Source organism: Acidocella sp. KAb 2-4 (assembly GCF_020567705.1).
GTDB lineage: Bacteria > Pseudomonadota > Alphaproteobacteria > Acetobacterales > Acetobacteraceae > Acidocella.
In genome coordinates, this window is the sequence record NZ_JAJDJU010000018.1 from 1 (window position 1) to 54,350 (window position 54,350).

45 protein-coding genes and 1 pseudogene are annotated in these 54,350 nt (G+C 66.2%); 10 read left to right on the forward strand and 36 right to left on the reverse strand.

What is annotated here, in order from left to right; translation table 11 throughout:
- Positions 1–84 precede the first annotated feature (84 nt).
- The 5 genes from LI953_RS11555 to LI953_RS11575 form a co-directional block, all read right to left on the reverse strand.
- The gene (locus LI953_RS11555; protein WP_227076237.1) at positions 85–690 is read right to left on the reverse strand and encodes a hypothetical protein; all 606 of its coding nucleotides are present in this window, start codon (positions 688–690) and stop codon (positions 85–87) included.
- A 458-nt stretch (positions 691–1,148) separates the two neighbouring features.
- Positions 1,149–1,520, reverse strand: coding sequence for a type II toxin-antitoxin system HigA family antitoxin (locus LI953_RS11560; protein ID WP_227076238.1), 372 nt, complete (start codon positions 1,518–1,520; stop codon positions 1,149–1,151).
- Positions 1,520–1,813, reverse strand: coding sequence for a type II toxin-antitoxin system HigB family toxin (locus LI953_RS11565; protein ID WP_227076239.1), 294 nt, complete (start codon positions 1,811–1,813; stop codon positions 1,520–1,522). The genes LI953_RS11560 and LI953_RS11565 overlap by 1 nt, the downstream gene beginning before the upstream one ends.
- Before the next feature lie 207 nt (positions 1,814–2,020).
- Entirely contained in the window at positions 2,021–3,232 is a 1,212-nt protein-coding gene (locus tag LI953_RS11570; protein ID WP_227076240.1) for a site-specific integrase, read from the reverse strand.
- A 245-nt stretch (positions 3,233–3,477) separates the two neighbouring features.
- The gene (locus LI953_RS11575; RefSeq protein WP_227076241.1) at positions 3,478–4,209 is read right to left on the reverse strand and encodes a polysaccharide deacetylase family protein; all 732 of its coding nucleotides are present in this window, start codon (positions 4,207–4,209) and stop codon (positions 3,478–3,480) included.
- Between the two features lie 112 nt (positions 4,210–4,321).
- Here LI953_RS11575 and LI953_RS11580 point away from each other — a divergent pair, with 112 nt between their 5' ends.
- Together LI953_RS11580 and LI953_RS11585 are read left to right on the forward strand one after the other, a co-directional pair.
- Positions 4,322–4,696: a hypothetical protein gene (locus LI953_RS11580; protein WP_227076242.1), complete on the forward strand. Its 375-nt coding sequence runs from the start codon at positions 4,322–4,324 to the stop codon at positions 4,694–4,696.
- 45 nt (positions 4,697–4,741) lie between these two features.
- Positions 4,742–6,544 carry an ABC-F family ATP-binding cassette domain-containing protein gene (locus tag LI953_RS11585; protein ID WP_227076243.1) on the forward strand — a complete coding sequence of 601 codons (1,803 nt, stop codon included), beginning with the start codon at positions 4,742–4,744 and terminating at the stop codon, positions 6,542–6,544.
- 91 nt (positions 6,545–6,635) lie between these two features.
- Here LI953_RS11585 and der read toward each other — a convergent pair whose 3' ends face one another.
- From der to LI953_RS11635, 10 genes and pseudogenes are all read right to left on the reverse strand, one after another.
- On the reverse strand, positions 6,636–7,976 hold the full coding sequence (gene der / locus LI953_RS11590) for a ribosome biogenesis GTPase Der (RefSeq protein WP_227076280.1): 1,341 nt from the start codon (positions 7,974–7,976) through the stop codon (positions 6,636–6,638).
- 2 nt (positions 7,977–7,978) lie between these two features.
- Positions 7,979–9,286, reverse strand: a complete 1,308-nt coding sequence (locus LI953_RS11595) for a PQQ-binding-like beta-propeller repeat protein (RefSeq protein ID WP_227076244.1) — start codon at positions 9,284–9,286, stop codon at positions 7,979–7,981.
- Between the two features lie 8 nt (positions 9,287–9,294).
- A complete protein-coding gene (locus LI953_RS11600; RefSeq protein ID WP_227076245.1) occupies positions 9,295–9,960 on the reverse strand; it encodes a tetratricopeptide repeat protein in 666 nt (221 codons plus the stop codon).
- 34 nt (positions 9,961–9,994) lie between these two features.
- Complete coding sequence (gene gltX, locus LI953_RS11605; RefSeq protein ID WP_227076246.1) at positions 9,995–11,344, reverse strand: glutamate--tRNA ligase; 1,350 nt, start codon at positions 11,342–11,344, stop codon at positions 9,995–9,997.
- Between the two features lie 36 nt (positions 11,345–11,380).
- The gene (locus tag LI953_RS11610; RefSeq protein WP_227076247.1) at positions 11,381–12,652 is read right to left on the reverse strand and encodes an FAD-binding oxidoreductase; all 1,272 of its coding nucleotides are present in this window, start codon (positions 12,650–12,652) and stop codon (positions 11,381–11,383) included.
- Positions 12,649–13,047, reverse strand: a complete 399-nt coding sequence (locus tag LI953_RS11615) for a hypothetical protein (RefSeq protein ID WP_227076248.1) — start codon at positions 13,045–13,047, stop codon at positions 12,649–12,651. The genes LI953_RS11610 and LI953_RS11615 overlap by 4 nt, the downstream gene beginning before the upstream one ends.
- Positions 13,048–13,078: 31 nt before the next feature.
- Positions 13,079–13,435, reverse strand: a pseudogene (locus LI953_RS11620) (DUF805 domain-containing protein); the annotation flags it as partial.
- 135 nt (positions 13,436–13,570) lie between these two features.
- Positions 13,571–16,351, reverse strand: a complete 2,781-nt coding sequence (locus LI953_RS11625) for a [protein-PII] uridylyltransferase (RefSeq protein WP_227076250.1) — start codon at positions 16,349–16,351, stop codon at positions 13,571–13,573.
- 58 nt (positions 16,352–16,409) lie between these two features.
- Positions 16,410–18,983, reverse strand: a complete 2,574-nt coding sequence (mutS, locus tag LI953_RS11630) for a DNA mismatch repair protein MutS (RefSeq protein WP_370635797.1) — start codon at positions 18,981–18,983, stop codon at positions 16,410–16,412.
- A gap of 78 nt (positions 18,984–19,061) precedes the next feature.
- Complete coding sequence (locus tag LI953_RS11635) at positions 19,062–21,389, reverse strand: bifunctional diguanylate cyclase/phosphodiesterase (protein ID WP_227076252.1); 2,328 nt, start codon at positions 21,387–21,389, stop codon at positions 19,062–19,064.
- A 494-nt stretch (positions 21,390–21,883) separates the two neighbouring features.
- Here LI953_RS11635 and LI953_RS11640 point away from each other — a divergent pair, with 494 nt between their 5' ends.
- Both LI953_RS11640 and LI953_RS11645 read left to right on the forward strand, forming a co-directional pair.
- Positions 21,884–22,609, forward strand: coding sequence for an N-acyl amino acid synthase FeeM domain-containing protein (locus LI953_RS11640; protein ID WP_227076253.1), 726 nt, complete (start codon positions 21,884–21,886; stop codon positions 22,607–22,609).
- A gap of 29 nt (positions 22,610–22,638) precedes the next feature.
- The gene (locus LI953_RS11645; RefSeq protein WP_227076254.1) at positions 22,639–23,199 is read left to right on the forward strand and encodes an isoprenylcysteine carboxylmethyltransferase family protein; all 561 of its coding nucleotides are present in this window, start codon (positions 22,639–22,641) and stop codon (positions 23,197–23,199) included.
- A gap of 116 nt (positions 23,200–23,315) precedes the next feature.
- On the opposite strand, the gene ykgO is transcribed toward LI953_RS11645, so the two are convergent.
- On the reverse strand, positions 23,316–23,441 hold the full coding sequence (ykgO, locus tag LI953_RS11650; RefSeq protein WP_183266312.1) for a type B 50S ribosomal protein L36: 126 nt from the start codon (positions 23,439–23,441) through the stop codon (positions 23,316–23,318).
- A 199-nt stretch (positions 23,442–23,640) separates the two neighbouring features.
- Here ykgO and LI953_RS11655 point away from each other — a divergent pair, with 199 nt between their 5' ends.
- On the forward strand, positions 23,641–24,402 hold the full coding sequence (locus LI953_RS11655) for a glycosyltransferase family 2 protein (RefSeq protein ID WP_227076255.1): 762 nt from the start codon (positions 23,641–23,643) through the stop codon (positions 24,400–24,402).
- Positions 24,403–24,420: 18 nt separating this feature from the next.
- Here the strand turns inward: LI953_RS11655 and LI953_RS11660 are convergent, their stop codons facing one another.
- The 13 genes from LI953_RS11660 to LI953_RS11720 form a co-directional block, all read right to left on the reverse strand.
- Complete coding sequence (locus tag LI953_RS11660; protein ID WP_227076256.1) at positions 24,421–25,440, reverse strand: glycosyltransferase; 1,020 nt, start codon at positions 25,438–25,440, stop codon at positions 24,421–24,423.
- Between the two features lie 188 nt (positions 25,441–25,628).
- Positions 25,629–26,522: a dTDP-4-dehydrorhamnose reductase gene (gene rfbD / locus LI953_RS11665; protein WP_227076257.1), complete on the reverse strand. Its 894-nt coding sequence runs from the start codon at positions 26,520–26,522 to the stop codon at positions 25,629–25,631.
- Complete coding sequence (gene rfbC / locus LI953_RS11670; protein ID WP_227076258.1) at positions 26,519–27,079, reverse strand: dTDP-4-dehydrorhamnose 3,5-epimerase; 561 nt, start codon at positions 27,077–27,079, stop codon at positions 26,519–26,521. Before rfbC ends, rfbD begins: the two co-directional genes overlap by 4 nt.
- A 1-nt stretch (position 27,080) precedes the next feature.
- The gene (gene rfbA / locus LI953_RS11675; protein WP_227076259.1) at positions 27,081–27,959 is read right to left on the reverse strand and encodes a glucose-1-phosphate thymidylyltransferase RfbA; all 879 of its coding nucleotides are present in this window, start codon (positions 27,957–27,959) and stop codon (positions 27,081–27,083) included.
- Positions 27,956–29,011, reverse strand: a complete 1,056-nt coding sequence (gene rfbB / locus LI953_RS11680; protein WP_227076260.1) for a dTDP-glucose 4,6-dehydratase — start codon at positions 29,009–29,011, stop codon at positions 27,956–27,958. The genes rfbA and rfbB overlap by 4 nt, the downstream gene beginning before the upstream one ends.
- A 45-nt stretch (positions 29,012–29,056) precedes the next feature.
- Positions 29,057–32,818: a glycoside hydrolase family 99-like domain-containing protein gene (locus LI953_RS11685; RefSeq protein ID WP_227076261.1), complete on the reverse strand. Its 3,762-nt coding sequence runs from the start codon at positions 32,816–32,818 to the stop codon at positions 29,057–29,059.
- Positions 32,819–32,839: 21 nt separating this feature from the next.
- A complete protein-coding gene (locus LI953_RS11690; RefSeq protein WP_227076262.1) occupies positions 32,840–34,393 on the reverse strand; it encodes a DHA2 family efflux MFS transporter permease subunit in 1,554 nt (517 codons plus the stop codon).
- Positions 34,393–35,490 carry an HlyD family secretion protein gene (locus LI953_RS11695; RefSeq protein ID WP_227076263.1) on the reverse strand — a complete coding sequence of 366 codons (1,098 nt, stop codon included), beginning with the start codon at positions 35,488–35,490 and terminating at the stop codon, positions 34,393–34,395. The genes LI953_RS11690 and LI953_RS11695 overlap by 1 nt, the downstream gene beginning before the upstream one ends.
- On the reverse strand, positions 35,490–35,975 hold the full coding sequence (locus LI953_RS11700; RefSeq protein WP_227076264.1) for a MarR family winged helix-turn-helix transcriptional regulator: 486 nt from the start codon (positions 35,973–35,975) through the stop codon (positions 35,490–35,492). Before LI953_RS11700 ends, LI953_RS11695 begins: the two co-directional genes overlap by 1 nt.
- A gap of 51 nt (positions 35,976–36,026) precedes the next feature.
- On the reverse strand, positions 36,027–36,698 hold the full coding sequence (locus LI953_RS11705) for a MarC family protein (RefSeq protein WP_227076265.1): 672 nt from the start codon (positions 36,696–36,698) through the stop codon (positions 36,027–36,029).
- Between the two features lie 24 nt (positions 36,699–36,722).
- Positions 36,723–38,735, reverse strand: coding sequence for an NAD-dependent DNA ligase LigA (gene ligA / locus LI953_RS11710; protein ID WP_227076266.1), 2,013 nt, complete (start codon positions 38,733–38,735; stop codon positions 36,723–36,725).
- The gene (gene recN, locus LI953_RS11715) at positions 38,732–40,411 is read right to left on the reverse strand and encodes a DNA repair protein RecN (protein WP_227076267.1); all 1,680 of its coding nucleotides are present in this window, start codon (positions 40,409–40,411) and stop codon (positions 38,732–38,734) included. The genes ligA and recN overlap by 4 nt, the downstream gene beginning before the upstream one ends.
- Before the next feature lie 7 nt (positions 40,412–40,418).
- Complete coding sequence (locus tag LI953_RS11720) at positions 40,419–41,300, reverse strand: outer membrane protein assembly factor BamD (protein WP_227076268.1); 882 nt, start codon at positions 41,298–41,300, stop codon at positions 40,419–40,421.
- A 236-nt stretch (positions 41,301–41,536) separates the two neighbouring features.
- On the opposite strand from LI953_RS11720, the gene rpsA reads away from it, so the two are divergent.
- From rpsA to LI953_RS11735, 3 genes are all read left to right on the forward strand, one after another.
- A complete protein-coding gene (rpsA, locus tag LI953_RS11725) occupies positions 41,537–43,270 on the forward strand; it encodes a 30S ribosomal protein S1 (protein ID WP_227076269.1) in 1,734 nt (577 codons plus the stop codon).
- 166 nt (positions 43,271–43,436) lie between these two features.
- Entirely contained in the window at positions 43,437–43,742 is a 306-nt protein-coding gene (locus tag LI953_RS15610; protein WP_227076270.1) for a PAS domain S-box protein, read from the forward strand.
- Complete coding sequence (locus LI953_RS11735) at positions 43,627–44,013, forward strand: hypothetical protein (RefSeq protein ID WP_227076281.1); 387 nt, start codon at positions 43,627–43,629, stop codon at positions 44,011–44,013. Before LI953_RS15610 ends, LI953_RS11735 begins: the two co-directional genes overlap by 116 nt.
- A gap of 3 nt (positions 44,014–44,016) precedes the next feature.
- Here the strand turns inward: LI953_RS11735 and LI953_RS11740 are convergent, their stop codons facing one another.
- Entirely contained in the window at positions 44,017–44,895 is an 879-nt protein-coding gene (locus tag LI953_RS11740) for an S-methyl-5'-thioadenosine phosphorylase (protein WP_227076271.1), read from the reverse strand.
- A gap of 116 nt (positions 44,896–45,011) precedes the next feature.
- Positions 45,012–45,506 (reverse strand): single-stranded DNA-binding protein, encoded by a 495-nt coding sequence (gene ssb, locus LI953_RS11745; RefSeq protein WP_227076272.1) that lies wholly within the window; start codon positions 45,504–45,506, stop codon positions 45,012–45,014.
- 132 nt (positions 45,507–45,638) lie between these two features.
- Between ssb and uvrA the strand changes: the two genes are divergently transcribed.
- Together uvrA and LI953_RS11755 are read left to right on the forward strand one after the other, a co-directional pair.
- Complete coding sequence (gene uvrA / locus LI953_RS11750) at positions 45,639–48,503, forward strand: excinuclease ABC subunit UvrA (RefSeq protein WP_227076273.1); 2,865 nt, start codon at positions 45,639–45,641, stop codon at positions 48,501–48,503.
- Entirely contained in the window at positions 48,500–49,216 is a 717-nt protein-coding gene (locus LI953_RS11755) for a lipo-like protein (RefSeq protein ID WP_227076274.1), read from the forward strand. The genes uvrA and LI953_RS11755 overlap by 4 nt, the downstream gene beginning before the upstream one ends.
- A 7-nt stretch (positions 49,217–49,223) precedes the next feature.
- Here the strand turns inward: LI953_RS11755 and LI953_RS11760 are convergent, their stop codons facing one another.
- From LI953_RS11760 to LI953_RS11780, 5 genes are all read right to left on the reverse strand, one after another.
- Positions 49,224–49,712 carry a type II toxin-antitoxin system RatA family toxin gene (locus LI953_RS11760; protein ID WP_227076275.1) on the reverse strand — a complete coding sequence of 163 codons (489 nt, stop codon included), beginning with the start codon at positions 49,710–49,712 and terminating at the stop codon, positions 49,224–49,226.
- Positions 49,709–50,659 (reverse strand): lipoyl synthase, encoded by a 951-nt coding sequence (gene lipA, locus LI953_RS11765; RefSeq protein WP_227076276.1) that lies wholly within the window; start codon positions 50,657–50,659, stop codon positions 49,709–49,711. Before lipA ends, LI953_RS11760 begins: the two co-directional genes overlap by 4 nt.
- A gap of 4 nt (positions 50,660–50,663) precedes the next feature.
- Positions 50,664–52,058 carry a dihydrolipoyl dehydrogenase gene (gene lpdA, locus LI953_RS11770; RefSeq protein ID WP_227076277.1) on the reverse strand — a complete coding sequence of 465 codons (1,395 nt, stop codon included), beginning with the start codon at positions 52,056–52,058 and terminating at the stop codon, positions 50,664–50,666.
- A 16-nt stretch (positions 52,059–52,074) separates the two neighbouring features.
- The gene (locus tag LI953_RS11775) at positions 52,075–53,352 is read right to left on the reverse strand and encodes a pyruvate dehydrogenase complex dihydrolipoamide acetyltransferase (RefSeq protein ID WP_227076278.1); all 1,278 of its coding nucleotides are present in this window, start codon (positions 53,350–53,352) and stop codon (positions 52,075–52,077) included.
- A 16-nt stretch (positions 53,353–53,368) separates the two neighbouring features.
- On the reverse strand, positions 53,369–54,350 hold a 982-nt coding region (locus tag LI953_RS11780; protein WP_227076279.1), incomplete at its 5' end, for a pyruvate dehydrogenase complex E1 component subunit beta.

Below are 54,350 nucleotides of genomic sequence, written 5' to 3' on the forward strand. Positions count from 1 at the left end.
AATGGAAACGCAGTTAGACGATGAGCGACGGCTCAATCCATGTGCGCTATAAAGGACGCCAACGCACATGAATTGCTACGCCTCTTATTTTCTCAAGCGCAGGAAAGTTGGAATGGGATTTTTGCGCTTCCTGTCATAGAGTGCGTCGGAAACTGCGGCACCTGAAAAATGATAGCCAAGGTATTCCAAGGCTTTCACAGTGATTTGCGTTATTGGTGCCTCGTCGTTCGCGCTACGGGGTGTTTTTTTCTCATCGCGCCACATGGTCTGTGCAGTCTTGGCGATAAGACGGGCGAGGTCATGCCAAGTATAAGTTTTTGGGACAGGGAATGATTCTGTGAAGGCTCTGACATCTTCAAGTGCCTGGTTGATTTTTCCGATTTCATCATCCCATAAAACTCGCCGATTCTCAGTGTAAGCGGCGATTTCGTCCAACGCTTTGACCAATGAGGCTTGAAGTTCTTGCGCCAGTCTGCGGGAATCGGAAAGAGGGTCAACGGGCGGCCCGCCGTATGTTTTGAGATGGTCTTGTGCCAAGAAGCGGGCGAAGCGTCGGATTTCCTCGTCAGCGGGGATGGCATAGCTCTTCGAGTTTATCGAACTCGTAATCCACTCTTTCGCAAGTAAGAAGAGTTCATCGTCCCGGCTCGGCAGGGATTGCTCCCCGCTTTCCTTGCTGGTGCTGGTCATTGCGCAGCCTCCGGGAGGGGGGCGGCGGCCAATAGCGGGGCCACCTTGCAAGCCTTCGCCATCCGCTCGTACGGCCTGGCGCAAGGGCATAGGCCAGGGACCGGGCAAGGGAAGGTTGTTACCTCAGTGAACGGCCCGTGATCTGCGCCGGACTCATCCCAGCCGGTTTTAGGGGTGGCGCTCATACGACGCCCCCCAAATTTCCTTGAAGAACCGGCCAGGTCGCATGGACCAACACATCCCGCATACGGTCGCACGGGGCCGCACATGGGCAAGTGCCTAGTATGGTACAGATCGCGTCCAGGGCAAAATTTTTTGCCGAGTCGGTGTCTGCCGTGCTATCGGCCTGCTTGATCTCGTTCATAGGCTTCATCTCCATTGTTCAGATCATCGGGCCGGTAGGTGTTCCAGCACCTCCGGCCCTTCTCATTGCGCGGAACCGCCGCGCGCGGGTCTCGTCATCCTTCCACGGTTGGGCGCAGCAGCACCTCGGCAGGAATGTGCCATTGCTCGTGGAGGGTCCAAGCCTGTTTCATGGTCAGCGGACGCTTGCGGGCCAGGATCTCCGAGGCGCGGGAGCGGGAGCCAAGCAGGCGGGCAAGATCGGCCTGTTTAAGGTTCTGGCGCTCCATAACCTCCTGGATGGCTGAAACCGGATCGGGCGCCTCGATGTGCCAGTGCTTGGCCTCATAGGCATCGATCAGCGTGGCCAGCACGTCAAAGCGGTCGGCTTCGGCCGTGCCGGCGGCGGGCTCATGCTCGAAATACTGTTCGATCTCCTTGAGCGCCCAGTCATAATCCGCCTCGGTCTTGATGCTGCGAATGTCCATCACACGGTTCCCGCGTCGATCTTGTCATATTCGGCGTGTGTCCCGACAAACTTCACCAGGACACGGCCGAAGCCATAGGAAACGTGAGCCACCAGGCGGAAATTGTTGCCCGCGATGTCGAAGATCACCCGGCTGTCCGCCACGAAATCGGCAGAACCAAACTGGGCGCGAACATCGGCGGGCGCCTTCCACTGGGCGGCGCTCACGGTTGCAAACCAAGCGCGCAGCGGCGCTTCGGCCCTGGGGTGCTTTTCCCAGAATAGGCGCAGCGTTCGTTTGGCGATGATCTGCATGGTTTATCTAGCTCGTTCCATGTTTGGGAACAAGAAGTTTGTTCCCGGTTTGGGAAAGTTTTGCATGCGTGGCTGCCGTAGTGTCGCAAGTGTCCATAGTGTCCAAAGTGTCATAGTGTCATGGGGCTGTATGGCGCCCTTAGATGCCGGGGCATGCGTCGCAAGTGTCCACAGTGTCATGGTGTCAAAGGGGGATATGTGGCCGGTTCATGCCTTCCTCAGTGGCACGATCTCGGCACCACCCGCTTCGATACCATCGAGGGCATCGGCCAAGCGCTGCAGCGCCTCTGCCACCTGAGGCCGGTAGCGGGCTTGGTTATAGGTAGCGGCCAGGGTTGAGCGGATGCTCACATGGTTGAGTGCGGCCTCGATAATGTCGGGCAGCTCGCCCATCTCGCCCAGCATGGTCGCCCCCGTGCGGCGCAGATCGTGGCGGGTCCAGCCCTCGGTGTGGCTCGCCTTCATGATCTCCTTGGTTGCCGAGTCCCAGTTGTCGAGCGGGTTGCCGTCGCGGGTGGGGAAGATCAGCGCCTCGGGTCGGGCTCTGGCGGGCTTCACGGCCTCCAGCAGCGCCTTGGCCTGGGTGGAGAGCGGCACGATATGCGGCTTGCCGTTCTTGGTCTGCGGGATGGTCCAGGTGCCCGCCTCAAGGTTAATGTCGCGCCAGTGCGCGCCGGTAGCCTCAGAGCGCCGGGCCAGGGTCAGCAGCATGAGGCGCATACAGGCCGCGTAGGGGCTCTGAGAGTCGCGCAGGGCAGGCAGCAAACGGGAGAGTTCATCGGGGCTCAGAACCCGCTCACGGCGCCCCACAGTGGCGGGCGGCACCAAGTCGGCCAGTTCGCGCGAGACATAGCCGCGCCCGGTGGCGGCGGCCCATTTCAGCAAGGGGCGGATATAGCGCACCGCAGCGGCGGCGGACTGGGCGGACTTCCACGAATCGGCCTGGAGCTGGAGGTCTTTGGCCTTGAGCGTGTCGAGCGGTTTTTTGAGGTAGGGCTTGAACACGCTCTCGATGCGCTTGCGGCACTCGGGCCATGATTTGAGCGCCGCGCCATCCTTGCGCGCATACAGGTCAAGCAGGGCGTTGAGGGTGCCGATGCCCTCTTTTGCCGCCTTGGCCACGGCGCGCTTGTGGCGGGCCTCCTGCACCGGATCAGCTCCGCCCCGCACCTGTGCCCAGGTCACGCGGGCAGCCTCACGCGCGGCGGATATGCTCAAGGTGGGGTGAATCCCCAAGGTGAAGCGCCGCATGCGCCCGTGCGGGTCGCGGGCGGTCAGGGTCCAGGCTTTGGCGCCCGCCTTGGTCACGCGCAGGCGCAGGCCGGGCTGGGTGGCGTCGATCAATTCCACGCGCTGGCCGGTGCTGGCCGCCTGCTTCACCGCCGCCGAGATTGCCGTTTCCGTGATTGCCTTGGCCATCTGCTTTTCTCCGTGGGGCTTCACTGGGGATTCAGCGGGGCTTCAACAATTTGGGCCTTACTGAGGCAGTGTGGGACAAGAATTAGCGGATGCGTCTCCATGAATCAACTGAAAATGCTTGATTTTATGGATACGGTGAAATAGTGCGGGACTTGGCAGGATTTTTCTACCCGGTAACTCTTAATCAGTAGGTCCAAGGTTCGAATCCTTGTGCACCCACCATTTTCCGCAAAACAATTCAAATCTCAGGCGCTCACGTCGAGCGTCGGCGGCAATTCGTCGAGCCGTACGAATTTGGTGCCTGCGGCGTGCAGCGCCAGCAAGCCCGCGGCGATGCCCGCGCCGCTTGCTCGCTTGGGCTGGTTGATGTGCCCCTCGGTCACGTCGCCATCTTTGGCCGCGCCCAGCCGCGCCGCCACCGTGGCGGCGGGCAGCGAGGCGCCTTCGTCACCATTCAGCGAATACCCGGCGATCTTGAAGCCCAAAGACTCGATGAACGGGATCGTCTCCGGGCTGTAGATCCCCGCCGCGCCCCGGTACCAGCGCGGGGCCTTGCCGGTGGCGGCGGTGATCGCGGCCGCCCCGTCCAACACCTCGGCGCGGATCGCCTCCAGCGTGCCCGCGGGCGCCAGGCCATAAATCGGTTTGTCACCCAGAATCGGCGGCAGATGCCGCGCGCCGTGGTTTTCCAACGCGAACAGGTCGGGGCGTGATTTCAGCAGCGCCAGTCCCTCCGGGTTCCAGCGCATCCAGGTGGCGGTCACGAAAATCGTCGCCGGGATGTTACATTCTATCAGCGCGCTGGCCACGCGCTCATCGAACCGGCCTGGACAGGCATCCAGCGTCACCGCCACGCCTTGCCCGGGCACGCGCAGGCAGGGCTCCACCAGCCCGCCGCGCCCGCCATGCCAGAGCGGCAGGGTGAGCGCGCCACTGAAGAAGCTGCGGCGGGTGAGGGGGCGGCAGGAGAAACACATCGTAAGATTGGCCTGGGAGTTGCGCGGGCCTCGTGCCGCAGCGCCGCCGCCGCGTCAACGCTCCGGCAGAATCAAATTGTGCGGCAGGGCCCGGGGCTGTTATGAGGCGGCAATGTTCAAGCCCGGAACCCTGACGCGCGCCTGTGGCGTGGCGCTGCCGCTTCTCGCCCTGGTGGCCTGCGCGCAGCCCTCGCAGATGGCGGCCAAACCCGAGATCGCCCCCTCCACGAGCGGGACGTATACGCTGCAGCAACTGCGCTGGGCGGAACACGTCTCCTACCAGCGCGGGTTCGACGATGGCCGGCGCTATCAGGCGAAGCTGGACGCCACGCGCCCGCCATCCGCCGCCCCCATCAGCCCGCCTCCCGCGCCAGCTACAACCCAGGCGCCCCCGCAAACGCCTGTTCCCGCTCCCAGCGGTGCGCCACCGGTGCAGAGCTACGCGCCCTCCGGCCCGGCCCAGCCGGTGGCCATCCCCGCCCCGTAACGCGCGGCACTTGAGTCCGGCGGCGCGAGGGGCCAAACAGCGCGCATGGCCTCCCCACCGCTGCTGCTGCTCACCGATATCTCCGTCACCCTCGGCTCCGTGCCGCTGCTCACCGGCGCCTCGCTCTCCGTGAGCGCGGGCGAGCGGCTCTGCTTGGTTGGGCGCAATGGCTCGGGCAAATCCACCCTGCTGAAGATCGCCTCGGGCGAGGTGGCGTTCGATTCCGGCACGCGGTTTTTCCAGCCCGGCGCCACCATGCGCTATTTGCCGCAGGAGCCCGATCTCTCCGCCCATGCCGATGTCATGGACTATGTGCTGGCCGGGCTGGGACCGAATGACGATGAATATCGTGCCCGCTATCTGCTGGGCGAGCTGGGCCTGACCGGGGCCGAGAAGCCCGCCAACCTCTCCGGTGGCGAGGCCCGCCGCGCCGCCCTGGCCCGCACCCTTGCGCCCAGCCCCGACCTCCTGCTGCTCGACGAGCCAACCAACCATCTCGACCTGCCCGCCATCGAATGGCTGGAATCCGAGTTGAAATCGCTCTCCTCCGGGTTGGTGCTGATCTCCCATGACCGCCGCTTCCTGGAAAACCTCTCCCGCGCCATGGTCTGGCTCGACCGCGGGCAGACCCGCCGCCTCGACAAGAGCTTCGCGCATTTCGAGACTTGGCGCGACGAAGTGCTGGAACAGGAAGAGAAGGAATTCCACAAGCTGGGCCGCAAGATCGTGCGCGAGGAAGATTGGCTGCGCTACGGCGTCACCGCCCGGCGCAAGCGCAACGTCAAGCGCCTCGCCAATCTGCATGCCCTGCGGGCCGAGCGGCGCAACTACACGCACAAGCTCGGCACCGCCAAACTCGCCAGCCTCGACGCCGCGACCTCGGGCAAGATCGTTGTCGACGCAGATGGTGTTTCCAAGAGCTTTGGCGACAAGGAGGTGGTGAAAAACCTCACCTTCCGCGTGCTGCGCGGCGACCGGCTGGGCATTGTCGGTCCCAATGGCGCGGGCAAATCCACGCTGCTGAAGCTGATCCTCGGCCAGCTCGCCCCCGATGCCGGGGCGGTGAAACTCGGCACGGCGCTGGAGGTAGTGACGCTCGACCAGCAGCGCGCCGCGCTCAGTCCCAACACCTCGCTGGCCGACACACTCACAGGCGGCAAGGGCGATCTCGTGCATGTCGGCGGGCAGGCGCGCCATGTCATCGGCTATATGAAGGATTTCCTGTTCCGCCCAGAGCAGGCGCGCACCCCGGTCGGCACGCTCTCCGGCGGCGAGCGCGGGCGCTTGCTGCTGGCGGTGGCGCTGGCCAAGCCCTCCAATCTTTTGGTGCTCGACGAGCCGACCAATGATCTCGATCTCGAAACGTTGGATTTGTTGCAGGAGATGCTTGCCGATTACACGGGCACGGTGATCGTCGTCTCGCATGACCGAGACTTCCTCGACCGTGTCGCCACCTCGATCCTGGCCTCGGAAGGGCAGGGGCGCTGGGTGGAATATGCGGGTGGCTATGCCGACATGCTAGTCCAGCGCGGCAACGCGCCGGCGGCCGAGGCCAAGCCCGAGAAGAAGCCCGCGCTCAAACCCGCCCCCGCGCCCGCCAAGCCCGCGGAACCGGCGGCGCGCAAAATCTCCTTCAAGGAGCAGCACGAACTCAAAACCCTTACCACCGAGATCGACAAGCTGCACAACGAGATCCAGAGGCTGGACACGATCCTCGCCACGCCCGGGCTGTATGAGAAAGATCCGAAGAAATTCAGCCAGGCCACCGAGGCCCTGGGCGCGCTCCACGCCAAGCTGGAAGCCGCTGAGGAACGCTGGCTGGAGCTGGAGATGCTGAAAGAAGGGTGAGCGCTTGCGCGCGCCCGCCTTGTGCAAAGCGGGCGCGCGAGACTTGGCCGTTTTTTGAAAAACAGGCCAAATCAGCGGAAAGTTTTAAAGCCTAGTCGGCATACGGATTACTGGTGCCGCGCAGATAGATACGGATCGGCACGCCCGGCATCTCGAACACTTCGCGCAGCGAGTTCACCAGATAGCGCTGATACGTCTCCGGCGTCTGCTCGGCGCGGGTGCCAAACAGCGCGAAAGTCGGCGGCCGTGCCTTGATCTGCGTGATGTAGCGCAGCTTCAACCGACGCCCATCCACCAGCGGCGGCGGAAAGCGCTCCAGCGCCGCCTCAAACCAGCGGTTGAGCTGGCTGGTCGGGATGCGCAGATTCCATTTCTCGTAGGTCGCGCGGATGGCGGGGAACAGCTTGGCCACGCCCTCGCCGGTCTCGGCCGAGAGCGGCACCACGGTGATGCCCTTCATCTGGCTCAGCGAGATGGAGATGCGGTCCAGCGCCGCCTTGCGCGCCCCGCCGCGGTCTTCCACCGCGTCCCATTTCGTCAGGGCGATCACGCAGCCCCGGCCCTCGCGCTCGATCAGCCGGGCGATGTGCAGATCCTGCTCTTGCACCCCCTGCGCCGCGTCAACCGCCAGCACCACCATCTCGGCCCGCTTCAGCGCCTCGATCGAGGAGGAGGTGGACATTTTCTCCAGCCCCTCATCCACGCGCGCGCGCTTGCGCAGCCCGGCCGTGTCCACAATCCGGTAGAGCTTGCCATCCGGCCCGGTGAAATCGGCGGAGACAGCATCGCGCGTCAGCCCCGGCTCAGGCCCGGTGATCATCCGCTGCTCGCCCAGCAGATAATTCATCAGCGTCGATTTTCCGGCATTGGGCCGCCCGACGATGGCCAGATGCAGCGGCAGGGTCTCGCCCTCCTCACCCTCTTGCGCTTCCGGCCGGGGCAGCTGGTCGGCGATCTCGGTCATCAGGTTATAGATGCCCTCGTTATGCTCTGCCGAAACGGCGCAAGGCTCGCCCAGCCCCAACTCATAGGCCTCCATCGCCGCCGCCGCCCCGCCGCGCCCCTCGGCCTTGTTCGCCACCACCAGCACCGGCTTGCCCGAGCGGCGCAGCCAGGCGGCGAAATGGTGATCCTCGGGGATCAGCCCGGCGCGGGCATCGAATACGAACAGCACAAGGTCGGCATTATCCACCGCCAGCGAGGTCGAGGCCCGCATCCGCCCCGGTAGGGTGTCGGGCGCGGCCTCCTCCAGCCCGGCTGTGTCCACCAGCAGCACCTTGGTGCCGGCGAGCACGCATTCGGCTTCCTTGCGGTCGCGCGTTACCCCCGGCGTGTCGGCCACGAGCGCGATGCGCGCCCCGGCCAGCCGGTTAAAGAGTGTGGACTTGCCGACATTCGGCCGTCCGGCAATGACAACGCGCGGCAGCATCATGGTCACGCATAGGCAGTCAGTTTGGCGTCGCGCGTGAGCTGCAACAGCAGCCCGCCCGCGGCGATGGGCGGCATGTCGGCAACGCCGCCCAGTTTCACGATTTTGCTGAGCTGCCCGGCCACCGGGTCGACCAGCGCGGCCTGGCCGTGGTCGCTCACCAGCACCAGCGTGCCGTTCACCAGCACCGGCCCCGCCCAGGCGATCGGGTTGGTCTTTTTCTTCATGTTCTGGAAGCCCGGCATCGGCAGCGCCCAGCTCACCAGCCCGTCATCGGCATGCACGGCGTAGAGCGTCTGCGTCTTGTCGAGCACGAACAGGAACCCCCCGGAGAGGCAGAGCGGCTGTGTGCCGGTGGCGCTGTGCGTCCACACCTTGGCGCCGGAATGCAGGTCCACGGCCATCATCGTGTCGCCGAGATTGATGGCGTAAACCACGCCATCGGCAATCGCGGGCGAGGCCACGATGTCCGAGAGGTCGAGCTGCCCGCTCTGCCCAAACGAAGCGGCGAGGCTCTGCTCCCAGACCGGCGTGCCGGAAAGAGCGTCAATCGCGGCCAGCAGGCCAGAGGAGAATCCGGCGACGATGATGCCATCGGCATAGGCCGGTGGCCCGGCGATGGCGACGGCGGTGGTGTTGGGCTGCCCGGGCGCCCCGGCGAAGCGCCAGCCCGGCGTGCCGGAGGCCGCGTCGAAGGTCAGCAGCAGGTCGTCCTGCGTGACCACGGCAACCAGCCCGTTCGCCACCAGCGGGGCGGAGCGGGTGGGGAAATCCAGCGCCTGCAGCCAGAGCAGCTTGCCGGTGGCGGCGTCCAGCGCGCGCAGTTCGGCGTAGCCGGTGCTGACATAGAGCTTGCCCGAATCATAAGCGATGCCACCGCCGAGATTCTGCTCGCTGGCGTGCTTGGGCCGGGTGCTGGCATGCCAGATCAGGCTGCCATCGGCGAGTGAGACGGCGCGCACCGCCGCATCCGCGTCCATGGCGAAGGCGTGGCCCTCGGCAATCACCGGGCTGGCCGAGAGCGGCTGGCGATAGCCGCCCGCGGCGCCGATACCGGCATGCCAGCGCGGCGCGAAGTTGAGTGGGGCGGCGACATTGCCGGGCGCGTGCGCGGCATTGGCGCCGGGCTGTTGCCAAGCGGCCAGGGCGCTGGCCTGGGGCAGGCTCACGGCCGGCGCGTCGGCGGCCACGTCCATGCCGTTGGTGTTGGGCAAAACGGGGATCTGCGTACCGACGATGGTCACTTTCGGCTTGGAGCAGGAGGCCAGTAGCCCGAGCATCAGGCTGGCGGTGGCGGCGCGGCGTCGCATCATGGGGGATCTCATCCGTTCAACTGGGCAAGCAGGCCTTGCGCGCGTTCGCGCACGCCAACCGGGGCGGTGGGGTCAGAGGCAAGTTCCGAGAACAGGGCTTTGGCCATGTCCGGGTTGCCCTGGTGCAGATAGGTCAGCGCCTGCACCTCGCGGGCCAGGGCGTGATAAGGGTTGTCGCTGGCCACGAGGGGCTGCAGCCTGGCCTGGATGTCCGTGTCCGGCACCGCGCCCAGCGCGTGCTGGGCCCAGAGCAGGGTGGCGAGGTCGCGCAGCAGCTTGTCGGCGCTGCCATCCTGGGCCACCTGGGTCCATAGCGCATTGGCTTGGTCCAGCTTGCCGCTGGCGGCATACAGCCCGGCGGCGCGCAGATCGGCCAGGGTCTTGTACCCCTCGGGCGCGGTGGCGGCGAATTTGGTCAGCGCCCCGGCGGTCTGCACGGCCTGGTCCGCGGTGATCTGCGCGCCTTGCTGGTCAGCCGCCTGGGTGACGGCGAGATATTGTGTGGCCGCCTTCTGCGCCTGCTTGGCCTGCCAGGCGCTGTAGGCCTGCTGCGCGCCGACGCCGGCCAGCACCAGCACACAGGCGGCGATCAGCATCCCGCCATAGCGCTTGGCCAGGGCCACCGCCTGGTCATGCCGCAGATCTTCCGAAACTTCGTCAAAAATATCGACCACGCCGGGCCCCTATACTTCTCTCTTGCCCAATCTCTTAGCCGGGCGTGCCGCGCGCGGCAACGCAGGCGGCCAGACGGCGCGCCACGCGCTCGCGCCCGATCAGCGGCAGCAGCTTCGCCATCTCCGGTCCGTGCTCCTCGCCGGTCAGGGCCAGGCGCAGCGGCAGGAACAGCGCCCGCCCCTTGGCCCCCGTGGCCGCGCCGACGGCGCCGCTCCAGGCTTTCCACGTGTCCTCGCTCCATGGCTCGGCGGGCAGCGTGTCCAGCGCCGCGCGCAACACCTGCGAATTGCCGGGCAGCTCGGGCGGCGGCAGCTCGTCGCGCACCACCTCCCACCAGCGCCGCGCCTCGGTTAGCAGGTCGAGATTCCCCCGAATCGCCAGCCAAAACGCCTCATCCGTGCCCTCGGGCAGGCGCTCGCACACGGCCTCGAACGCGAGCTGGTGCAAGAATTTGCGGTTCAGCCCGAGCAATTGGCGCGCATCGAAGCGCGGCGGCGAGCGCGAGAAATCGGAGAGGTTGAAGCTGGCGATCAGCTCCTCCATCCCCACCGGGGCGGGGTCTTTATTGGTGCCCAGCCGCGCCAGATACGCCGTGATCGCGCCCGGTTCGATGCCATCCTTGCGCAGCGATTTCAGCGAGATCGAGCCGATCCGCTTAGACAGCTTCTCGCCATCCCCGCCCGAGATCAGCGGCAGATGCGCGAAGCGCGGCACCGGCGCCTTGGTGATGGCCTCGAACAGATCGATCTGCACGGCGGTATTGGAGACATGATCCTCGCCACGGATGATATGGGTGATGCCCATATCCGCGTCGTCCACCACCGAGGTGAAGGTGTAAAGCGGCGTGCCATCGGCGCGGATCAGCACCGGGTCCGACACTGTGCCGAGCTTGATATTGCGCGGGCCGAGCACGAGGTCGTTCCAGCCGGCCGCGCCGTCCGAGAGCTTGAAGCGCCAATAGGGGCGCTTGCCATTGGCCTCGGCGGCTTCGCGCTGCGCTTGCGTCATCGCCAGGGCGGCGCGGTCATACACCGGCGGCAGCTTGCGCTTCACCAAGGCGGCGCGCTTGGCGGCCAGTTCGTCCTCGTTCTCGAAGCAGGGATAAAGCCGTCCGGCCGCCTTCAGTTGCTCCGCCACCTCGGCATAGCGCGTGAACCGGTCGGATTGCCGGGCCGTCTCGTCCCAGCCAATGCCGAGCCAGCGCAGATCGTCGTAAATCCCCTGCTCATATTCAGGGCGCCCGCGCTCGGTGTCGGTGTCGTCGAGGCGCAGCAGAAACGTGCCGCCCTGGTGGCGGGCGAACAAAAAATTCACCAGCGCCGCGCGGGCGTTGCCGACATGCAGATAGCCCGTGGGGCTGGGAGCGAAGCGAACTTTGACCATCCGCGCGGGTTACCCGATTCCGGGGCTTTGGGGAAGTTAGATCCCCAGCCGGTCCCGCAACTGGTAATACCAGGCGCCCAGCGCGGTCAGCGGAACGCGGAACGTCTTGCCGCCGGGGAAGGGGAAATAGGGCAGGCTGGCGAAAACATCGAAGCGCGCCGTGTCGCCCGCCGCCACCTCGGCCAGAATGCGCCCGAGCAGATGCGTGGTGGTTACGCCGTGCCCGCTATCGCCATGCGAGAAGAACACTTTCGGCGCCAGCTTGCCCATCTGCGGAAACCGCGTGAGGGTGAGCGCGAAATTGCCGCTCCAGGTGAAGTCGATGCGCGCATCCTTGAGGCTGGGGAAGGTCTTCAGCATCTTCGGGCGGATCGCATCGCGGATCGAGGCCGGGTCGGCGCCGCCATAATTGATGCCGCCGCCGTAGAGGATGCGGTCATCCGCGCTGCGGCGGAAATAATCCAGCACGTAGTTGCAATCCTCCACGCATACATTGGAGGGCAGCAACCGCCGCGCCGTTTCGCCCAGCGGCTCGGTCGCCAGCACCTGGGTCGAGACCGGCATGATCCGCCCTTCGAGATTGGGCAGCACATTGTGCAGATAGGCGTTGCCGCACACAAACACCTGCTTCGCCCGCACCTCGCCGGCTGCGGTGCGCACCACGGCGTTGTCCATGTCGATGGCGATTACCGGCGAGTTTTCATAGATCGTGCCGCCCAGCGACTCGAACGCCGCCGCCTCGCCCTGCACCAAGTTGAGCGGGTGGATATGCCCGCCCTTCTTGTCGATCAGCCCGCCGGCGTAACGCTCCGTCACCACATGCGGGGCGAGGCCGGGCTTGTCGAGCAGCTCGAACTGGTCATGCCCGAAGCTGTTCCACACCTTCACATGGTGCTCCAACTCGCGCATCTGCTTAGGTGTCATCGCCACCGCCAGCATGCCGGGCTGCAAATCGCACTGGATGCCATATTTGGCGATGCGCGCGCGGATGATGTCGCCGCCCTCATTGGCCAGCCCGCCGATCAGCCGCCCGGCCTTCTCGCCGTAGCGTGCCGAAATCACGTCCAGATCGCGCGAATAACCGTTCACGATCTGCCCGCCATTGCGGCCCGAGGCGCCAAAGCCCACGCGCACAGCCTCCACCACCACCGCCGAAACGCCGCGCTCGGCCAGTTCCAGCGCCGCCGCGATGCCCGTGAACCCGCCGCCGACGATGCACACATCCGCGTTGACGCTGCCCTGCAGCGGTGGGCGCGCATCCTGCTTATTGGCCGTGGCCGCGTAATAGGATTTCACATGTTCCGTCATTTTCTCTCTGGCCCCATCAGTAACACGCCGAACACCGCGCCCAGCACGGTCATGGTGATCACCATCAGCCGGATTTTATACGCCTCGGCCCGGGCCTGGGCGATGACCTCGGCGCGCATATTGCGCTCCGCCGCCGCCACACGCTCAGCCAATGGCGCGGTGCCATTGCTCACGATCGCGGCGGTATCCGGGTCCACCTGATCGGCGAGCGCGGTGATCGCCGCCGCCTGGGCGCTGGCATCGGGGGCGGCGAGCACGGCATCCAGCGCCTGTTGCTGGTGCTGCTCGTCAATCACCGGGGCGGGGATCGAGAAGCTGGCGAACGTGCCGATCAGCCCCGGCAGCAAAAAGGCGCACAGCATGAAGCCGAGGCGCGAGAACGAGAGTTTGGCCATGGTCTTGCCTTTGGCTGGTTTTGCGCCGCTGTCAAACCGCTTGTGTCAGCGGGTCCGGGCCGAAGCGGTTCGCGCCGCGCGTGCCGGGCAGGCAATAAAAAATCAGCAGCACCAGGGCGCCGAAAAACGGAATGATGCCGATCAGCAGCCACCAGCCGGATTTGTCGATATCATGCAGCCGCCGTACCGCCACCGCCAAGCCCGGCAGCAGCACCGCCAGCGACGCCAAGCCGCGCAGCACCATCACATATACATGCCCGCCCTCGGCGCCCGAATCGAGCGCCACCCCGATCAGGCTGGCGCCGATATCGAGCAACAGCACGAACAGCACCCACCACCACAGCTCGGTGCGCGGCGCCCGGCCTGAGAAATCGCCATATTTGCTGAGGCAACTCTTCACCGCGCCGATGAAATCCTGCTGTGCCGCCTGCGCCATGATGCCCGGTCCTTCCCTGTCACGGTTGTCGAGCCGTAACAGTAACAGGCCCGGCTGGCGCCGTGTATATGAATTTCCGGCGTCGGCTCAGGCGGCGGTGGCGGCGCTTCTGGCGCTGGGCGGCGGCGGTTCGTCCAGCGCCAGGTTCAGGGCTTCCAGCAACGCCTGGCGGAGCTGGTGGAGCTTGCGCTCATTCTCCACCTTCATGCCGAACACGTCCTTCACATAAAACACGTCCACCGCGCGCACGCCGTAAGTGGTCACATGGGCGGAGGCAATCTGCAGCCCCTGCGCCGAAATCGCGGCGGTGACATCATGCAGCAGGCCGGGGCGGTCGCGCCCGTTCACCTCGATCACCGTATGGCGGTTGGAGGCGCGGTTATCCACCACCACCCGCGGCGGCACATGGATCGCGCGCATGCGCGCCTGCACCACGCTGCGGGTCGCCTTGCGGATTTCCTCGGCCAGCCGCAACCGGCCCGAGAGCGCCTGCTCCACCAGCGCGGCGAGCCTGGCCAGCCGGTGCGGCGTGTCAAACGGCCCGCCATTGGCGTCCTGAATCCAGAACGTATCCAGCGCCATGCCGTCGGTGAGGGTGTGGATGCGCGCGTCCACGATCGAGGCCCCCGCGATTGCCAGCGCCCCGGCGATGCGGCTGAACAGCCCGGCATGGTCGGCGGTGTACACCACCACCTCGGTCACCGCGCGGGCGGGCAGGGGTTCGGTGAACACGGTGAGCGGCGCGTGGCGTGTTTTGGCGTCGCGGATCATGCGCCCATGGCGCTCGATGCTCTCCGGGTCGAAGCCGAGCCAATAGCTGGGGTAGCCGAGCGAGAGAAATTCCTCGCGCTCCTCGGCCGGCCAGTCGGCGAGCAGTTCGGCCACGACCTCCTTCACCCGCGCGATACGCATATCGCGCTCGGTCGTCGAAAGCCCGCCTTCCAGTACTTCGGCCACGCGCGCATACAGCTCGCGCAGCAGCGTCGCCTTCCAGCCATTCCACACTTTCGGGCTCACGGCGCGGATATCGGCGACGGTCAGGACCAGCAACAGGCGCAGCCGCTCGGGCGATTGGATGGTGTCGGCAAGGTCGAGGATCGTCTTCGGATCGTCGATATCGCGCGAAAACGCGGTCTGGCTCAGTAGCAGATGGTGCAGCACCAGCCAGGAGACCATCTCGGTCTCCTCGGCGCTCAGCCCCAGCGCCGGGCCGACATGCAGCGCCAGCTCCGCCCCCAGCACCGAATGATCGCCGCCCCGGCCCTTGGCGATGTCATGCATCATCATCGCCACATACAGTGCCCGGCGGGATTGGATCTGCCCGATCAGGTCGGAGGCGACCGGCGCGATCTCCTTCAGCGTGCCCGCCTCGATGGTGTTGAGGTTGCGGATGCACTGCACCGTATGCACGTCCACCGTGTAGACGTGATAAGTGTCGAACTGCATCTGCCCGACGATGCGCCGCCAATCCGGCAGATAGCGCCCGAGAATGCTGGATTCGTTGAGGATCGCCATCCAGGTGGCGGAATCGCAATCCGGGTCGTGCCCCGCCTCCTGCGAGCCGCAGAGCAGGTTCATGAACATCGCTGCGGCTTTCTTGTCGCCGCGCAGCTCCTGCCCCAGCGGAGCCGAGCGGATCAGCGTGCGCCGCGCCAGCGGGTGTAGCTCCAGCTTGCGGTCGCGCGCGCAGATCAGGATGCGGAACACGCTGGAGGGATCGGTGGCCGGGTCATGCCCCGGCGCGAACAGGATCTTGCCGTCGGCCAGCACGAAGCCCTGCTCGATCAGCGCCGCATCGGTTTCGGCGGCGATCGCGGGCGGGCCAAGGGCGGCGCGCACCAGCGCTGGCTCCAGCACCGCCGTCACCCGCGCCACTTCGCGCACGATCAGGAAGTAATGGCGCATGAAGCGCTCCACGCCGTTTTGCCGGCCATGGCGCGTATAGCCCATGCGCCCGCCCACCACGGGTTGCAGGTCGAAGGTCAGCCGCTCCTCGGCCCGCCCGGCGACGTAATGCAGGTGGAAGCGCACGGTCCACAGATATTCCCAGGCCCGCTTGCAGGCTCTGGCCTCGGCGGCGGTGAGGATGCCGCCGCCCGGCGCGTCCTTGCCGACCAGCTCGGTCATGGCGAAGGTGTTGAACACGTAGCGCGCCAGCCAATACAGCGTCTGCAAATCGCGCAGCCCGCCGCGCCCCTCCTTCACATTCGGCTCGACCATGAATGGCGTCTCGCCGAAGCGGCGGTGGCGCGCGGCGCGCTCGGCCTGTTTGGCGGTAATGTACTCGCCCGGCCCGTCAGCCGCGCAATCCTCGCGGAAGGCCGTCTGGAATTCGGCGAACAGCGCGCGGTCGCCGCACAGGCAGCGGGCGTCGAGCAGCGAGGTGCGGATGGTCACATCGCCTTTCGCCTCGGTCAGGCAATCGGCGATCGAGCGCGTGGCATGGCCGACCTTGAGCCCCAGATCCCAGAGGAAATACAGGATGAACTCCACCGCCTTTTCCAGCGCCGGGGAGGGCTGTTCCTGCGACAGGAACAGCAGGTCGATATCGGAGAACGGCGCCAGGGTGGCGCGGCCATAACCGCCGGTGGCGGCCATTGCCAGCCGGTCCTGCGGCGCCAGCGGCAGTGCTTTGAGCGTGTAGGCGAACAGCGCGCCGATCAGCTCATCCATCAGCCCGGCATGCAGCCGCGCGGCGAGCAGGCCGTTCAGCCCATCTTGTTCGAAGCTTTGCTGCACATGCCCCTGCACCCGGCCGAGCTGGCGGCGGAACAGAGCCAGCGCCTCGTCCCGCCCCGGCGCTTCTGGCGGCGTGAGCAGTTCGGCGAGGGCGGCGGCGATATCGGGCTTTTTCCGGGCAGCAGGCATGTCGAACACGGTAGATCAATCCATCCGGCGTGGGAACGTGTTAGTTTTCACTCAACCCTCAATTTTGCGCGGGCTGCGTTTTCAGCGCCTCGGCGCGCAGCCGGTAGAGCGCGTCCAGCGCCTCGCGCGGGGTCATGGCGTCGGGGTCCAGCGCCAGCAGCGTTTCCGCCAGGGGAGCGTCGGGTTCCAGGGCGGGTTCAGGCGCGGGCGCGGTGGCGAAGAGCGGCAGCGGGGCCGCGGCCAGGCTGCCCCGTTCGGCGGCTTTCAGCAGGGTTTCCGCGCGTTTGGCCACGGCTTCGGGCACCCCGGCCAAGCGCGCCACGTGTACGCCCCAGCTCTTCTGCGCCGCCCCCGTCACGACCTCGTGCATGAATACAACCTCGCCCCGGAATTCCTTCACCCGCATGGTATGCGGTTTCAACCGCGGCAAAGCCTCGGCCAGCATGTATAATTCATGGAAATGTGTGGCAAATATGGCGCGGCAGCGGTTGTTATTGTGCAGCGCCTCCAGCACCGCCTGGGCAATCGCCAGCCCGTCGCGCGTGCCGGTGCCGCGCCCGATCTCATCGACGATGACAAAGCTCTTCGGCCCTGCCTGATGCAGGATGGCGGCGGTCTCGATCATCTCCACCATGAAGGTCGAGCGCCCCGAGGCGAGATCATCCGCCGCGCCCACGCGCGAAAACAGCCGGTCCACGAGGCCGAGGCGCATCGCCTCTGCCGGCACGGGCAGCCCGGCCTGGGCCAGCACCACCAGCAGCGCGTTTTGGCGCAGGAAGGTGGATTTGCCCGCCATGTTCGGGCCGGTGAGCAGCATCAGCCGCTGCCCCGGGTCGAGCCCGCAGCCATTGGGGATGAAGCTCGTGCCCGGCGGCAGCGCCGCCTCCACCACCGGATGGCGCCCGGCCTCGATGCTGAACGCCTCATCCGCGCTCAGCTCCGGGCAGCAATAGCGCCCGCCCAGCGCCAGATGCGCCGCCGATTGCAGCACATCGACCAGCGCCAGCGCCTCGGCGCAGGCGGCCAGCGCCGCGGCGGCCTCCAAAACCTGCCGGATCAGCCAGTTGAACACCAGCTTCTCGCGCGCGGCGGCGCGGAACGCGGCTTCGGTGATGCGCTGGTCCAGCGCCGAAAGCTCGGGATGCGTGAAGCGCGCGCCATTGGCCATGCCCTGGCGCAGCAGCAATTCGGGATGGGCGCGCAGGGTCTCCACGGCGGCGGCCGGCGCTTCCAGCACATAGCCAAGCTGGGCATGGTGGCGGATTTTCAGCGAGGCCACGCCATAGCGCTGCGCCAGCTCGGTCTGGAATTCCGCGATCACCCGCCGTGTATCGTCGCGCAGGGCGCGTTCGCCGTCTAATTCACCGTCGAACCCGGGCGCGATCACGCCGCCATCCTCCAGCTTCAGCGGCGCCGGCTCGGCCAGAGCGCGGCGCAGCGTGTCCAGCAACGCCGGTGCGGGGGTGAGCGCGGCGATCGCCTGATCCAGCAGCGCGGTGCCCGGCGGCAGCAGCGGGGTCAGCGCTTGCGCCACCTCCAGCCCGGCGCGGATGGCCGCGAGGTCGCGCGGGCTGGCCCGGCCCAGCGCGATGCGCCCCAGCGCGCGGGCCATGTCCGGCGCCCCGCGCAACGCCGCGCGCACCGGGGCGGCGGTGTCGCTGTCGCGCAGGGCGAGCCATGCGGCCTGGCGGTCCAAGAGCGGCTCCAGCCGGTTCAGCGGCGCGCCGATCCAGCCCGCCAGCAGCCGCGCCCCGGCCGGGCTCACCGTGCGCTTCACTGCACCGAGCAGGCTCCCCGCCTCGCTGCCGCCGCGGGCGGCGAGCAGTTCCAGGCTGGCGCGGGTGGCGGCGTCCATGGCCAGCTGCCCGGCCACCCCGGCGCTGGCCGGGGGCGAGAGCCGGGGCGTCGCCCCCATCTGGGTGGCGGTGATGTAGGCCAGCACCAGCGCGGCGGCCATGGCCTCGGCGCCCGAGAACTCGCCGAACGCCTCCAGGCTGGCGGCGCCGAAGCGCTGCGCCAATTCGCGCCGCGCCGCCTCCGCCGTGGCTGGGGTGGTGATGGCGAGCCGCCCGGTCTCCACCCGCCGCGCCGCGAACGGCCCTAGCGGGATCTCCGCCCCGGCCAGGATCTCCGCCGGGTCCAGCCGCCCCAGGATCGCCGTCAGCCCGGCATCGTCGGTGGCCTCGGTCTCAAACAGCCCGGTCGAGATATCCGCCCAGGCGATGCCGATCTGCCCGTCCTGCGGCATGATGGCGGCCAGGAAATTCGCCCGCCCGGCTTCCAGCAGCGCCTCCTCGGTAAGCGTGCCGGGGGTGACGAGGCGCACCACGTCGCGCTTCAGCGGCCCCTTGGCGCCGCGCGCCTTGGCCGTGGCCGGGTCTTCGAGCTGCTCAACGATGGCGACCCGGAAGCCCCGGCGAATCAGCCGCGCCAGATACATCTCCGCCTGGCTTACCGGCACGCCGCACATCGGGATCGGCTGCCCCTGGTGCTGGCCGCGCGCGGTCAGCGCGATGTCCAGCGCCGCGCTCGCCGCCTGCGCGTCGGCGAAGAACAGCTCGTAGAAATCGCCCATCCGGAAAAACAAAAGCGCGTCCTCGTGTTTCGCCTTGATGGCGAACCACTGGGCCATTGCGGGGGAAGCGCCTGCAGCATCATTCATAAACCCGGCATTTAGCCATTGCCGCGCGGCGAGGCCAAGAGGGGGGAGTTACGGCGTCACGCCATCCCAGGGGCCGGGAGCGCCGGAGGGGTAAGGCGTGTCCTGCGCTAGCACGCGCGCGAACTCCGCCGGGGGCAGCGGGTGGTGGAACAGATAACCCTGCGCCTGGGTGCAGCCATAGGCGGCAAGCAGCGCCGCCTGTTCCGGCGTTTCCACGCCTTCCGCCGTCACCTGCATGCTCATCCGCTGCGCCAGCCCGATGATGGCGAGGATGATGGCGCTGCCATCCTGCGCGGGGCCGAGGTCGCGGATGAAGGAACGGTCGATTTTGATTTTATGGAATGGGAAGCGCCGCAGATAAGAGAGCGACGAATAGCCGGTGCCGAAATCATCGAGCGCGATCTGCACACCGCGCTCGCGCAGGCTCCAGAGCAGCTTCTCGGTCTCGGCGCTGGTTTCCAGCATCACCGACTCGACGACCTCCACCTCCAGCCGCGTGGCGGGCAGGCCGGAGCTGCTCAACGCCTTGTCGATCGAGGTGAGTACCTCGCCATCGCGGAATTGCAGCGGCGAGAGATTCACCGCCACCATCACCGGCAGCGGCCAGGTGGTGGCGCTGGCGCAGGCTTCCCTCAGCACCCAATCGCCGATCTCATGGATCAGCCCGGTTTCCTCGGCCAGAGGAATGAACGAAGCCGGCCCGAGCAGCCCGAGTTCGGGATGCTGCCAGCGCACCAGCGCCTCGGCGCCGATGATGCGCTGGGTCTGCATGTCGATCACCGGCTGGAAGTCGAGCCGCAGCTCGTCATGCGCCACCGCATGGCGCAGGGCCGAGAGCAGCTTGCGGCGCTCCTGCACGCGCTCATCCATCTGCGGGTCATAGAAGCGCACCGTGCCGCGCCCATCGGCCTTGGCGCGGTAGAGCGCGAGATCGGCTTTTTTCATCAGCTGGTTGGGGGTGTCGCCATCGCGCGGCGCGATGCCAATGCCGATGCTGACGCCGATCTGCACCAGCTTGCCGTCGAACTGGAAGGGCCGGGCCATGCGCTCGATGATGCGCCGCGCCACGGTCGCGGCTTCGTCGGCCTGGTCTGTCACCAGAATCGCCGCGAACTCGTCACCGCCCAGGCGGGTGGCCATGTCGAACTCGCGGATCGCGCCGCGCAGCCGCTCGGCCACGGCGACGAGCACGGCATCGCCCGTGGCGTGGCCGAGCGTGTCGTTGATCAGCTTGAAATTATCGAGATCGAGGCAGAGCAGCGCGAAGCCGCTGGTCTGGCAATGGTCGCAGGCGCTGTGCAGCGCCTCGGAGAACAGCACGCGGTTGGGCAGCTTGGTCAGGCTGTCATGCCGGGCGAGGAACGAGATCTGCTCCTGCTGGCGGCGCTGGCCGGTCATATCAGACCCCACGCCGTGATACCCGGCGAAGCGGCCCTGCTTGTCGAGAATCGGCTTGCCGGTGAGCGACCAATAGCGCTCCTCACCATTCACCACGACCGGCACCACGAGGTCGCGGAATGGCGAGCGCTCGGCGATCGCGTGGCGGAGCTTTTCCAGCGCCGAGCCTGGTTGCGCGGCCTGCGCCGGCGCGCCGAGCAGCACATCGGGAAACACGCCGCGCAGTTGCTCGGCCGGGCGGCGCGCCACTTGGGCAAGGCGCTGGCTCGCCGGCTGCAACTCCAGCGCGGCGTTGGTCTCCCAGAGCCAGTCGGAGGCGCTCTCCTCGAAATCGCGCAGCAGCAGCTTGATGAGTTCAGCGTTTTCCTCGAGCCGGATGGCGCCGAGCGCGCGCTCATTGAGCCGGCGGTTGATGTAGAGCATGCAGAAGCCGGTTAGCAGGATGAAGGCGAACAGATCCAGCAGGGCATAAGCGTCCATCCGCCCAGCGGAGATCAGCGCGATCAGAATGCCGACCGAGACCGGCGCCCAATAGGCGATGCCGCAAATCGCGGGCGACACCATCACCGGCGTCGCCAGACAGCCGACCATGATGCCGTAAAGCAGCGAGAGCTGGCCGGGATTGGCCTCGCGCACCAGCACGAACAGCATGACCGACCACAGCGCGCCGAGCACCACCAGCAGCCGCACCATGGTGGCGAAATAGGCTTTGGCCTCCCGCGCGCCGGGCGCGATCATGCGCAACCACCGCCGTGCATTGTGCAGCAATGCGCCATAGCAAAGCACCACCAGCGCCATCGCGACATGCCGGAACGGCGCGGTGCGGTCGTGCAGGAAGTCGAAAAACAGCAGCCCGACGGTGTTGACGCCGAGCAGCGTGATCGCCCCCATGATGTAACTGAAGTCTTTGGCCTGATCGAGCAGCAGGCGCTCGGCCAACTCCGGCGGCACCGAGGCGCTGCTGGTCAGGCGTTTCAAGATGCCCCAAATATCCGCACCACCGCGCACCACACGCCGCACCTGCGTATAGTGACCAGAGGCACCAGCAGAACTCGCCTCAGCACGAGGGATCAAAAACCGCTCCAAAGTCATTGGCTGCGCCGACGAGTCGGCCTCTCCGCGCGCATGCACAACTTTACGTAACGCCTTTCTCGGCATCACGCTATCTTTAATTGCCTGGGCGACCAGGGTGCCGCAAAAAAAACTGCACAGCCCTGCGTGGGTGCGAAATCGCGCCTCGCCGACCCGAATTCGGACAGCTCCGAATCCGCGCCCTGAGGCGAATACGGCCAACACCAAAAACTTAGAAACGATTCTTAAACGAACACGTTAACGGCGTTGGGCGTTTTCTTAGCGTTTTGCTGCCCAAACCGGCTAACAAATTGCCTTTCTGCAATAAAAAATACAGATGCAGCCAGAAGGCGAAATGATTACTAATTCTTCTTGTTTGGGTTGAATCAAGGAGAAACTTAATGAGCTCTTTACAAGTTGTGACGACAAGCATCGTGCGCGGTAACCATCGTGTGCAGCCGCAGGATGACGACCTCACCGCGCGCCTGGCGCTCGACGAGGCAACGAAGGCGGATGCCTACCGCATCCGCCATGCCAGCTACCTCTCGGGCGGCTATATCGACCCGATGCCGGGCGGGGTGTTCTCGGATGCCGACGACCTCAAGCCCAACAGCCGGTCAGTGGTGGTGTACAAACACGGCGAGCCGGTGGCCTCGGTGCGGTTGTGCACGCTGGATTACGACCCGGCCGTGAGCGGGTGGGATGATATCCCCGCCTCGCGCATCTTTCCCGAGGAAGTGGCGGCGCTGGCCGCCGGGGTGACGCATGGGCGCCCGCCGAAGCTGACCGAGATCAACCGCCTCGTGCGGCATCCCGATTACGCCAATGATTACCAGTTGGTCTTCGTGCTTTACCGTTTCGTCTCGTTCCTGGTCATCGAGTCCGGCGCCGACATGATGCTCAACTGCGTGCGGCGTAATCACACGCCGTTCTATAAGCGCATGCATTTTGGCTACATCGCCGGCCCGCGCCGCTATGCGGGCGTGAAGTTCGAGACCAACCTGATGTCCTGCCCCAGCGAGCGCTACGAGCGGCTGATGGCCGACATCCCCTTTGTCGCCACCGATGACAACACCAAGGCCGCTTATGGCGGGCTGCTGCGCGGCGACACCGTCAACGTCTTCTGATCCCCATATCTCACGAAAGATTCTGAAAAATGCACAACATCTTCACGGTCATCACCGGTCTCGACGCCACCCTCTGCTTCGCCGCCTTCTCCTGGGGCGTGCGCGGGCATTTCCGCTCCACCGGGGCCATGCCGCTGGGCATGAAGATCACCAGCCTGCTCAGCCTGGCGCTGTTTGGCGGTTTCCTGTGGCATCTGGCGCATGGGTTGGGCGCGGCATGGTTCGTCTCCATTGTGCTGTTCACCGCCTCGCTCGGCGTGTTCGCCACCGCCATCCTGGCCAGCCGCCGCACCCCGCCGACCCTGGCCTACGACACCGACGCCCCGAACTTCCTGCTCAAGCACGGCCCGTACCGTTACGTCCGTCATCCGTTCTATCTGGCTTATGTGCTGTTCTGGTTCGGCACCGCGCTGGCCGTGCACAGCCTGGCCGGCTGGCTCGCCCCGGTGGTGATGACCGCGCTCTATGTCGACGCCGCCTCCCGCGAGGAGCGCAAATTCGCGACCTCCGACCTTGCCGCTTCCTATGCCGCCTACCGCGCCCGCGCCGGCATGTTCTGGCCGCGCCCGCTGGCCCTGTTGGCTGGCTGAACTGCTCCAGGTCCGACTCCAGGGGGCGCTGCCCCCTGGGACTCTCCCGCCTGGCGGGCAACAAAAAACCCGGCAAAATGCCGGGCTGCTTGCCACCAGAGGTGAGGAAAAGAAGATTAGCCCTGGCGCGCCTTCATGCGCGGGTTCTTCTTGTTGATCACGTAGACCCGGCCATGACGGCGGACGACGCGGCAGTTCTTGTCGCGGATTTTCGCGGACTTCAAGGAGTTACGGATCTTCATGACGGCTCTCGGAGACAAAGATGGAACAATTGGTGGCGCGGTATGCCGGGTGCGCGCGGCGCTGTCAACCATGGTCCGCCTCCCGCCGCCGCAAACCGGGCTTCGCGCGTCATAAAACGGTCATTCGCTTTATCCCCGGTTCCGCTGTTGAAAGCCGGTTCAGCAGGTCAAAACCGCCGAGTCGAGTGGAGCATTGCCTATGAAGATCAGTTTCGTGGTTCCAGCTTATAACGAGCAAGCGCTGCTGGCCAACTCGCTGCACGCGATCCGCGCGGAGATCGCCCGCGCCGGGCAGGTTTTAGGGCAGGATGCCGAAATCATCGTCGTCAACAACGCCAGCACGGACCGCACGCGCGAAGTGGCCGAGTCGGTGCCCGGCGTGAAGGTGGTGGACGAGCCGCGCAAAGGGCTGGTGCAGGCCCGCTGGTGCGGCTTCGAGCATTCCACCGGGGCGCTGATCGCCAATATCGACGCCGACACCATTCTCCCGCCCGGCTGGCTGAGCGAGGTGCTGCGCCAGTTCGCGCGCACGCCCAAACTGGTCGGCCTTTCCGGCCCCTATGTGTATTACGGTGTGCCGCGCAAGGTGAATGTGGTGGTGGCGCTGTATTACCGGCTGGCTTGGCTGGCCTATGTGTTCAACCATCACGTGCTGAACGTGGGGGCGATGCTTCAGGGCGGTAATTTCGTGGTCAAGCGCGAGGCGATGCTGAAGCTCGGCAACCCCGACCTGCGGTTCTCTTTCTATGGCGAGGATACCGACATGGCCAACCGGCTCTCCAAGGTGGGCCGGGTGAAGTTCACCTTCCGCCTGCCCGCGCAATCCTCCGGCCGCCGCTTGGTGGGCGAGGGGGTGTTCACCATCGGCCTGCGCTACACCATGAATTTCTTCTGGGCCACGTTCCGCAAGCGCCCCTTCACCGAGGAGTGGCAGGACATCCGCGAGGAAGTCTCGCCCTGACGCCACGGCGCCGCCCGCTCAGGGCGCTTCGAGGATTTCCGCCGCCGGGGCCGGGCGCTCTGCGGCGGTTTCCGGCTTTGCCGCCGGGGGTAAGGCCGGGCTGGTGAGGAACCAGTAGGCGAACAGCAGATTCTCCAGCGGCGTGGCGCGGCGGAAGCGCCCGCATGCCAGGGCCGTCAGCCGCTCCGGCAGCCCGCCACGCAGCCCCGCGCGCACCAACCGCAGGTCCCGCCGCGCCGTGGGCGGCAGCCGCACCGCATGGGCCGCCAGCGCGTCGGCATGGCGGCGCAGCATGGTCATATAGATTTGCGGCCCCCGCCGCAGCGCCGCCAGGGCGCGGGCGTGCAGCTTGCGGTCGCGGGCGATCAGGTTGTTTTTGTGCAGCCGGTAGAGCACTTGCGGGCGCTCGTCGAAGATCACCTTCCCGCCACAGGCGGAGACGACGATATAGCTCCACCAATCATGCACGGTGTCGGCTGGGTGGTTGGCGGTGGCCACCAGCTTCGCCGCCGCGTTGTTCATCACCAGAGTGTTGCCGTTGGCGATGTTCTGCGTCAGGCAGGCGGGAAAGCCGCGCGCTGCGGCGTGCTGGGCTGAAAGCCGGGCGCCGCGCAGCGCCTCATCCACCAGATATTGCCGGGCGCAATACAGCGCGGGGGTATCGCCGGCCTCGGCCAGCCCCTCCAGCGCCGCCACCAGCTTTTCCGGCAGCCACACATCGTCCTGGTCGGCAAAGGCCACGGCCTCGGCATGCATGTTTTCGCGCAGCAGGGTGAGGAAGCTGGGCGAGGCCCCCAGATGCGGCCCAGATGAGGCTGATTCGACACAGCGCTCCGGCCCCAGCCGGGCGGTGAAGGCGCGCATGATCTCCACCGTCTCGTCGGTCGAGCCGTCATCGCGCCAGTGCAGCACCCAATCCTCATGCGTTTGCGCGAGGAAGCTGTTGAGCTGCGCCCGCAGGAAGCGCGCGCCGTTATAGGTGGAGAGGAGGATGGCGACCCTGCCCCGGGCAATGCCGCGCCGCGCGGGATTGGTCATATGAGGCGCGCCGTGGTTTGCGAGATTGTGAAATAGCTGCTCATGCCCACCGGAAATACGCGCTCAAAGTTAAGAATTGCTTCACTTTTCGTCTTAAAGGGCGCCTCGCGCCGACGCAACGCGACCTCCCGCTTTTGTGATGCCGAGCATAAAAGTTCATATAACTTCATACGCTTGGGAGAATCTCTTCAGCTTGGGGCATCCAGCGCCAGCAGCCCGGCCACGATGCCGGGCAGGCTCGCCCGCCACTCGGGCAAGGTGACGCCAAAAACTTGCGCGAGTTTCGTGCAGTTTAGCCGCGAATCGGGCGGGCGGCGGGTGGGCGTCGGCCACTCGGCGGTGCTGATCGGCTGTACCGCCGGCGCCTTGTAGCCCAGTTTGGCGGCCTCCTCGAAGATCGCGGCGGCGAAGCCATGCCAGGTCGTCTCGCCCGCGCCGGTGGCGTGGAATACGCCCCGGTAGTCAGGCCGCCAGCCCGTTGCCTCGATTTTCCCGACGATCGCCAAGATCGCGGCGGCGAGATCTGGCGCCGCCGTGGGCGTGCCGCGCTGGTCGGCCACCACGCGCAGCACGGGCATCCTGCGCCCGGCCGCCAGCATGGTGCGGGCGAAATTCTTGCCATGCGCCGCATACACCCAGGCGGTGCGCAGAATCACCGCCTTGCCGCCCAGCGAGAGGATGGCGTCCTCGCCATCGCGCTTGGTGGCGCCGTAAACCCCGGTCGGGTGCGGGCGGTCCGTCTCCACATAGGGTGCGCCCTTGTCGCCGTCGAACACGTAATCGGTGGAGACATGGATGAACGGAATATCGCGCTGAGAGCACTGCCTAGCCAGCGCCAGCGGCCCGGTATGGTTGCCCGCGCGCGCCGCCGCCTGGTCGGTCTCTGCCTTGTCCACCGCCGTATAGGCGGCGGCGTTGATCACGAAATCGGGCTTCGCGGCGGCCATGCAGGCGCTGAGCGTCTCCGGTTTCTCAAAGTCAAAATTCGGCCGCGCCACCGCCTGGAAGGCGATGCCCCGCGCTTGGCACAGCGTCACCAGGGCGTTGCCCAGCTGGCCGGAGGCTCCCGTGATCAGGATCATGCGTAGGTAAACCAAGTTTCGCAATCGGCCAGGCGCGGGGCGATCCGGTCCTTGTCCGAGAGCAGTTCCGCCCCTGGCTCAACCGGCCAGGGCAGGGCGAGGTCCGGGTCGTTCCAGATCACCGCCCGCTCGGCGGCTTTGTCGTAATCGGCGGTGACTTTGTAGATTACCTCGGTATCGGGCACGAGCGTGCAGAACCCGTGCAGGAACCCGCCCGGAATCCAGAGTTGCGCCCAGTTTTCGGCGGAGAGTTCCGCCGCCACCCATTGGCCATAGGTCGGCGAGCTCTGGCGGATATCCACCGCCACATCCCAGATCGCGCCGCGCACCACCCGCACCAGCTTGCCCTGCACGCGCGGCGCCACCTGGCAATGCAGCCCGCGAATTGTGCCTTTGGCGGCGGAGAGGCTGTGATTATCCTGCACGAAATTTTCATCGAACCCGTGCGCGCGCAGTTTGGACGCGCTCCAGGTCTCGGAGAAGAAGCCGCGCGCATCGCCAAATTTCGGCGGGGTGATCAGCTTCACCTCGGGGATGGCGAGGCTCTCGATCTTCATGTCAGTGTTTTCCTTCGGCGATCTCGTTGAGAATCCGCCCCAGCTCGGTCTTGCCGATCAGATCGGCGCGGGCTTTCAGCTGCGCGCGGTCGATGAAGCCCATGCGGAAGGCGACTTCCTCGGGGCAGCCGACAAGGTTGCCCTGGCGGGTCTGGATGGTCTGCACGAAGGTCGCGGCCTGCAACAGGCTGTCGGGCGTGCCGGCATCCAGCCAGGCGGTGCCGCGCCCCAGCCGCTCCACCTTCAGCGTGCCCTCGCGCAGGTAGAGATTATTGAGATCGGTGATCTCCAGCTCCCCGCGCGCAGAGGGCTTGATCGTCCTGGCCAGCTCCACCACGCGGCGATCGTAAAAATACAGCCCTGTCACCGCCCAGTTGGAAGCCGGGTCGGCCGGTTTCTCCACGATATCCAGCGCCTTGCCGTCGGCGTCGAAGCTGACCACGCCGTAACGCTCCGGGTCGCGCACCTGATAGGCGAACACGGTTGCCCCTTCGGGCCGCGCCCCGGCGGCGCGCAGCAGGGTGGAGAGGTGATCGCCATGGATCAGATTATCGCCTAGCGCCAGGGCGCAGGCCTCGCCGCCGATCCAGTCCTCGCCGATCAGGAAGGCCTGGGCCAGCCCGTCCGGGCTCGGCTGCTCAGCATAGGAGATGCGGATGCCCAGATGCGCGCCATCATGGAACAGGCGCTGAAATTGCCCCAGATCAGCCGGGGTGGAGATGATCAGCACCTCGCGGATGCCCGCCAGCATTAGCGTGCAGAGCGGGTAATAGATCATCGGCTTGTCGTATACCGGCAGCAATTGCTTGGAGCTGGCCTGGGTGATGGGGTGCAGCCGCGTCCCCGAACCGCCGGCCAGAATGATGCCCTTGTTGATCATGCCACCGCTCCCAGCCGCTGCCCGGCGTAAGTCCTGGCCCGGATGCCCCGCCACCACGCCGCATGGTCGAGATACCAGCCGATGGTAGCGCGCAAGCCACGCTCGAAATCATGCGAAGCTGTCCAATCCAGCGCCGCCTCGGCCCCGGAGGGGTCGATCTCGTAGCGGTGGTCATGGCCGGGCCGGTCGGTGACATAGGTGATCAGCCGCTCGCGCGCGCCGTTCGGGCTGGGCTGGAGCTCGTCGAGAATCGCGCAGATCGCCTTCACCACGTCGATATTCTTCCGTGGCTGGCGGGCGCCGATGCAATAGGTCTGCCCCGGCGCGCCTTGCGTCACCACCTTCAGCAGCGCCTCGGCATGGTCGTCCACAAACAGCCAGTCGCGTGTGTTCAGCCCGGCGCCATAGACGGGCAGGGGCTTCTCCTCGAGGGCGTTGATCAGCATCAGCGGGATCAGCTTCTCCGGAAACTGCCACTTGCCATAATTATTGGTGGTGTTGGAGACGATCACCGGCAGGCCGTAAGTATGCATCCAGGCCCGCGCCAAATGGTCCGACGCCGCCTTGCTCGCCGAATACGGGCTGCGCGGGTCATAGGGCGTGTGCTCGTTGAAGGGCGGGTCATGGTCTTCGAGCGCGCCGAACACCTCGTCGGTGGAGATGTGATGGAAGCGGAAACGCTCCCGCCGCTCCCCGCTCAGTGTCGCGAAATATTCACGCGCCGCCTCCAGCATGATGAAGGTGCCGGTGACATTGGTCTGCACGAACGCCCCCGGCCCGTCGATCGAGCGGTCCACATGGCTCTCGGCGGCCAGATGCATCACCGCGTCCGGCTGGTGCGAGGCAAAGGCGGCGCGCATCGCCGCGAGGTCGCAGATATCGGCTTTGATCAGCCTGTGCGCGGGGTGGGTGAGGGCGTCTTCGAGCGCGTCCTCCGAGGCCGCGTAGGTCATCTTGTCGATATTGACGATCTCGTGCCCCGCCTGCCGGACTGCACGCCGCACCACCGCCGAGCCAATGAACCCGCAGCCGCCGGTGAGAAGAATTTTCATGTGCGCATCCAGACGAAAGAGAAACGTTCAGCCGCCCCGCTTCAATCAAACCTTGCGCCGTCTGGCAACGGGGGCGGCGGCTTTTTCCGCCTTCCGCGCGAATTGCGCGGCGAGCCGGGCGCGGTCCTCTTCCTGGGCGGCGCGCATGGCGGCGGGCAGGTCCAGCGCCGTAGCGGCCAGCGCGTGCATCCGCGCGATCTCGGCCAGATGCGCCTCGGCGCTGAGCGATTGCGTGACCCCCGCGCCATGGCGGCGATGCGTGTTCAGCGGCGCGGCGAGATACACGATCTGCCCCTCCTGCCCGGCGAGCAGCGCCAGATAGAGCCGCCAATCCCCGGCCAGCTTCCAGCTTTCCAGGTCCGGCACCGCGTCCAGCGCGTCGAGCAGCGCCTCGCGCCGCCACAGCACGGCGCTGACATTGGGGATGAGATTGCGCACCGCCAGCAGCCGCGCCGCGAAATCCCGCCCGTCCCAGATGCCCGAGCCACTCAGCGCCGTCACCCCGTTGGCGAAGTAATAGGATTGATAATCGGGCATCACCTGGGCGCCGGCCTCGTCCACGGCGCGGCTATCGGTGAAGCCGAGCAGCGGGGCCGAGGCGGCGGCCATCGCCTCCATCAGCCGCGAGAGGAAGCGCGGATCGGCCGCGTCATCGGCCTCGCACAGCCAGACATACTCGCCCGTGGCGGCCTCCGCCGCGCGCCGCCATTGCGCGAACACCCCGGTATTCGCCGCGTTGGCCAGCACGCGCAGCTCCCGCCCGGCGGCCTCGGCCACGCGCGCCGCCACCGCCAGCGACTCATCGGTGGACGCGTCGTCGAGCAGCAGCACCTCCTGGACCGGGTAGGTCTGCGCGAACACGCTCTCCAGCCGCTCCGGCAGGTAGCGGGCGTAATTGTAATTCACCACCGCCACGCTCACGCGCTTTAGCCCTGGCGCCGCGAGGTGCAGCAGCTCACGCACATAGGCGGCGAAATCAAACGCCCGCGCCGCCATCGCGCTCAGGCGCGGGCGCTGCGCGGCGAGGGCCGCGTGGTCCAGCAACTCGTCCAGCTTGGCCAGGAAATCCTCGACATCGCCGGGCTTGGCCACGCCGCCAGCCTGTTCGCGGCGCAGCAATTCGGGGATGCCGCCGCTCTCGTCAAACGCCACGCAGGGCACGCCGCAGGCCAGCGCCTCCATCACCACGGTCGGCAGCGGGTCCTCGCGCGAGGGCAGGGCCAGCACGTCGGCGGCGGAGAAATACTCCGCCACGCGCTCGGTATAGGGGATATGGGTGAAGCACCCCGCCTCCTGCGCGCGCCGCATCTCGGGGGCGAGATAGGTGCGCAGCATGAACTCCACATCCCCCACCCAGACGAAGCGCACATCGCCCCGCCGCGCCGCCGTGCTGCGCGCCATTTGCAGGAACAGATCAAACCCCTTGCGCAGATGCCCAAACCCGGCGCCGAGCACGAGGAACTGCGCCTCGCCCACACCCAGCTCGCGGCGGATGCGCGCGCGGGCTTCGGCGTCGAAGCGCATCTCCTGATAATTGCCCTGGGCCAGCACCACAGCCTGCTCGCGCCGCAAATCCACCGCCGCCGCAAACGCCTCTTGCAGATAGAGCGAGGAGAATACGAGCTGGCTCGCCGCCCCCGCCCCCAGCCGCGCCTGGATTTCCAGGTTATATTCCTTCAGCAATTGCGGCATCTCATGCACCAGCAGCGTGGCGCTGATGCCGCGCTGCTCCAGCCATGGCACCACCCGCGCCGCGGCGGCGGAGTTGACGATCGCCGTGCGGATGCCCATCGCCCTGTATTTATCAAGCAGATTGCAGATGATGGTCTTGTCGTAGGCGACGCTGACCTCCGCCGTCTCGTAATATTTACCGAGCAGCGGGCCGACGCCGAGCAGCAGCAGATGCACCTTCAGGCCCCATTGCCGCGCCAGTTTGCGCGCGATGTTGAGCAGCAGGAGTTGCGCCCCATGCGGCTGCGCGTCATGCCCCACCAGCAAGATGCCGGCGGCAAATTCCGCCGCCTCGCGCTCGCATACCGCGCGCGCGGTGGCGTTGAGATACGCCGCGCCGGAATACAGATCCGGCTCCAGATACGCCCCCTCGGCCCATTCATTCCAGGCGTTCACGCAGATCACCCGCTCGCCATAAAACGGATTCTCCACGGTATAATCGATGAGTTTCTCAAGCCATTCTTGGTAATGCGCGGGGGTGGCACCGTGCAGCGCCAGCCCCTTGCCCTCGCGGCGCGGATCATTGTCCCAGCCGGGCACGATGGTCTTGATCAGCGGATAATCCGGCACCGGCAGGCGCAGCGAGGTTTCGGCGAGATCGGCATATTCATGCACGGTGGCCGAGAAATCCGGGTCCAGCAGGGTCAGCGTATCATTGATCCGCGGGGTCTCCTGGCTCAGCTTGTGTGGCGGGAATTCCACGGCCCCATCCAGCCCATAGGGTTCGGGGTCGTAATCGCCCAGGCTTTGCGCCATCACCAGCAGCGGGCGCTCGCCATGCAAATCCTCAAACATCCGCCGCCATTTGGCGATGCGCGCGGCGGCGTCTGGGATCAGCGTGGCGCGGTAGATCATCAACAGCGGCCGGCTGTCGATGCGGATATAGCGTGGATCCGCGAATAGCCGGGCGAAATGCGCGATCAGCGCCGCGTCATCCTCCTCCAGATATTCCTGCGCGATCAAAACCTCGCGCTCCATCCCGTCCCAACGGCGCGTCCAGTTCTCATTCGCCCACATCGCGCAGAACGAAAAATCCAAGGATTTATCAGCAAGAAATTGTTCGAGCGGCTTTTCCAGCAGGCGGTGCCGGTTGAACCAATAGGTGTAGAACACAAAGCCTTCCAGCCCCGCGCCCTTGGCCATCTCGATCTGCCGGCGCAATGTCGCCGGATCATCCAGCGCGTAATGGCCAAGATCGCGCGGGATGCGCGGCTGCACATGGCCGATGAAGCGCGGCAGCGCCCGGCCGAGATTCGTCCAGTCGGTGAAGCCCTTGCCCCACCAGGCGTCGTTCTCCGGCACGCGGTGGAATTGCGGCAGGTAATAAGCCAGCAGCCGCGCCTTGCGCTGTGCATGCGCGGGGGCGGGCTGGAATTCCTCGAAATGCGGGGCAGGGCGGGTGGCCCGGCGCACGGCGGCGGGCACCAGCCCCTCATGCTCGGGCCGCTGCGGCATAAACAGCCCGCTCTCGCGATGCGCGAGGTAATGCAGCAGCGGATTCTCCCCGCCCAGCATCGAGCCATAGCGGTTGATGTAGAATTTCAGATCAAAATCGGGCGCCGGGTTGCGCCCCTCGGCCACGCCGAAGAGCAGGAAATGCTCGAACGGATCAGCCCCGCTTTCGGCCACATCCGGGTTGGTCTCCAGATACCAGGCGGCGTCGAACACCGGCACCGGGTTCACCTGCCCAGTGCAGCGCCGTTCCAGATAATGGCGCAGGCAGGATGCGTCGGGCGGCAGATGATAGGTCTCGCGGTACCAGGCGGTGTGAAACAGCGCCGACGGATCGCGCCCCTCGGCCTCGCCGGCGGTGATGTAATGCACCAGCGGGTCCACATCCGCCGCCGCCACATCGGGGTTGCGTGCCAGATACCAGCCCGCATCAAAATACGGGTTGGGCCGCGCGCCGCCGCCCCAGCCCTCGGCGCAGAAATGCGCGAGCGGGTCCTGGCCCAGTTCCTCCAGCAAGGGGTGCTGTTTCAGATACCAGGAGGCGAGGAACAGCCCGCTCTGCCGGATCAGTTCGATATATGCCTCTAATTGCGCCGCCAAACCAAAGTCCTCCGCGCGCATCATGCCCGCGCGGGGGGTGGTTTGTCACGCCTCGAACACGGTTTCCGGGTCGAGCCTTGCCGTGGCCTGGGGCGGCTTGCGCATCAGCAGCAGGCAGGCCATCGCCGGCACTGTCGCCAGCAGCATAAATTTGTAATCATCGATATAGGCGATGATCTGCGCCTGCGTGTCGATCAGGCTGTTGAGCAGCGCCGCCCCGGCCGGCTTTGTCGGGTCCAGCATCTGGCTGACCGTGCCGCCGATCTGGAGCGTGCGGTTAAACGGCGTGATCTGCCCGGCCAGCACGGCGTGTTCAGCCTGTGCCATATGCTGCAACAGCGCGCCGGTGATGGAGATGCCGATGGCGCTGCCGACATTGCGCACCAGGCTGAGCAGCGCCGCCCCCTGCGTGCGCAGCGCCGGGCGCATCGTGTAATACGCCACCACTTGCAGCGGCACGAACACCGCCCCCAGCCCGGCCCCCTGGATGGTGATCGTCAGGATCATGTAGGCTTCGCTCTCATCCGGCGTCCAGCCTTCCTGCATATACAGCGCCAGCCCGAGCAGCACATAGCCGCACAACATCAGCAGGCGCGGGTCCACGCGGTTGGTCAGCCGTCCCATCACCTGCATGGCCAGCAGCGTGCCAATGCCGCGCGGGGCCATCAGTAATCCGGCCGACGCCACCGGATAGCCGCTGAGCGTTTCAATGTAGGGCGGCAGCAGCGCCGAGGCCGCGAGCAGCACGATGCCGACCGAGAACATGGTGATCAGCGAGGCGACGAAATTCCTGTCCTCGAACAGCTCGCGCGCCAGGAAGGTGTTGCGCGCCAGCACCATGTGCACGACAAACATGTAGATCCCGAGCGCGGCGATGATAAACGCGGCGGTGATGCTGGCGGCGCTGAACCAGTCAAACTCCTCCCCGCGGTCGAGCCCGAATTGCAGTGCGGCCAGCCCGATCGAGAGCGCGGCGAAGCCGGTCCAGTCAAACTTCCTGACGCCATGCGATTTGTCGCTGGGCATAAAGAACATCAGCCCCAGCACGGCGGCGACGCCAAAGGGCAGGTTGACGAAAAACACGTAGCGCCAGTCGAATTGCGCGGTGAGATACCCGCCCAGCGTGGGGCCCAGGATCGGCCCGACCATCACCCCCATGCCCCAGATCGACATCGCCGAGCCGCGTTGTTCGGCCGGGTAAATGTCCAGCATCGTCGATTGCGAGAGCGGCACCAACGCCGCGCCAAACGCGCCCTGCGCCAGCCGGTAGAGCACCATCTGCGTCAGCGACCCCGCCACGCCGCACAGCATGGAGGTCATGGTGAAGCCGACGAGGCAGACAATGAACAAATTTTTGCGCCCGAATCGCGCCGCCAGCCAGCCCACCGGCCCGGTCATGATCGCCGCCATCACCACATAGGAGGTCAGTACCCAGGTGATCTCGTCATAAGACGCCGAGAGCGAGCCTTGCATATAAGGCAGCGCCACATTGGCGATGGTCGAATCCAGCGCCTGCATCAGCGTCGCGATCATCAGGCAGATGGTCACGATGCCCCGGTGCTCGACCTCCAGCTCAACCTTGCCCTGGGCGGCGGCCATCAGAACAGATCCGAAAGATGCCGGTGGTGCTTGGTATCGATGGTGATTTCGGTGCTCATGCCCGCGCGCAGCGGCATGTTGGCGGGGCCGGAGAGGATGCGGATGCGCACCGGGATGCGCTGCACCACCTTCACCCAGTTGCCCGAGGAATTCTGTGCCGGCAAAATCGAGAATTCCGAGCCTGAAACAGGGGCGATGCTCTCCACCTCGCCCTTCCACTCCTGGCCGGGATAGGTATCGACGTCGATTTCCACCTTTTGTCCGGGGCGGACATAGGTGAGCTGGTCCTCCTTCGGCTGCGCGGTGATGAATACGTCGCTATCCGAAACCAGGCCAAACGCCGCGGTCCCGGCGGCCAGATACATGCCCGGCTGCAGCTGTTCCACCATCGTCACGGTGCCGGCATAGGGCGCGGTCACTACGCTGTTGCGCTGCGCGATCAGAGCATTCTCCAACGCCGCCCGCGCGTTTTGATATTCCGGTGTGTCTACCGGCTGGATCTGCGGATTGCCCTGCAGCTTGGCGAGGTCAACCCCGGCGGCCTCGCCCAGTTGGGTCAGCTTGGCCTCATCGGCCTGCAAGGCGAAGCGTGCGTCGTCATAAGTCGCGCGCGTCACGCCGCCATTGCCCACTACCTTGGCGTAGCGGGCCACATCCGCGCGGTCCTTGGCGATCTGCGCCTGTTGCGCGCTAATCCCGGCCAGCGCCTCGGCATAGGCGCGCTTCGCCGCGTTCACATCCTGCACCGCCTGGGCGAGCTGGGCACGCGCCGCATCCACATTAGCCTCGAATGTGCCCTGTCGCAGCGAGAATAGCTTCTGCCCGGCGGCGACATGCTGGTTGTCATGCACATAAACCTCGCCCACCAGCCCCGAGACATCCGTGGAGAGCGAAACCTTCGCCGCGTCCACATAGGAATCATCGGTTGCGACGTAGCGTCCGCCGCTCAGCCAGAAGATGAGCGCGGCCAGCGCGACTACGAACACGCCCCCCAGCATTAAGACCGGACGCAGCACGCGGTCGCGGTTCAGCCGGCGCAGCCTCTCATCGCCCTGGCCCGCTTCCTGCCCTCGCGTCATCGGTTTTGCCTGTGACATCACGCTTCCTCCTTGGCCGGCTTGCCGGCCGGGGCCTTGGCCGCGCCGGGGTGCGTCATGCGCAGCAGATTCGTCTTCATCCGCGTCAGTCCCTCGATCATCGCCTCGCGCACCGGCCCGGGTACGCCTTGCGTGATCAGCCCCGCCAGTTCATTGCGCTGGTGTGTGATGTCGCTGATCATGCCGGTGGCGCTGTCGCGCAGGTGCAGCCGCCAGATGCGCCGGTCCTGCTCATCCGCCCGGCGCTCGACCAGCCCGGCGGCTTCCAGCCGGTCCACCAACCGCGCCACGGTGATCGGCTCCACCTCCATCGTGTCGGCTAGTTCCTTCTGACTGATCCCTGGCGTGCGCGAGAGGTACAGCAAAATGCCCCATTGCGCCCGCGTCATGCCGTTCACGCGCGCGCGCTTATCGGCCTCCACACGCGTGAGCCGCGCCACGTCGTGCATCAGGAAGAATAAATCCCGCTCGAATTCCACACTCATAATGGGCTATATAATAAGCGGCGTTATAAAAAGCTACCGCGCAAAAAACGCCTATCTGGCAAGCGCGCCTTGCAACACCGGCACCACGCCGTTGATGGCGATCTGCACCCCGATGCCGAGCAGCAGGAAGGCCATCATCCGCGCCATCACGATTCGCCCAGTATTGCCCAGCGCCGCCGCCACCCGGTCCGCCGTGGCGTAAGAGGCCCAGATCAGCAAGGCCAGCGCCACCACGCCCGCCGCCGCCCCGGCATAAAATGCGCCCACCGCGGGCCAGCCCAGGGGGCGCGCCGTGCCCAGCGAAATCGCCACCGCGATCGTGCCCGGCCCGGTGGTGAAGGGCAGGGTGAGCGGAAAGAACGCATAGCCGCCCAGGTCTTCCTCCTCGGCGGCGCCCACCGGCTCGGCATCGCGCTGCTTGCGCGCATTGGTGGTGTCTGGGGCCGACAGCATCTCATAGGCCCGCGCCGAGAGTACGAACCCGCCCGCGATGCGCAGCGCGTTGAGCGAGATGCCGAAGAAGCTAAGGATATAGGTGCCCGCCCCGACCGCCACCAGCAGCACTAGGGTGGCATACACCGCCACCCGCCGCGCCAGCGCCGCGCGCTGGGCCTCGCGCCCAAACGTGACCTCATGAAAGATCATGGCGCTGCCGAGCGGATTCACGATCGACAGCAGCGCCGGAAAGGCGAGCAGGAAGGCGTTGATGGCGATTTCGGTCATGGGCATTTCCCGTTCCGCCGCGCCCTAAAGCCCGGCCATCTTCTTGAACTCTTGTTCGGTGAGCATCCTGATGCCCAGCTCCGCCGCCTTCTTGGCCTTGGAGCCAGCATCCTCGCCCACCACCACGAAATCCGTCTTCTTCGAGACTGATTCCGTCACCTTCGCGCCCAGCGCCTCGGCCCGTGCCTTCGCCTCCGGCCGCGCCATGGCGAGCGTGCCGGTGAACACCATAACCTTGCCCGCCAGCGGTGAGTCCGAGGCCGTGGCCATTGCGGCATCCAACACCGTCACCTCGCGCTCCAGCGCCGCCAATGTGTCCAGATTATGCGCCTCGGCGAAAAACGCCACCAGATCCGTCGCGATGGCCGGGCCGACGCCCGAGATCGAGCCCAGTTCCAGCCGTGCATCCGAGCCGATCTCGATGGCCGCGCGCATCGCCACCTTCCAATGCGCATAGCTGCCGTAATGCCGCGCGAGCAGCTTGGCATTGTTCTCGCCGATGCGCCGGATGCCGAGCGCGTAGATGAACCGCTCCAGCCCGATCTCGCGCCGCGCGTTGATGGCGGCGCTGAGCTTGGCGGCGGACACCTCGCCCCAGCCTTCGCGTTTGGCGATCTCCGCCTCATGCCGGGGCAGGGCAAAGATATCGGGCGCGGCGCGCAGCAGCCCGGCCTCATAGAATTCCTGCACGGTCTTCTCGCCCATGCCCTCGATGTCAAACGCCCCGCGTGAGCAGAAATGGATCAGCCGCTCCACCACCTGCGCGGGGCAGGAGAGACCGCCCGTGCAGCGGCGCACCGCCTCGTCGGCATCGCGCACCGCCAGCGCGCCGCAGACCGGGCAATGCGTGGGGAAGTGGAACGGATGCGTATGCGCGCCCCGTTTCAGCACGCCCAGGATTTGCGGGATCACATCGCCCGCGCGTTGCAACTCCACGGTGTCGCCGATGCGCACATCCTTGCGCGCGATCTCGTCCTCGTTATGCAGCGTCGCGTATTGCACCAGCACGCCGCCCACATTCACCGGCGTTAGCCGCGCGCGTGGCGTCAGCGCCCCCGTGCGGCCCACCTGGATTTCGATATCCTCCAGCACGGTGCTGGCCTTTTCGGCGGGGAATTTCCACGCGCAGGCCCAGCGCGGGGCGCGGCCGACAAAGCCCAGCCGCGCCTGCAAGGCGAGGTCGTTCACCTTATACACCACGCCGTCAATGTCATAAGGCAGCGCCGCGCGCCGGGCCCCGATGCCCGCCTGAAACGCCTCCGCCTCCGCCTCGCCCACGCGCGCGGAGAGCGGGTTGACCTTGAAGCCCCAGCGCTTGAGCGTTTCCAGATAGCCCCAATGCGTGTCCGCCACCGGGGTTGCGGTTTCGCCCTGGGCATAGGCGAAGAGCGAGAGCTTGCGCTTGGCGGTCACGCTGGGGTCGAGCTGGCGCAAGCTGCCCGCCGCCGCGTTGCGCGGGTTGGCGAAGGGCTTGTCCGGATTCGCCTCGTTCAGCGCCAGGAAATCCGCCTTGGTCATGTAAACCTCGCCGCGGATCTCGATGAAATCCGGCGCGTCCTCGGGCAATTCACGCGGCAGCTCGGCAAGGGTGAGCATGTTGGCGGTCACGTCCTCGCCCTCGGTGCCGTCGCCGCGCGTGGCGGCGCGCACGAATTTGCGGCTCTCGTAGGTGAGCGAGATCGATAGCCCGTCGATCTTCGGCTCCGCCACGAAATCCCACGCCGCCTCCAGCCCCAAAAAGCGCCGCTTGCCCTGCCAGAATTCCGCGAACGCCTCCGGGCTGAACACATTGTCCAGCGACAGCATGGGCGTGCGGTGGCGGACCTTGCCGAAGCCGGTGGCCGGGCGGGCGCCCACGCGCGCCAGCACCCGCGCCTCCTCGCGCAATTCGGGATGCGCGGCGGCGATGTCCTCGGCCTCGCGGCGCAGGGAATCGTATTCGGCGTCGGTCATCTCCGGCGCGTCGCGCTCGTAATAGGCCGCGTTCGCCGCCTCGATCCGTTCGAGCAGCGCCTTGAGTTTGGTTTTCGCGCTCATATCCGCAGCAGACTTTCAGCCGCCTGGCGGGCGGCGTCGGTAATCACCTCGCCGGCGAGCATGCGGGCGATCTCCTCGCGCCGCTCTGCCTCGTCCAGCACCTCCACATCCGTCACCGCGCGTTCGCCCGTCACGCGCTTGGCCACGCGTAACTGCGCCCCGGCACGTGCCGCCACTTGCGGGCTATGCGTCACCACCAGCACCTGCACACCCTCGGCTACGCGGGCGAGGCGCTCACCCACCGCGGCGGCGGTGGCGCCGCCAATGCCGGAATCCACCTCGTCGAAGATCAGCGTCTGCACCGAGCCGCCGCCCGTCAGCACCACCTTCATCGCCAGCATCAGGCGCGAGAGCTCGCCGCCCGAGGCGATCTTGTCGAGCGCGCCAGGCGTCTCGCCGGGGTTGGTGGCGATCAGGAAGCGGATCGCATCCGCCCCGCGCGGCCCCCATTGCGCCTCGGGCAGCATCGTCCGCTCGACCACGAAGCGCGCGCGTTCCAGCTTCAGCGGCGGCAGCTCGGCGCTGATCGCCGCCTCCAGCCGCTTGGCCGCATCCTCGCGCAAGGCCGAGAGCGCCGCCGCCTGTTCGACATAGGCCGCGCGCAGCCGCGCTGTCTGCGCCGTCAGCGCGGCGATATCCGCCACCCCCGACTCCAGCGCCGCCAGCCGCGCGCGCAGCCCGGCATGGAATTCCGGCAGCTCCGCCACCTGCACGCCATGCTTGCGCGCGGCGGCGCGCAGGGCGAAAAGCCGCTCCTCGGTTGCCTCCAGCGCGCGAGGATCATCTTCCTCCGACGCCGCCAGCCGCTCCATGAAATCCTCGGCCTCGGCCAGCGCGATCTCCGCGCGCTCCAGCGCCGCCATCGCTGGCCCGGCCGGATTGACCTGCCCGGCGGGCACGCTCACCCGCGCCAGCGCCCGAGCGGCCCCGCGCAGCGCGGCGGCGGGGCCGGAGGCGCGGCGGTCCTTGGGGCGCAGCTCGGCAATGGCGGCGGCGATCGCTTCGGCCCGGCGCTCGCCCGCCTGCAGGCGGATGCGCTCGGCGGCCAGCGCCTCTTCCTCGCCCGCCACCGGGTTCAGCTTGGCCAGTTCCTCGGCGGCATGGCGCAGGAAATCCTCTTCGCGCGCAGCCTCCTCGATCCGTTTTTCCGCCACGGCGAGCTGCGCCGCGCTCTCCCGCCAAGCCTTATGCGCGCCGGCCACCGCCTCGCGCGGCTGGGCCGCCACGCCAAACGCATCCAGCAGCGCGATATGGTTGGCCGGATCAGCCAGCCCCACCTGCTCATGCTGGCCTTGCACCTCGATCAGCAGCCCGGCGAGCTTCTTGAGGAATCCGGCGCTCACCGGCTGGTCGTTGATCAGCGCGCGCGAGCGCCCGTCACGCCCGAGAATCCGCCGTACCAGGATCTCCGTTCCCGCATCCAGCCCGTGCTCGGCCAGCAGCGTGCGCGCCGCGTGCCCATCCTCGGCCGCGAAGCTGGCCGCCACCACCGCCTGCTCAGCGCCGGCGCGGATCAGCCCGGCATCGGCCCGCGCGCCCAGCGCCAGGCCCAGACTGTCCAGCAGAATCGATTTGCCCGCTCCGGTTTCACCGGTGAGCGCGGTCAGCCCCGCCTCGAAATGCAGGTCCAGGCGCTCGATCAGCACGACATCGCGGATCGAGAGGCTGTTCAGCATGGGCGGCTTAGAAGATCCAGAACAAGTGATGCTTGGCGGGCGGCGGGGGCGGGGGCGGGGCGTTGCCGCCATTCGCGGCCTGCGCCTCACTGGCCGCGGTCACCAGCCCGTGGTCCTGCAGCTTGCCATAGGCCGCCTGATACCAGCTACTGCCCGGATAGTTATAGCCTAGCACCGAGGCAGTGCGCACGGCGGCGTCGCTCAGCCCGAGGTCGAGATAGCACTCCACCAGGCGCTCCAGCGCCTCCGGCGTATACGTGGTGGTCTGGTAGTTGGTCGCCACGTCCTGGAACCGCCCGACCGCGGCGGCGTAGAGATGCTGCTTCTCGTAGAAGCGGCCGATCTCCATGTCGTGCCCGGCGAGACGGTTATAGGCGAGGCGCAGCTTGATGCGCGCGTCGCGGGCATAGGCGCTGTCGGGGAAGCGGTTGATCACGTCCTGCAGCGTCTGAATCGCCTCATAGGTCGTGGTCTGGTCGCGCTGCACGTCCTCGATCTGCTCGTAATAGCACAGCGCCTTGAGGTAATAGGCATAGGCCGCCTCGGGGCTGGCCGGGTGCAGGCCGATAAAGCGCGTCAGCGTGCTGATCGCGTCGTCGTAATTCTGCTGCTTATATTGCGCGTAACCGGCCAGCAGCTCGGCATGGCTGGCCCAGACCGAATAGGGGTAATTCTCCTCCTCGGCGTTGAAATCCTGCGCCGCGCGGTCGTAATCGCCCTTCTGCAGGTGATCCACGCCCTGGGCGTAGAGCTTGTCCGCTGGCGGCACCACGCCGCCGGGGAATTCCCCTTCCTTCGGTTCGCTATTCTGTAACGCCGAACACCCGGCCAGGCCGAGGGCCAGGGCGAGCAGGGAAACACGGGCAAGGCCGGAGCGGAAATTTGTCATTGCGTGCGGCTTATAGCAGTTAAAACGCGAACGCGAAGCCTCTGTCCGCCCCTTGTTTGCCGCCGTATTTGCTTGACTTCCCCACCGGGCGGACTAAACCACGCCCATCCACAACCGGACATCCCCGGCCCTTTGCCTGGGATGCTCTAGCCGTTGCCGCTTGCCGCCCCGGCCAGCGCGCCGCGCACACCCCACCGGGCCAAACTGCCCGTATGCTTAAGGACATTTCCAGCCACATGGCTTCTTCTTCCCACGCCCTCCGCCACTCGGACGCTCCGGCCTATGCCGGCGCCGATGATTTCGCTGCTCTTCTTGATTCCTCCCTCGGCGCCGGCGGCGCTTTCGAGGGTTCCGTCGTCTCCGGCAAGGTGCTCCGGATCGATGACGACTTCGTGATCGTCGATGTCGGCCTCAAATCCGAGGGCCGCGTGCCGCTGCGCGAGTTCGCCCCGATGGGCGCCAAGCCCGAGGTTAATGTCGGCGATGTGTTCGACCTGTTCATCGAGCGTTACGAGGACAAGGACGGCGCCATGGTGCTGTCGCGCGAGAAGGCGCGGCGCGAGGAGTCCTGGACCCAGCTTGAGAAGGCCTTCGAGGCCCAGACCCGTGTGAACGGCGTGATTCATGGCCGCGTCAAGGGCGGCTTCACCGTCGATCTCGGCGGCGCCACCGCGTTTCTGCCCGGCAGCCAGGTCGATATCCGCCCCGTGCGCGACGTCGCCCCGCTGATGGGCGTGCCGCAGCCGTTCCAGATCCTGAAGATGGACCGCCAGCGCGGCAACATCGTCGTCTCCCGCCGCGCGGTGCTGGAAGAGACCCGCGCCGAGCAGCGCTCCGAGCTGATCCATGGCCTGAAGGAAGGCATGATCCTCGACGGCGTGGTGAAGAACATCACCGATTACGGCGCCTTCGTCGATCTCGGCGGCGTGGACGGCCTGCTGCACGTCACCGATATCGCCTGGAAGCGCATCAACCACCCGGCCGAGGCGCTGACCATCGGCCAGCCGGTTAAGGTGCAGGTGATCCGCTTCAACCCGGAGACCCAGCGCATCAGCCTCGGCATGAAGCAGCTCGAGGCCGATCCGTGGGAAGGCGTGGAAGCCAAGTACCCGCCGGGCATCAAGGTCACCGGCCGCGTCACCAACATCACCGATTACGGCGCCTTCGTGGAGCTGGAGCCGGGCGTCGAGGGGCTGGTGCACGTGTCCGAGATGTCCTGGACCAAGAAGAACGTGCATCCGGGCAAGATCGTCTCCACCTCTCAGGAGGTCGAGGTCGTGGTGCTGGATGTGGACGCCTCCAAGCGCCGCATCTCGCTGGGCCTGAAGCAGGTGCAGCGCAACCCCTGGGAAGAGTTCCAGGACGAGCACCCGATCGGCTCCGTGGTCGAGGGCGAGATCCGCAACATCACCGAGTTCGGCCTGTTTGTCGCGGTCGGCCCGGAGATCGACGGCATGGTCCACATGTCCGACCTCTCCTGGGAAGAGACCGGCGAGCAGGCGATCGCCAAATACGGCAAGGGCGAGATCGTCAAGGCCAAGGTGCTGGACGTGGACGTCGAGAAGGAGCGCATCTCGCTCGGCATCAAGCAGCTTGAGGTCGACCCGGCCGCTGGCGTGCTGGACCGCATCCACAAGAACCAGATCGTCACCTGCGTGGTCACCGCCGTGCAGAGCAACGGCATCGAGGTGAAGGTGGACGACGTGCTGACCGGCTTCATCCGCCGCGCCGAGCTGGCGCGCGACAAGGCCGAGCAGCGCCCCGAGCGCTTCGCCGTGGGCGACAAGGTCGATGCCAAGATCACCGCGGTGGACCGCGCGGCCCGCAAGCTGCAGCTGACCATCAAGGGCAAGGAGATCGACGAGGACAAGCAGGCGATCACCGAGTTCGGCTCGTCCGACTCCGGCGCCTCGCTGGGCGATATCCTGGGCGCGGCCATCCGCCGCCGCAACCAGCAGACCGAAGACTAAGCGCACCCAGCCGCGAGGCTGAGGCGAGACCCCGGCAGGGCCACCTGCCGGGGTTTTTTTGTCGGCTCGAAGCCTTCGCCCGATATTAAGGGCTTTGCGTCACATCCTCTGCATCATTTCTGGAGGATGGCGATGGCTGTTTTCAGCATTCAGGGCCGCGGGGTCGATGCAGGCTCTTTGCCGGGCCTTCGCGGTGATCGAATTCGCCCCTGACGTCACGGTGCTGGACCTGAACGCGAATTTCGAGCGCGTGAGCGGTTACCGCAAGGCCGAGCTCATCGGCCGCCACCACCGCGTGCAGCTCACGCCCGACGAAGCCGCCGCGCTGGAGCAGACCGCTGCAGATCACGATAACGGTGCGCAAGGCCGCCGAAACCGATGCCGCGAGAGAGATCAAGGGCCTGATTGGCGCGTCGGCCGAACAGGTGGTGGCGGGGGTGAGAGCGGTGGAGGCCGCCTGGGTGACGCTTGAGCGCATCATCGCCCATGTCGAGGGTATCAACACCGCCATCGCCGCCTCGGCCGCCGGGCAATCCGAAGGTGTGGGGCAGATCAACGCGGCGGTGAACCAGATGGATCAGATGACCCAGCAAAACACCGCCATCGTCGAGGAAGTCGCCGCCGCCGCGCAAAGCCTGGCGCGCGCTGGCGAGGGTATCATCGGCCGGCTCGCGCAGTTCCAGGCCGGCGCTCTGCCCGCCCCCGCCAAACGCGGCAAGCGCGTTTTAGCGGCAGCGGAATAAGCCTTACAGCACCCGCCCGGCCACGGCGTCCAGCTTGGCCACCAGTCCCGGGTCGCGGCACTCGGGCGCGGTGATCAGCGCATATTGCAGCGCGGTGTCGCACCCGGCGGGGCAGGTGCCGCGCGGCGCGGCGAGGCGCGGCAGCACGTCCTTCACCACGCTGCGCGCCTTGTCGGCATTGCCGTGCAGCACCTTGATCACCTGCTCCACGGTCACGGCGTCGTGCTCCTCGTGCCAGCAATCGTAATCGGTCACCATGGCCACGGTCGCGTAATCCATCTCCGCCTCGCGGGCGAGCTTGGCCTCGGGCATGTTGGTCATGCCGATCACCGAGCAGCCCCAGCTGCGGTACAGATTGCTCTCCGCCAGGGTCGAGAATTGCGGCCCCTCCATCACCAGATACGTGCCGCCACGCGTGTAGCTCAGGCCGAGCGCTTTCAGGCTGGCTTCCAGCGCGTCGCCCAGGCGCGGGCAGGTGGGGTGCGCCATGGAGACATGCGCGACGCAGCCCGTGCCGAAGAAGCTCTTCTCGCGCGCGAAGCTGCGGTCGATGAACTGGTCGACGATGACGAAATGCCCTGGCGGCAATTCCTCCTTCAGCGAGCCCACGGCGGACATGGAGATGATGTCCGTCACGCCCAGGCGCTTCAGCGCGTCGATATTGGCGCGGTAATTGAGGCCGGAGGGGGAGATCTTATGGCCGCGGCCATGGCGGGGCAGGAACACCACCTTGGTGCCCTCGAACTGCCCGATCAGCAACTCGTCCGACGGCGCGCCCCACGGCGTTTCCACCGCCACCCAGCGCGTATCGGTGAGCCCCTCGATATTATACAGGCCCGACCCGCCGATAATGCCGATCACCGGCTGCTTTGTCTCGCTCATCTGCTGCTCCAAAACAAAAAAACCCGCCGTCGCTTTAGCGGGTTTTGCGGGGTCCGCCCATTTATAAAAGCGCGCCGGGCGCGGCCTCTTTCACAAAAAGGCCGCGCCCGTCCGGCTTAGAACGGAATTTCGTCGTCCAGATCGTTATTGCTGGGGCGCGTATCCCAGCCGCCGACAGCGCGGGCCGGAGCCTTGGCGGGGGCGGGGGCGGCGGCGCGCGGCGCGGGGGCGTAATCCTCGCCGCCCATGGCGCCGCCCCCGGCGCGGTCGAGCAGCACCAGCTCGCCGCCGAAGCGGCCCAGCATCACCTCGGTGGTGTAGCGGTCCTGGCCGGATTGGTCGGTCCATTTCCGGGTCTGCAGCTTGCCCTCCAGATACACTTTCGAGCCCTTGCGCAGATATTTCTCGGCCACATCGGCCAGCCGGTCATTCATGATGACGACGCGGTGCCACTCGGTCTGCTCCTTGCGCTCGCCGCTGGCCTTGTCGTTCCAGGTGTCGGAGGTGGCGACGGTGAGGTTCACGATCTTCATGCCCGACTGCGCGTTGCGGACCTCAGGGTCCTTGCCCAGATTGCCCACCAGGATCACCTTGTTCACACTACCAGCCACACCGACCTCCTCAACCGAAAATTGTCTTCAAGTTTACCTCACCCGGCGCAAATAAACCAGCGCGGCAGGGTTTGCTTTGTAGCCGCTAACCCCATATCTTACAAGAACATTGCGGGAACATTTGGGGCAGACATGGCGGAAGACAAGGGCGCGGGGTTCATCACCGTCCGCGGCGCGCGCGAGCATAATCTGAAGAACATCGACATCCAGATTCCGCGCAACCAGCTCACCGTCATCACCGGGCTTTCCGGTTCGGGTAAATCCTCCCTGGCGTTCGACACGATCTACGCCGAGGGCCAGCGCCGCTATGTCGAGTCGCTCTCCGCCTATGCCCGCCAGTTCCTGGAGTTGATGGGCAAGCCCGATGTCGACTCCATCGAGGGCCTGTCTCCCGCCATCTCCATCGAGCAGAAAACCACCTCCAAGAATCCGCGTTCCACCGTCGGCACCGTCACCGAAATCCATGATTACATGCGCCTGCTCTGGGCGCGCGCGGGCGTGCCCTATTCGCCCGCCACCGGCCTGCCGATCGAGGCGCAGACCGTGAGCCAGATGGTGGACCGGGTGATGGCGATGAAGGAGGGCACGCGCCTGCTGCTGCTCGCGCCGGTCATCCGCGACCGCAAGGGCGAGTATAAAAAGGAGCTGCAGGATTTACAGCGCAAGGGCTTCACCCGCGCCAAGATCGACGGCAAGCTCTACGAGCTCGACCAGGCCCCGGCGCTGAACAAGAAGCTCAAGCACGATATCGAGGTGGTGGTGGACCGCCTGGTGGTGAAGCCGGGCCTGGAAAAGCGCCTCGCCGATTCCTTCGAGACCGCCTTGGGCCTGGCCGATGGCATCGTCTACGCCGAAGACGCCGATAGCGCCGCGCGCACCGTGTTCTCCTCGCGCTTCGCCTGCCCGGTTTCCGGTTTCACCATCGAGGAAATCGAGCCCCGCCTGTTCTCCTTCAACTCTCCGCACGGCGCCTGCCCGGTTTGCGACGGCCTCGGCCACGAGATCTATTTCGATCCGCATCTGGTGGTGCCCGACGAGCAGCGCAGCCTGGAGAACAACGCCATTGCCCCGTGGTCGGGCGTGATGTCGCCTTATTACGAGCAGACGCTGGCCTCCCTGGCCAAGCATCTCCGCATCCGGATGACCACGCCCTGGGAGAAGCTGCCAGAGCCTGTGCGCGACGCGATCCTTTACGGCACCAAGGAGGAGGTGACGATCACCTATCGCGACTCCTCGCGGTCCTTCACCACCACCAAACCCTTCGAGGGCGTCATCAAAAACCTTGAACGGCGCCTGAAGGAAACCGATTCCGTCTGGGTGCGCGAGGAGCTTTCCCGCTACCATGCCGAGCGCCCTTGCCGCGCCTGCAACGGCGCGCGCCTCAAGCCCGAGGCGCTGGCGGTGAAGGTGGCGGGCAAAAACCTGGCCGAGGTGGCGGAAATGGCGATCGACGAGGCGAAAGCCTGGTTCGACACCGTGGCCGACACGCTCACCCCGCAGCGTCTCGAAATCGCCAGGCGTATCCTGCGTGAAATCCATGACCGCCTGCAATTCCTACTCGATGTCGGGCTCAACTACCTCACCCTGGCGCGCGGCTCGGCCACGCTCTCGGGCGGCGAGAGCCAGCGTATCCGCCTCGCCAGCCAGATCGGCTCCGGCCTCACCGGCGTGCTGTATGTGCTGGACGAACCGAGCATCGGCCTGCACCAGCGCGATAATGAGCGCCTGCTTGGCACCCTCAACCGGCTGAAAAATCTCGGCAACACCGTGCTGGTGGTCGAGCATGACGAAGACGCGATCCGCGCCGCCGATCACCTTGTCGATATGGGGCCGCAGGCGGGCGTGAATGGCGGGCACGTGGTGGCGCAGGGCACGCCCGCCCAGGTCGCCGCCAATTCCGCCTCCATCACCGGCGATTATCTCTCGGGCCGGCGGGTCATTCCCGTTCCCACGCGCCGTTCCGTTCAAAGCAACCGCGTCGTCAAGATCATTGGCGCGCGCGGCAATAATCTGAAATCCATCACGGCCGAATTCCCGCTTGGCGTGTTCACCTGCGTCACCGGCGTCTCCGGCGGCGGCAAATCGACGCTGGTGGTCGATACGCTCTACAAGGCGATCTCGCGCCGCCTGATGGGCTCGGGCGAGGTGCCCGCGCCGCATGAGCGCATCGAGGGGCTGGACCAGCTCGACAAGATCATCGACATCGACCAATCCCCGATCGGGCGCACCCCCCGCTCCAACCCCGCCACTTATACCGATCTGTTCGCGCCGATCCGCGACTGGTTCTCCGAACTTCCCGAGAGCCGCCAGCGCGGCTACAAGCCCGGCCGCTTCTCCTTCAACGTCAAAGGCGGGCGCTGCGAGGCCTGCCAGGGCGACGGCGTGCTGAAGATCGAGATGCACTTCCTGCCGGATGTGTTCGTCACCTGCGACACCTGCAAGGGCAAGCGCTATAACCGCGAGACGCTGGAGGTGAAATTCCGCGGCAAATCCATCGCCGATGTGCTGGACATGTCGGTGGACGAGGCGCTCACCTTCTTCGCCGCCGTGCCGAAAATCCATGACCGGCTCAGCATCCTCGCCCGCGTCGGGCTCGGCTACATCAAGCTCGGCCAGCAGGCCACCACGCTTTCGGGCGGCGAGGCGCAGCGCATCAAGCTGGCCAAGGAGCTGGCGCGCCGCGCCACCGGCCGCACGCTCTACATCCTCGACGAACCCACCACCGGCCTGCATTTCGAGGATACGCGCAAGCTGCTCGAAGTGCTGCACGCGCTGGTCGATGCCGGCAACTCCATCGTCGTCATCGAGCATAATCTCGAAGTCATCAAAACCGCCGACCACATCATCGATATCGGGCCGGAAGGCGGGGCAGGGGGCGGGCGCATCATCGCCACCGGCACGCCCGAGCAGATCGCCGCCGCGCCCGAGAGCTATACGGGGCGCTTCCTGAAACCGCTGCTCGCGCCGGCGAAGCCCCGGAAGAAGAAGGCCGGATGAACCGGCTCCGCCGTGTCATCGGCGAGCTGCTCGCGCGCTTCCTCACCACGCCGGTGCAGGTGGAGCCGGCCCTGCCGGTCGACATCACGGCCCTGTGCCGGATGCTGCGCAAGGCGGATGTGATTCTGGTTGAGGGAGATCTGCGGATTTCCTCCGTCATCAAATATCTTACCCAATCCACCTGGTCTCATGCCGTGCTCTATGCCGGCGATGGCGAATGCATTGAGGCCGATGTCATCCAGGGCGTGCGCCGCTTCAAGCTGGAGGAGCTGGCGCGCTACCATCTGCGCATTTGCCGCGCGCTTGATCTCACCGATGAAGAGGCGGAGAAGGTCGTCGCCCACGCCGAATCCCGCCTCGGCGTGCAATATGACCTCAAGCACGTGTTCGACCTCGCGCGCTATATGGTGCCACTGCCCTTGCCCCGCGCCTGGCGCCGCCGCGCCATCGCGCTGGGGTCGGCCGATCCCTCCCGCGCGATCTGCTCCACCCTGGTGGCGGAGAGCTTCCAGGCGATCCGCTACCCGATCTTGCCGGACATCGAAACCGCCTCACCCGACCCGGCTGTGGCGCGCAAGGCCCGCGAAATTTACCATATTCACGACACTGGGCTGTTCACCCCGCGCGATTTCGACCTCTCGCCCTTCTTCCAGGTGATCAAGCCCGAGATCCCGCGCGGCTTCGACCACCATCGCCTGGTCTGGGCCGATTAGCGCAAGCTCATTCGGCGGCGTGCCGCACCCCGGCCGGGGACGAGAGGGCGGGCGGCCCATACACTGTCTCCGCCCGCTTGAGGAAGGCGGTCACCATCCGGTGCACCGCCTCGGTGAACACCGCGCCGATGGCTTTCTGCAGAATGATGTTGCGGAATTCGAAATCGACGAAAAAATCGACCAGGCATCCCTCGGGATGCGGCGTGAAATCCCAGCTATTATGCAGATATTTGAACGGTCCGTTCTCATATTCCACGCGGATCGCGCGCGCCCCATTGGGCGCCGGGGGGTGCAGCAGCACGCGCGAGGTGAAGCTCTCGCGGAACGGTCCGAAGCCTATGGTGAGATCCGCGATCATCTCATGCCCCACATGGCTGCGGATGCGCGACCCCACGCACCAGGGCAGGAAGCGCGGATATTTCGCCACATCCGCGACCAGCGCGAAGAGCTGGTCCGGTGTATACGGGACCAGCTTCTGCTCAGTGTATTTGGTCACGCCGCGAGCTGCCTGGCGCGGGCCTCGCGCAGCGCCGCGAAATCCGCATCCGCATGATAGGAGGACCGGGTCAGCGGCGTCGCCGAAACCTGTAGGAAGCCCTTGGCCCGCGCCATACTGGCCAGCTCCTCGAATTCCTCCGGGGTCCAGAATTTATCCACCGCCGCGTGCTTCACCGTCGGCTGCAGATACTGCCCGATGGTGATGAAATCGACATCCGCGATGCGCAGATCATCCATCACCTGGCCGATCTCCGCCCTTGTCTCGCCCAGCCCCACCATCAGGCCCGATTTGGTGAAGGTCGCCGGTTCCAGCTGCTTCACCCGGTCCAGCAGGCGCAGGCTCTGGTAATAGCGCGCGCCGGGGCGGATGCCCGGGTAGAGCCGGGGCACGGTTTCCAGGTTATGGTTGAACACATCGGCCTTGGCGGCGGCCACCACCTCCAGCGCGCCGGGTTTGCGCAGGAAGTCCGGGGTCAGGATTTCCACCGTCACCCCTGGCGCCGTCGCGCGCACCGCGGCGATCACGGCGGCGAAATGCGCCGCCCCGCCATCGGCGAGGTCGTCGCGGTCCACCGAGGTGATGACCACATGGCGCAGGCCCAGCGTCGCCACGGCTTCCGCCACGCGTCGCGGCTCGTCCGCGTCCAGCGCCGCCGGCAATCCGGTAGAGACATTGCAGAATGAGCAGGCGCGGGTGCAGATCTCGCCCATGATCATCATGGTGGCGTGGCGCTGCGACCAGCATTCCCCGATATTCGGGCAAGCCGCCTCCTCGCACACCGTGGACAGCTTCTTCTCCCGCATGAGCTCGCGGGTTTGCTGATACACGGCGCTGGTCGGCGCCTTCACCCTGATCCAGCCCGGCTTGCGCTGGATGGGGTTGTCCGGCCGCCCCTGTTTCTCGGGGTGCCGGACGCGGTGGTCGATTTCGATGCGTGTCGCCATGCCGCTAGAAGTGGATAACCTGGCCGAATGCGTCAAGCACGGATTCGTGCATGGCTTCCGAGATCGTCGGATGCGGGAAGATGGTATGCATCAGCTCGGCTTCCGTGGTCTCCAGCTGTCGTGCAATGACATATCCCTGAATCATCTCCGTCACCTCGGCCCCGATCATGTGCGCGCCGAGCAGCGCGCCGGTCTTGGCGTCGAAAATGGTCTTGATCAGCCCCTCCGGCTCGCCGAGCGCGATCGCCTTGCCATTGCCGATGAACGGGAACCGCCCCACCTTCACCTCATGTCCGGCGGCCTTGGCTTTCTCCTCGGTCAGGCCCACGCTCGCCACTTGCGGGCGGGCATAGGTGCAGCCGGGGATGTTCCAGGTCTCGAACGGGTGAGGGTTCAGCCCGGCAATCGCCTCCACGCAGACCACGCCTTCATGGCTGGCCTTGTGCGCCAGCCAGGGCGGCCCGGCCACGTCGCCAATGGCGTAAACGCCGGGCTCGGCGGTGCGGGCATAGCCATCCACCACGATATGGGTGCGCTCCACCTTCACCTTGGTGTTTTCCAGGCCGATATTCTCGACATTGCCGACGATGCCGACCGCCGAAATCACCTTCTCGACCTCGAAGACCTGCTCCTTGCCGCCGGCCTCTACCGTCACTTTTACCGAGGCCGCGCCCTTCTCGGCCTTCTTCACCGTGGCCGAGGTCAGGATCTTCATCCCCTGCTTCTCGAAGCTCTTGCGGGCCAGTGCCGAAATCTCGGCATCCTCAACCGGGAGGATACGGTCCATCATCTCGACAACAGTGACCTGCGTGCCAAGCGTGGCGTAAAAACTGGCGAACTCGATGCCGATCGCGCCCGAGCCCATGATGAGCAGCGATTTCGGCAGGGTCTCCGGCACCATCGCCTCGAAATAGGAGATGATCTGCTTGCCATCGACCTCCAACCCCGGAATCTGCCGGGGGCGCGCGCCGGTGGCCAGGATGATATGCGGCGCGGCGAGCTGCGCCACCGGCTTGCCATCGCGCGAGACGGCGAGATAGCCGCCGCCCATCAGCTTGCCGTAACCGTCATACACGGTCACCTTGTTCTTCTTCAGCAGATGCCCGATGCCGCCCGAGAGCTGCTTGGAGACCGCGCGCGAGCGGGCCACGACCTTCGGCAGATCCACCTTCACATTTTCGGCCGAGATGCCGAATTCCCCGGCATGGTCGAGCAGGTGCTTCACCTCGGCCGAGCGCAGCAGCGCCTTGGTCGGGATGCAGCCCCAGTTGAGGCAGATGCCGCCGAGATGCTTGGCCTCGACCACCGCCACCTTCATCTTCAGCTGCGCTGCGCGGATCGCCGCGACATAGCCGCCCGGCCCGCCGCCAACGACGATCAGGTCAAAATTATCAGCCATTTTGTATCCCTCCGGGTCAGAGCAGCAGGCTCAGGGGTTCCTCGATCAGCTTCTTCAGCGTGGCGAGGAATTCGGCGCCGAGCGCGCCGTCGATCACGCGGTGATCCACCGACAGCGTCGCCGTCATCACCGTCGCCGCCACGATCGCGTCGCCCTTCACCACGGCGCGCTTCTCACCCGCGCCGACGGCCAGAATGGCGGCCTGCGGCGGATTGATGATGGCCGAGAAGCTGGAGATGCCGAACATGCCGAGATTGGAGATGGAGAAGCCGCCACCCTGGAATTCCTCGGGCTTCAGCTTGCCGGCCTTGGCCCGCGCGGCCAAATCCTTCATGGCGTTGGAGATTGCCGCCAGCCCCAGCCGGTCCGCGCCCTTCACGATCGGCGTGATCAGCCCGTCGGGGATCGCCACGGCGACCGAGATATCCACCTCGTCATATTGCACAATCGCCTCATCGGTCCACGAGGCGTTCACCCCCGGATGCCGCTTCAGCGCCACGCCGCAGGCCTTGATGATGAGATCATTGACCGAAAGCTTGAACGCGCCCGCGCCCTCCTTGGGCGATTTCGCGTTCAGCTCGGCACGCAGCTTCAGCAGCGCGTCCAGCTCGATATCCAGGTTCAGATAGAAATGCGGCACGCTCTGCTTCGACTCGGTAAGCCGCCGTGCGATGACCTTGCGCATCGTGCTGTGCGGGATCGCCTTGTGCGGCGCGGCGATGGCCGGCGCGGGCGCGGCGGGCTTGGGCGCCGGAGCGGCCACGGGCGCCGGAGCCGCCGCCGGGGCAGGGGAAGCCACTGGAGCATGAGCGGGCGCGCCGTCCAGATCACCCTTCACGATCCGCCCGCCAGGGCCGGAGCCCTTTACGCTGGCGAGATCGATGCCCGCCTGCTTGGCGATGCGCTTGGCCAGCGGCGAGGCGAACACGCGCTCACCCTGCGCAGCGGCCGGAGACGCGGCGGTGGGGGCCGGGGCAAGGGCGGCGGCCGGCGCGGGCGCGGCAGCCACGGGGGCCGGAGCGGCGGCGGCCGGAGCCGTCACGGCCTCGCCCTTGGTCGCGGTGAGAATACCGATCACCGCGTTCACCGCGACGCCCTCGCTGCCCTCGGGCACCACGATCTTGGCGAGATACCCCTCATCCACGGCTTCCACTTCCATGGTCGCCTTATCGGTCTCGATCTCGGCGATAATGTCGCCCGACTTCACTTCATCGCCTTCGGCCTTCAGCCATTTGGCGAGTTTGCCCTCCGTCATGGTCGGCGACAGAGCGGGCATCAGAATGTTAATGGCCATTTTGCGCCTCCCGTGCTCAGAACAGTTTCTTCACCGCGTCCACAACCCAGCCGGGCTGCGGCAGCGCCAGTTTTTCCAGATTTGCGGCGTAGGGCATCGGCACGTCCACACCCGCCACGCGTACGGGCGGGGCATCCAGCCAGTCGAAGCAATGCTCGACCACGGTGGCGATGATCTCCGAGCCGATGCCCGCGAACGGCCAGCCCTCTTCCACACTCACCACGCGCGAGGTCTTGCGCACGCTTGCCGCGATGGTCTCGATATCCAGCGGGCGGATTGAGCGCAGGTTGATCACCTCGGCGGAGATGCCCTGCTCGGCCAGCGCCTCGGCGGCCTTCAGCGCCACATCCACCATGATCGAGAAGGCGATGATGGTCACATCGCTGCCCGCGCGCTCGATCTTTGCCTTGCCGATCGGCAGCACGAAATCCTCGGAAACGGGGCACTCGAAGCTGTGCCCGTACAGGATCTCGTTTTCCAGCACGATCACCGGGTTCGGGTCGCGGATGGCGGCGCGCATCAGCCCCTTGGCATCCGCCGCGCTCCACGGCGCCACCACTTTCAGGCCGGGGCAATGCGCGTACCAGCTCGCGTAACACTGGCTATGCTGCGCGCCGACGCGGGCGGCGGCGCCGTTGGGGCCGCGGAACACGATCTGCGCGCCCATCTGCCCGCCCGACATATACAGGGTCTTGGCGGCGGAATTGATGATCTGGTCGATCGCCTGCATGGCGAAGTTGAAGGTCATGAACTCGACGATCGGTTTCAGCCCGTTCATCGCCGCGCCCACCGCCATGCCGGTGAAGCCATGCTCGGTGATCGGCGTGTCGATCACGCGCTTGGGCCCGAACTCGTCCAGCATACCCTGCGAGATCTTATACGCGCCCTGATATTGCGCGACTTCCTCGCCCATCAGGAACACATCCTTATCGGCGCGCATCTCCAGCGTCATCGCCTCGCGCAGCGCCTCGCGCACGGTCATCGTCTTGGTCGGGCCG

Bases quoted from the DNA above. Each gene is read 5' to 3' on its own strand.
- LI953_RS11755 (WP_227076274.1), top strand. From the start codon at position 48,500: ATGAACCGGCTCCGCCGTGTCATCGGCGAGCTGCTCGCGCGCTTCCTC.
- LI953_RS11610 (WP_227076247.1), bottom strand. From the start codon at position 12,652: ATGACGGAACATGTGAAATCCTATTACGCGGCCACGGCCAATAAGCAG.
- LI953_RS11565 (WP_227076239.1), bottom strand. From the start codon at position 1,813: ATGCAGATCATCGCCAAACGAACGCTGCGCCTATTCTGGGAAAAGCAC.
- LI953_RS11585 (WP_227076243.1), top strand. From the start codon at position 4,742: ATGGCCTCCCCACCGCTGCTGCTGCTCACCGATATCTCCGTCACCCTC.
- lipA (WP_227076276.1), bottom strand. From the start codon at position 50,659: ATGGCGACACGCATCGAAATCGACCACCGCGTCCGGCACCCCGAGAAA.
- rfbB (WP_227076260.1), bottom strand. From the start codon at position 29,011: ATGAAAATTCTTCTCACCGGCGGCTGCGGGTTCATTGGCTCGGCGGTG.
- ligA (WP_227076266.1), bottom strand. From the start codon at position 38,735: ATGAGCGCGAAAACCAAACTCAAGGCGCTGCTCGAACGGATCGAGGCG.
- gltX (WP_227076246.1), bottom strand. From the start codon at position 11,344: ATGGTCAAAGTTCGCTTCGCTCCCAGCCCCACGGGCTATCTGCATGTC.
- LI953_RS11560 (WP_227076238.1), bottom strand. From the start codon at position 1,520: ATGGACATTCGCAGCATCAAGACCGAGGCGGATTATGACTGGGCGCTC.
- recN (WP_227076267.1), bottom strand. From the start codon at position 40,411: ATGCTGAACAGCCTCTCGATCCGCGATGTCGTGCTGATCGAGCGCCTG.
- LI953_RS11720 (WP_227076268.1), bottom strand. From the start codon at position 41,300: ATGACAAATTTCCGCTCCGGCCTTGCCCGTGTTTCCCTGCTCGCCCTG.
- LI953_RS11640 (WP_227076253.1), top strand. From the start codon at position 21,884: ATGAGCTCTTTACAAGTTGTGACGACAAGCATCGTGCGCGGTAACCAT.
- uvrA (WP_227076273.1), top strand. From the start codon at position 45,639: ATGGCGGAAGACAAGGGCGCGGGGTTCATCACCGTCCGCGGCGCGCGC.
- rpsA (WP_227076269.1), top strand. From the start codon at position 41,537: ATGGCTTCTTCTTCCCACGCCCTCCGCCACTCGGACGCTCCGGCCTAT.
- ykgO (WP_183266312.1), bottom strand. From the start codon at position 23,441: ATGAAGATCCGTAACTCCTTGAAGTCCGCGAAAATCCGCGACAAGAAC.
- LI953_RS11575 (WP_227076241.1), bottom strand. From the start codon at position 4,209: ATGTGTTTCTCCTGCCGCCCCCTCACCCGCCGCAGCTTCTTCAGTGGC.
- LI953_RS11570 (WP_227076240.1), bottom strand. From the start codon at position 3,232: ATGGCCAAGGCAATCACGGAAACGGCAATCTCGGCGGCGGTGAAGCAG.
- LI953_RS11695 (WP_227076263.1), bottom strand. From the start codon at position 35,490: ATGTCACAGGCAAAACCGATGACGCGAGGGCAGGAAGCGGGCCAGGGC.
- LI953_RS11615 (WP_227076248.1), bottom strand. From the start codon at position 13,047: ATGGCCAAACTCTCGTTCTCGCGCCTCGGCTTCATGCTGTGCGCCTTT.
- rfbD (WP_227076257.1), bottom strand. From the start codon at position 26,522: ATGATCCTGATCACGGGAGCCTCCGGCCAGCTGGGCAACGCCCTGGTG.
- der (WP_227076280.1), bottom strand. From the start codon at position 7,976: ATGATGCTGCCGCGCGTTGTCATTGCCGGACGGCCGAATGTCGGCAAG.
- LI953_RS11705 (WP_227076265.1), bottom strand. From the start codon at position 36,698: ATGACCGAAATCGCCATCAACGCCTTCCTGCTCGCCTTTCCGGCGCTG.
- LI953_RS15610 (WP_227076270.1), top strand. From the start codon at position 43,437: ATGCAGGCTCTTTGCCGGGCCTTCGCGGTGATCGAATTCGCCCCTGAC.
- LI953_RS11625 (WP_227076250.1), bottom strand. From the start codon at position 16,351: ATGCCTGCTGCCCGGAAAAAGCCCGATATCGCCGCCGCCCTCGCCGAA.
- rfbA (WP_227076259.1), bottom strand. From the start codon at position 27,959: ATGATCAACAAGGGCATCATTCTGGCCGGCGGTTCGGGGACGCGGCTG.
- LI953_RS11655 (WP_227076255.1), top strand. From the start codon at position 23,641: ATGAAGATCAGTTTCGTGGTTCCAGCTTATAACGAGCAAGCGCTGCTG.
- mutS (WP_370635797.1), bottom strand. From the start codon at position 18,983: ATGGCCCAGTGGTTCGCCATCAAGGCGAAACACGAGGACGCGCTTTTG.
- LI953_RS11595 (WP_227076244.1), bottom strand. From the start codon at position 9,286: ATGATGCGACGCCGCGCCGCCACCGCCAGCCTGATGCTCGGGCTACTG.
- LI953_RS11555 (WP_227076237.1), bottom strand. From the start codon at position 690: ATGACCAGCACCAGCAAGGAAAGCGGGGAGCAATCCCTGCCGAGCCGG.
- LI953_RS11660 (WP_227076256.1), bottom strand. From the start codon at position 25,440: ATGACCAATCCCGCGCGGCGCGGCATTGCCCGGGGCAGGGTCGCCATC.
- lpdA (WP_227076277.1), bottom strand. From the start codon at position 52,058: ATGGCTGATAATTTTGACCTGATCGTCGTTGGCGGCGGGCCGGGCGGC.
- LI953_RS11685 (WP_227076261.1), bottom strand. From the start codon at position 32,818: ATGATGCGCGCGGAGGACTTTGGTTTGGCGGCGCAATTAGAGGCATAT.
- LI953_RS11740 (WP_227076271.1), bottom strand. From the start codon at position 44,895: ATGAGCGAGACAAAGCAGCCGGTGATCGGCATTATCGGCGGGTCGGGC.
- LI953_RS11645 (WP_227076254.1), top strand. From the start codon at position 22,639: ATGCACAACATCTTCACGGTCATCACCGGTCTCGACGCCACCCTCTGC.
- LI953_RS11690 (WP_227076262.1), bottom strand. From the start codon at position 34,393: ATGGCCGCCGCCCAGGGCAAGGTTGAGCTGGAGGTCGAGCACCGGGGC.
- LI953_RS11775 (WP_227076278.1), bottom strand. From the start codon at position 53,352: ATGGCCATTAACATTCTGATGCCCGCTCTGTCGCCGACCATGACGGAG.
- LI953_RS11580 (WP_227076242.1), top strand. From the start codon at position 4,322: ATGTTCAAGCCCGGAACCCTGACGCGCGCCTGTGGCGTGGCGCTGCCG.
- LI953_RS11700 (WP_227076264.1), bottom strand. From the start codon at position 35,975: ATGAGTGTGGAATTCGAGCGGGATTTATTCTTCCTGATGCACGACGTG.
- rfbC (WP_227076258.1), bottom strand. From the start codon at position 27,079: ATGAAGATCGAGAGCCTCGCCATCCCCGAGGTGAAGCTGATCACCCCG.